Source organism: Psychrobacillus soli (genome assembly GCF_006861775.1).
Taxonomy (GTDB): Bacteria; Bacillota; Bacilli; order Bacillales_A; family Planococcaceae; genus Psychrobacillus; species Psychrobacillus soli.
In genome coordinates this window covers 57,672-110,506 of record NZ_VDGG01000007.1, presented here as the reverse complement: position 1 = coordinate 110,506, position 52,835 = coordinate 57,672, and the positions used below count along the sequence as shown (strand labels likewise).

General features: G+C 38.4%; 52 protein-coding genes, 1 pseudogene and 1 other annotated feature (1 of these 54 only partly in view). Of the genes and pseudogenes, 48 read left to right on the top strand and 5 right to left on the bottom strand.

The annotated features are described in order from the left end of the window. Positions 1–89: IS3 family transposase (locus tag FG383_RS04930; RefSeq protein ID WP_142605747.1), on the top strand; the 89-nt coding region annotated here is incomplete at its 5' end. A gap of 272 nt (positions 90–361) precedes the next feature. Here FG383_RS04930 and FG383_RS04925 read toward each other — a convergent pair. Both FG383_RS04925 and FG383_RS04920 read right to left on the bottom strand, forming a co-directional pair. Then, positions 362–1,519, bottom strand: a complete 1,158-nt coding sequence (locus FG383_RS04925) for a CAP domain-containing protein (protein WP_142605743.1) — start codon at positions 1,517–1,519, stop codon at positions 362–364. A 28-nt stretch (positions 1,520–1,547) separates the two neighbouring features. After that, positions 1,548–2,183, bottom strand: a complete 636-nt coding sequence (locus tag FG383_RS04920) for a YigZ family protein (protein ID WP_142605742.1) — start codon at positions 2,181–2,183, stop codon at positions 1,548–1,550. A gap of 136 nt (positions 2,184–2,319) precedes the next feature. On the opposite strand from FG383_RS04920, the gene FG383_RS04915 reads away from it, so the two are divergent. Both FG383_RS04915 and FG383_RS04910 read left to right on the top strand, forming a co-directional pair. Next, complete coding sequence (locus FG383_RS04915) at positions 2,320–3,465, top strand: sensor histidine kinase (protein ID WP_142605741.1); 1,146 nt, start codon at positions 2,320–2,322, stop codon at positions 3,463–3,465. Positions 3,466–3,499: 34 nt separating this feature from the next. Continuing rightward, a complete protein-coding gene (locus tag FG383_RS04910) occupies positions 3,500–4,174 on the top strand; it encodes a response regulator (protein ID WP_142605740.1) in 675 nt (224 codons plus the stop codon). A gap of 216 nt (positions 4,175–4,390) precedes the next feature. On the opposite strand, the gene FG383_RS04905 is transcribed toward FG383_RS04910, so the two are convergent. Next, positions 4,391–5,326: a nuclease-related domain-containing protein gene (locus tag FG383_RS04905; RefSeq protein ID WP_185907848.1), complete on the bottom strand. Its 936-nt coding sequence runs from the start codon at positions 5,324–5,326 to the stop codon at positions 4,391–4,393. Positions 5,327–5,463: 137 nt separating this feature from the next. On the opposite strand from FG383_RS04905, the gene FG383_RS04900 reads away from it, so the two are divergent. The 15 genes and pseudogenes from FG383_RS04900 (at position 5,464) to FG383_RS04830 (ending at position 18,571) form a co-directional block, all read left to right on the top strand. Further along, complete coding sequence (locus FG383_RS04900) at positions 5,464–6,042, top strand: YybH family protein (RefSeq protein WP_142605738.1); 579 nt, start codon at positions 5,464–5,466, stop codon at positions 6,040–6,042. A gap of 105 nt (positions 6,043–6,147) precedes the next feature. After that, positions 6,148–6,993, top strand: coding sequence for a DegV family protein (locus FG383_RS04895; protein WP_142605737.1), 846 nt, complete (start codon positions 6,148–6,150; stop codon positions 6,991–6,993). A 287-nt stretch (positions 6,994–7,280) separates the two neighbouring features. Next, entirely contained in the window at positions 7,281–8,333 is a 1,053-nt protein-coding gene (locus tag FG383_RS04890) for an ATP-dependent helicase ComFA (RefSeq protein ID WP_342782124.1), read from the top strand. Beyond that, positions 8,330–8,953 carry a ComF family protein gene (locus FG383_RS04885; RefSeq protein WP_142605735.1) on the top strand — a complete coding sequence of 208 codons (624 nt, stop codon included), beginning with the start codon at positions 8,330–8,332 and terminating at the stop codon, positions 8,951–8,953. Before FG383_RS04890 ends, FG383_RS04885 begins: the two co-directional genes overlap by 4 nt. 45 nt (positions 8,954–8,998) lie before the next feature. Then, entirely contained in the window at positions 8,999–9,409 is a 411-nt protein-coding gene (locus tag FG383_RS04880) for a TIGR03826 family flagellar region protein (RefSeq protein ID WP_142605734.1), read from the top strand. 162 nt (positions 9,410–9,571) lie between these two features. Beyond that, positions 9,572–9,835, top strand: a complete 264-nt coding sequence (flgM, locus tag FG383_RS04875; protein WP_142605733.1) for a flagellar biosynthesis anti-sigma factor FlgM — start codon at positions 9,572–9,574, stop codon at positions 9,833–9,835. A 16-nt stretch (positions 9,836–9,851) separates the two neighbouring features. After that, positions 9,852–10,346 carry a flagellar protein FlgN gene (locus tag FG383_RS04870; protein WP_142605732.1) on the top strand — a complete coding sequence of 165 codons (495 nt, stop codon included), beginning with the start codon at positions 9,852–9,854 and terminating at the stop codon, positions 10,344–10,346. Between the two features lie 12 nt (positions 10,347–10,358). Beyond that, positions 10,359–11,954 carry a flagellar hook-associated protein FlgK gene (gene flgK / locus FG383_RS04865; RefSeq protein WP_142605731.1) on the top strand — a complete coding sequence of 532 codons (1,596 nt, stop codon included), beginning with the start codon at positions 10,359–10,361 and terminating at the stop codon, positions 11,952–11,954. Positions 11,955–11,969: 15 nt separating this feature from the next. Next, positions 11,970–12,839, top strand: a complete 870-nt coding sequence (gene flgL / locus FG383_RS04860) for a flagellar hook-associated protein FlgL (RefSeq protein ID WP_142605730.1) — start codon at positions 11,970–11,972, stop codon at positions 12,837–12,839. 55 nt (positions 12,840–12,894) lie between these two features. Next, positions 12,895–13,449, top strand: a complete 555-nt coding sequence (locus tag FG383_RS04855) for a DUF6470 family protein (RefSeq protein ID WP_142605729.1) — start codon at positions 12,895–12,897, stop codon at positions 13,447–13,449. 24 nt (positions 13,450–13,473) lie between these two features. Next, complete coding sequence (gene fliW / locus FG383_RS04850) at positions 13,474–13,911, top strand: flagellar assembly protein FliW (protein WP_142605728.1); 438 nt, start codon at positions 13,474–13,476, stop codon at positions 13,909–13,911. Positions 13,912–13,915: 4 nt separating this feature from the next. Further along, positions 13,916–14,131: a carbon storage regulator CsrA gene (csrA, locus tag FG383_RS04845; RefSeq protein ID WP_142605727.1), complete on the top strand. Its 216-nt coding sequence runs from the start codon at positions 13,916–13,918 to the stop codon at positions 14,129–14,131. Positions 14,132–14,306: 175 nt separating this feature from the next. Further along, positions 14,307–16,274: a flagellin N-terminal helical domain-containing protein gene (locus FG383_RS21460; RefSeq protein ID WP_142605726.1), complete on the top strand. Its 1,968-nt coding sequence runs from the start codon at positions 14,307–14,309 to the stop codon at positions 16,272–16,274. Between the two features lie 344 nt (positions 16,275–16,618). After that, a pseudogene (locus tag FG383_RS04835) lies at positions 16,619–16,732 on the top strand (flagellin); the annotation flags it as partial. 813 nt (positions 16,733–17,545) lie between these two features. Next, the gene (locus FG383_RS04830; protein WP_142605725.1) at positions 17,546–18,571 is read left to right on the top strand and encodes a beta family protein; all 1,026 of its coding nucleotides are present in this window, start codon (positions 17,546–17,548) and stop codon (positions 18,569–18,571) included. Here the strand turns inward: FG383_RS04830 and FG383_RS04825 are convergent. Then, positions 18,568–19,182 carry a sce7726 family protein gene (locus FG383_RS04825; protein WP_142605724.1) on the bottom strand — a complete coding sequence of 205 codons (615 nt, stop codon included), beginning with the start codon at positions 19,180–19,182 and terminating at the stop codon, positions 18,568–18,570. The two genes, FG383_RS04830 and FG383_RS04825, sit on opposite strands and share 4 nt — an antisense overlap. Before the next feature lie 171 nt (positions 19,183–19,353). On the opposite strand from FG383_RS04825, the gene flaG reads away from it, so the two are divergent. The 19 genes from flaG (at position 19,354) to FG383_RS04730 (ending at position 40,732) form a co-directional block, all read left to right on the top strand. Continuing rightward, complete coding sequence (gene flaG / locus FG383_RS04820; protein ID WP_142605723.1) at positions 19,354–19,728, top strand: flagellar protein FlaG; 375 nt, start codon at positions 19,354–19,356, stop codon at positions 19,726–19,728. 15 nt (positions 19,729–19,743) lie between these two features. Beyond that, positions 19,744–21,258, top strand: a complete 1,515-nt coding sequence (locus FG383_RS04815; protein WP_142605722.1) for a flagellar hook-associated protein 2 — start codon at positions 19,744–19,746, stop codon at positions 21,256–21,258. Positions 21,259–21,298: 40 nt separating this feature from the next. After that, positions 21,299–21,700 carry a flagellar export chaperone FliS gene (gene fliS / locus FG383_RS04810; protein WP_142605721.1) on the top strand — a complete coding sequence of 134 codons (402 nt, stop codon included), beginning with the start codon at positions 21,299–21,301 and terminating at the stop codon, positions 21,698–21,700. Then, positions 21,697–22,050 (top strand): flagellar protein FliT, encoded by a 354-nt coding sequence (fliT, locus tag FG383_RS04805; protein WP_142605720.1) that lies wholly within the window; start codon positions 21,697–21,699, stop codon positions 22,048–22,050. Before fliS ends, fliT begins: the two co-directional genes overlap by 4 nt. A 57-nt stretch (positions 22,051–22,107) precedes the next feature. Next, positions 22,108–22,494: a DUF8042 domain-containing protein gene (locus FG383_RS04800; RefSeq protein WP_142605719.1), complete on the top strand. Its 387-nt coding sequence runs from the start codon at positions 22,108–22,110 to the stop codon at positions 22,492–22,494. Positions 22,495–22,636: 142 nt separating this feature from the next. Beyond that, positions 22,637–23,401 (top strand): C40 family peptidase, encoded by a 765-nt coding sequence (locus FG383_RS04795; protein ID WP_142605718.1) that lies wholly within the window; start codon positions 22,637–22,639, stop codon positions 23,399–23,401. A 19-nt stretch (positions 23,402–23,420) separates the two neighbouring features. Then, entirely contained in the window at positions 23,421–25,109 is a 1,689-nt protein-coding gene (locus FG383_RS04790; RefSeq protein ID WP_142605717.1) for a methyl-accepting chemotaxis protein, read from the top strand. A gap of 147 nt (positions 25,110–25,256) precedes the next feature. After that, a complete protein-coding gene (locus tag FG383_RS04785) occupies positions 25,257–26,939 on the top strand; it encodes a methyl-accepting chemotaxis protein (RefSeq protein ID WP_142605716.1) in 1,683 nt (560 codons plus the stop codon). Positions 26,940–27,295: 356 nt separating this feature from the next. After that, positions 27,296–27,727: a hypothetical protein gene (locus FG383_RS04780; protein ID WP_142605715.1), complete on the top strand. Its 432-nt coding sequence runs from the start codon at positions 27,296–27,298 to the stop codon at positions 27,725–27,727. Between the two features lie 431 nt (positions 27,728–28,158). After that, positions 28,159–29,826 (top strand): dihydroxy-acid dehydratase, encoded by a 1,668-nt coding sequence (ilvD, locus tag FG383_RS04775; protein WP_142605714.1) that lies wholly within the window; start codon positions 28,159–28,161, stop codon positions 29,824–29,826. Between the two features lie 3 nt (positions 29,827–29,829). Continuing rightward, positions 29,830–30,088: a binding site (T-box leader), on the top strand. A gap of 126 nt (positions 30,089–30,214) precedes the next feature. Next, complete coding sequence (gene ilvB, locus FG383_RS04770; RefSeq protein ID WP_246096862.1) at positions 30,215–31,936, top strand: acetolactate synthase large subunit; 1,722 nt, start codon at positions 30,215–30,217, stop codon at positions 31,934–31,936. Then, positions 31,933–32,445 (top strand): acetolactate synthase small subunit, encoded by a 513-nt coding sequence (gene ilvN, locus FG383_RS04765; RefSeq protein ID WP_142605712.1) that lies wholly within the window; start codon positions 31,933–31,935, stop codon positions 32,443–32,445. The genes ilvB and ilvN overlap by 4 nt, the downstream gene beginning before the upstream one ends. Before the next feature lie 80 nt (positions 32,446–32,525). Further along, on the top strand, positions 32,526–33,560 hold the full coding sequence (gene ilvC / locus FG383_RS04760) for a ketol-acid reductoisomerase (protein WP_142605711.1): 1,035 nt from the start codon (positions 32,526–32,528) through the stop codon (positions 33,558–33,560). Then, positions 33,547–35,091: a 2-isopropylmalate synthase gene (locus tag FG383_RS04755; protein ID WP_142605710.1), complete on the top strand. Its 1,545-nt coding sequence runs from the start codon at positions 33,547–33,549 to the stop codon at positions 35,089–35,091. The genes ilvC and FG383_RS04755 overlap by 14 nt, the downstream gene beginning before the upstream one ends. A gap of 18 nt (positions 35,092–35,109) precedes the next feature. Next, on the top strand, positions 35,110–36,210 hold the full coding sequence (gene leuB / locus FG383_RS04750) for a 3-isopropylmalate dehydrogenase (protein WP_142605709.1): 1,101 nt from the start codon (positions 35,110–35,112) through the stop codon (positions 36,208–36,210). 19 nt (positions 36,211–36,229) lie between these two features. Continuing rightward, on the top strand, positions 36,230–37,645 hold the full coding sequence (leuC, locus tag FG383_RS04745) for a 3-isopropylmalate dehydratase large subunit (RefSeq protein WP_142605708.1): 1,416 nt from the start codon (positions 36,230–36,232) through the stop codon (positions 37,643–37,645). A gap of 200 nt (positions 37,646–37,845) precedes the next feature. Beyond that, entirely contained in the window at positions 37,846–38,427 is a 582-nt protein-coding gene (gene leuD, locus FG383_RS04740; protein WP_142605707.1) for a 3-isopropylmalate dehydratase small subunit, read from the top strand. Between the two features lie 71 nt (positions 38,428–38,498). Next, the gene (locus tag FG383_RS04735; protein WP_142605706.1) at positions 38,499–39,428 is read left to right on the top strand and encodes a threonine/serine dehydratase family protein; all 930 of its coding nucleotides are present in this window, start codon (positions 38,499–38,501) and stop codon (positions 39,426–39,428) included. A 458-nt stretch (positions 39,429–39,886) separates the two neighbouring features. Then, positions 39,887–40,732 (top strand): VOC family protein, encoded by an 846-nt coding sequence (locus tag FG383_RS04730; RefSeq protein ID WP_142605705.1) that lies wholly within the window; start codon positions 39,887–39,889, stop codon positions 40,730–40,732. Here FG383_RS04730 and FG383_RS20830 read toward each other — a convergent pair. Beyond that, positions 40,725–40,898: a hypothetical protein gene (locus tag FG383_RS20830; protein ID WP_185907847.1), complete on the bottom strand. Its 174-nt coding sequence runs from the start codon at positions 40,896–40,898 to the stop codon at positions 40,725–40,727. The two genes, FG383_RS04730 and FG383_RS20830, sit on opposite strands and share 8 nt — an antisense overlap. 285 nt (positions 40,899–41,183) lie before the next feature. Between FG383_RS20830 and FG383_RS04725 the strand changes: the two genes are divergently transcribed. From FG383_RS04725 to ftsX, 11 genes are all read left to right on the top strand, one after another. After that, positions 41,184–42,872 (top strand): methyl-accepting chemotaxis protein, encoded by a 1,689-nt coding sequence (locus tag FG383_RS04725; protein WP_142605704.1) that lies wholly within the window; start codon positions 41,184–41,186, stop codon positions 42,870–42,872. A 176-nt stretch (positions 42,873–43,048) separates the two neighbouring features. Further along, positions 43,049–43,540: a C40 family peptidase gene (locus tag FG383_RS04720; protein ID WP_142605703.1), complete on the top strand. Its 492-nt coding sequence runs from the start codon at positions 43,049–43,051 to the stop codon at positions 43,538–43,540. A gap of 253 nt (positions 43,541–43,793) precedes the next feature. Next, positions 43,794–44,174, top strand: a complete 381-nt coding sequence (locus tag FG383_RS04715; RefSeq protein ID WP_142605702.1) for a PilZ domain-containing protein — start codon at positions 43,794–43,796, stop codon at positions 44,172–44,174. A 111-nt stretch (positions 44,175–44,285) separates the two neighbouring features. After that, a complete protein-coding gene (gene hpf, locus FG383_RS04710; protein WP_142605701.1) occupies positions 44,286–44,843 on the top strand; it encodes a ribosome hibernation-promoting factor, HPF/YfiA family in 558 nt (185 codons plus the stop codon). A 459-nt stretch (positions 44,844–45,302) separates the two neighbouring features. Continuing rightward, the gene (secA, locus tag FG383_RS04705; RefSeq protein ID WP_142605700.1) at positions 45,303–47,810 is read left to right on the top strand and encodes a preprotein translocase subunit SecA; all 2,508 of its coding nucleotides are present in this window, start codon (positions 45,303–45,305) and stop codon (positions 47,808–47,810) included. Between the two features lie 29 nt (positions 47,811–47,839). Then, a protein-coding gene (gene prfB / locus FG383_RS04700; protein WP_142605699.1) for a peptide chain release factor 2 occupies positions 47,840–48,944 on the top strand; the annotation gives its coding sequence in 2 pieces (ribosomal slippage) (positions 47,840–47,914 and positions 47,916–48,944; 1,104 coding nt in all). Positions 48,945–49,145: 201 nt separating this feature from the next. Then, the gene (locus FG383_RS04695; RefSeq protein WP_142605698.1) at positions 49,146–49,523 is read left to right on the top strand and encodes a hypothetical protein; all 378 of its coding nucleotides are present in this window, start codon (positions 49,146–49,148) and stop codon (positions 49,521–49,523) included. A 452-nt stretch (positions 49,524–49,975) separates the two neighbouring features. Next, positions 49,976–50,845: a YitT family protein gene (locus FG383_RS04690; protein WP_142605697.1), complete on the top strand. Its 870-nt coding sequence runs from the start codon at positions 49,976–49,978 to the stop codon at positions 50,843–50,845. A 52-nt stretch (positions 50,846–50,897) separates the two neighbouring features. Beyond that, positions 50,898–51,245, top strand: a complete 348-nt coding sequence (gene cccB / locus FG383_RS04685) for a cytochrome c551 (RefSeq protein ID WP_142605696.1) — start codon at positions 50,898–50,900, stop codon at positions 51,243–51,245. 679 nt (positions 51,246–51,924) lie between these two features. Further along, positions 51,925–52,611: a cell division ATP-binding protein FtsE gene (gene ftsE / locus FG383_RS04680; protein WP_142605695.1), complete on the top strand. Its 687-nt coding sequence runs from the start codon at positions 51,925–51,927 to the stop codon at positions 52,609–52,611. Next, positions 52,601–52,835, top strand: partial view of a permease-like cell division protein FtsX gene (gene ftsX / locus FG383_RS04675; RefSeq protein WP_142605694.1) — the 5' portion only. The gene runs 653 nt beyond the window's last position; 235 of the gene's 888 nt are visible here — the first part of the coding sequence; the start codon lies at positions 52,601–52,603; the stop codon falls past the right edge of the window. The genes ftsE and ftsX overlap by 11 nt, the downstream gene beginning before the upstream one ends.

Below are 52,835 nucleotides of genomic sequence, written 5' to 3'. Positions count from 1 at the left end.
TGACCTATTATAATCATTACAGATACCAATGGAATTTAAAAAGGATGACCCCTGTACAATACAGAGATCATCTTCTTAAAGCAGGCTAACCTTTTTTAAAAATGTCCTTTACAAAGGGTACACTTTAGATGTGGTCACCTTTTTTATAGATTCAAAAAAGACAATGTACGTGGGCTTAAAATATATAAGAAAGTAGTTATTCTCTAATTAGCCTAAAGTAATTAAATTTTTTTTAATTTCGTTGTAGGAGTACGACGGACGAATGTTAGTAATAGGATTACCGAAATATATAGAAGGGGGCGGCAATGGTATTAGAATACATTCAAGTCCAAAGTACACCGAAGACGTGTTTAATAATTAGCTAAGGCTTAATAAAATTCTCTGTATAATACGGAATCGATCCATACGTCCACTTAGCAAAGAAAACACCAACACCAACATGTGTATACGCAGTGCTCACAATATTCTTACGGTGACCAAGCGAATTCATCAAAGCCTCATGGGCAAAATAAGCATTCGTATACCCCGTCGCTATATTCTCCCCAGCATTTCTAAACGTTACACCATCCGTTGCAAGTCGATCAAACGGCGACTGCCCCTTCAAATTATCATGACTAAAATACTCATTCGTCCCCATATCAGCACTATGTTTTCGTGCAACTGCAGCCACCTTGGAAGCATTTTGCAAAACAGGAACACCTTGAACCTTTCTTTCCGCATTGATTAACTCAAATAACATAGTTTCATAACTTGCTTCTAAAGAAGTTGACTTTTTCGGATATAAATTCGGGTTTTTATTCATTAATTGATAATCTATTAAGAGAATGGCAGAAATTTTATTGTCATTATGTACATCGATAAAAAAGTTCGCTTCATATTTTGGTAATTGGTACGTGATGATTTCGATCGGATATGTATTCCCAGTCGTTTGATAATTTGTTCCTAGTCTATTTTCTAGTTGACTAACTGTGTTCGAAATCGAAACACCATTCACCTTGTAATGCTTATCTTTCGTATAAAGTGAGGCAATTTTATTGTTTAAAAAGCTGATCGCATAAAAATTTTGATAGTTTTGGTGATAAATAGAAGTGGAAGTACCAAATTCATTGATCACCTTTTTTTGCACGATTCCAAGCTTAGGTGTAACAGATGCTGCAGTATCACCAATCGTAAATGATGTAGTGGCATTCTTTGAACAAACTAATTTCTGCTTAGAAGGTGTTTGATACAAAATCGATTCGTCATCCTTTATAACTAAGCCGCCACCAAGATGGTAATAAGTCGATTTATCTGCATAGACGCGATAATTTTCACCCGGTTTAACTGTTCGTGAAAATTCGAAAGTACCATGCACATTTTTGTAAATAGTCGTTGGTTTTTGAATGAGCACTCGCCCGATTTGTCCTGATTTTAGTTCCACTCCGTCCCAGTACACGGGAGTTGGACAAGAAGCAGAAGAAATCATGGGAGCTACACTTAAACTAATAAGCAATAGAATTAATATGGATAACTTTTTCATTTCATCACCTCTTATGTAAAAGTATAATTCAATTCACATCAAATTCCAAAAATTCTTTTTCGACAACTTCCATTTTTGCTTGCCCATTCGTCATTTCCGTCATCCAATCTGTAAATATGGACTCTTCATCCGCTTTCGTATAGACGAACACTTCGACGGAATCCGCATAATTAATTTCTTTCAACGGATAGTCTGAATTTCGTACTTCATTTTCCACTTTGCCTAGCCATGTGTAATCGACCTGAACTTTCATCAAGTGATGTAACTTTCGTTCTACTACATTCGCTGCATCAATTCCTTCTGTCGTTGCTTTTCCATACGCGCGAATAAGACCTCCACCACCAAGTTTAATCCCTCCAAAATAACGTGTGACAACAACTACTGTATCTTTTATCCCTTGTTTTTTCAGCACTTCTAGCATCGGCACCCCCGCAGTACCACTTGGCTCCCCGTCATCGTTTGCTTTTTGGATGTTATCATGCTCCCCAATTATGTAAGCGGAACAGTTATGAGTAGCATCTCTATGTAGTTGTTTGATATTATGAATAAAATCCTGTGCCTCTTGCTCGGTTTCGGCACGGTCGACAAATGTTAGAAAGCGTGACTTTTGAATGATAATCTCGCTTTCACCGTAGCCTTTTACTGTCCTGTAGTCATTTCTCATAAAACAACCTCCTGTATCATTTGAAATATACTTGTAAAGTAATTTTAATTTATTTTTAGTTATTAAGTGCTATAATAGGGTTTGTCAGCATTTATGAATGGAGACTCATATGCATGCTTAAAGGAGAAAAAAACAGATGACGAAAAAGAATCTAAATACTCAATCGTTAGATGTTATTTTCGATCGAATGGTCGAAGTGATGGATCACTCGAAAAGGGATATATTCATTATAAGCGAACAAAGTCGACAAAGCTTCGAAGAAATGAAAGTTGAGCTTGAAATTATTCGAAGTAATATTGAAATAGTTATTTTAGAGGGCGATACGCTGGAAGCTAACTCAAGGCTAGCGCGAAACCGATTAGCCGAAGTCTCAAAAAACTTTGACTCCTACGATGAACCTCAAGTCCGTAGTGCTTATGAAACTGCAAACGAAATTCAAATAAATCTTCTCATTAAACGAAACGAAGAAAAACAGTTACGACAACGAAGAGATGAATTAGAACGCAGATTACAAGGGCTATTAGAAATGATCGACCGTGCTGATCAACTAGTTAACCAAGTAAATATAGTGATGAATTATTTAACGTCTGACTTAAAAAATGTAGGAGCGGCACTTGAAAACGCCAAGATTAAACAAGATTTCACACTAAAAATTATCGAAGCCCAAGAGGAAGAGCGTAAAAGACTTTCTCGTGAAATACATGATGGACCCGCACAAATGCTTGCAAATGTATTACTTAGAACAGATTTGATCAATCTTACATACGAGCAGCGTGGTGGAGACGAAGCGATGAAAGAAATTATCGAACTAAAGACAATGGTTCGTAATGCGCTTTCAGAAGTTCGTCGAATCATTTACGATCTTCGCCCAATGGCACTCGATGATTTAGGACTAATTCCAACACTTAGAAAATACATATCTACGATTGAGGAATACAATCCAACGAAAAAAATTAATTTCCAAGCATTCGGAGAAGACAATCGGATGCAAACCAATTTCGAAGTAGCCATTTTCCGGTTAGTTCAAGAATGTTTAACGAACAGTATTAAACATGGAAAGTTCTCGGAAGCATGGGTAAAAGTAGAATGGTTGCAACAAAAGATGAATATTATCGTCAAAGATAATGGGGTCGGTTTCGATCCACAAGTTGCAAAAGACAAATCATTTGGTTTAATCGGTATGCAAGAACGAGTGGACTTGCTCGAAGGAACGATGAAAATCATTTCTTCCCCAGGCAAAGGCACCACCATTTTGTTTAGCATTCCGTTAAAAGAGAAATAATAACTATTGCAGTTTTTATTAGGAGGAAATGTACATGACGAAAATTATTATTATAGATGATCACCAACTATTCCGTGAAGGAGTAAAACGCATCCTAGATTTCGAGGACACATTCGAAGTAGCGGCAGAAGGTGACGATGGCAATGACGTACTACGTTTATATGAACAATACTCACCAGATGTAGTACTTATGGATATAAATATGCCAACAAAAAATGGAGTAGAAGCAACAGCTGACTTATTAGAAAAATATCCTGACGCAAAAGTAATCATCCTATCTATTCACGATGACGAATCATACGTATCCCATGCCCTAAAAACAGGCGCACTAGGATACATGCTAAAAGAAATGGATGCAAACGCAATCGTCTCTGCGATTAAAGTAGTAGCAAAAGGCGGCTCTTACCTACATCCAAAAGTAACACGCAACCTAGTAGCAGAATTCCGTCGCCTAAGCGAACGTGAAAATAAAGGGAACTTCCATCAAACAGAAATTCGCCGCCCATTCCACTTACTAACTAAGCGCGAATGCGAAGTGCTCCAATTACTAACAGATGGCCAAAGTAACCGCACCATCGGAGAAACGCTATTCATCTCCGAAAAAACAGTAAAAAACCACGTTTCCAGCATTTTACAAAAAATGAACGTCAACGACCGCACCCAAGCCGTAGTAACCGGCATCAAAAATGGTTGGGTGGAAGTACGCTAAATATGTAATGAATCCTCTTGCCCGCGGGCAAGAGGATTTTTTGTGTAGTGGAAGTGGTGGATCTTGCGATTTAGAGAGTGTATCTTGCGATTTGCCGCCTCTATTTTGCGATTCTGGTATAGTATCTTGCGATTCGGAGATCCTACCTTGCGATTCACCAAAAATACAACTCTATCTCGCCATTCACTACTCAACCAACAAAAAAAGGACCGATGATCATCGATCCTTTTTCTGTGTATAAAATGTCTTAGGTCCAGCTCTATGAACTTGTAAATCCATACTATTGAGCATCCGAGAAGCTGCATAAACGGAATCTACCTGACAGAAAACACGAAAATCTTTATTTCTTATTTCTTTACTCACCAACCAAAAGTACTCTTGCACTGCATTTTTATGAGCATCGCGGGACCTTTGATCGCATTTAATACATGTCCAAGTTTTACCTGTTCGCTTCATGCCTAAAGTGCTACAGTTTGGGCATTCCACTCCTCGAATCAACTCATTTGGAGAAATATGATAGCTTTCACAAAGGGGGCGATGGATAAAAGCAGATTGCTTTTTCCATATCATTTTTTCAACGAAGTCTAGCTGTTCACTACTCAATTGAAAAGAAGATGGAAGTTCATACATGTGAATGATTTTCTCAATAATACTTTCTAATTTGAAAATTGGATAATGGGCAGGTTTCTGACGGATTCTACAGGATTTGGCGGTCAATACCACGGCACCTGTAACGTTCATTTGGGGGAGATTTAATAATCGGAAGAACTCTTTCATAAAACGGATATGTTTCAAAAGTTGAAAATAAGGATTTCGATATGCTATTTCGTTACCATTTCTATCTACTTTATAAAATTCATCAGCATCCTCATTAAAATACAAATCGTCGCTAATATTTTTAGACTCTAACACGATGCAACACCGGTCAGTAACTATTAAACAATCAATCTGCACTTTCCACTCACCAGATTGTAACCCTACATCTGAGAAAATTCGATACGAACCTGGCAAGCGCAATTCCTTTAATTTCTGCAATAGTCGATTTTCTCCGCGAACCCCAGACTCTATTTGGTGTATATCTTTACGGATATCCTCCTCTTTTATATGTGACGCTCGCAATCTTTTCAATAAAGCATATTGTTTTTTTACCAATCGTCCAATTCACCTCCATTCCCAAAAATCATACAACAAAAACACCGAATATTCCACCTAATCTAACACGAAACCAAATAATTGAGTTTTCGTCATAAGTATGACAAAATATCCACTAGCAGGAGGGAAATTCACACATGAAAATCATACAAACACTAGCTATCGCAACTATCGCACTACTTCTAGCAGCTTGTAATAGTAATGAAGATACAAACGAAAACACTGGGTCCGTAAACGACATCGCCCCAACAAACACGCAAAAAACGACCGATCACGGCGCAAATGACAAATCGGAAGTCGGCTTTGAAATGGCTGGTGGCGACATCGAAGAAGCAACAAACGTACCAGCGAAAGAAAAAGAAGCAATACTGAAAGCCTTCGACGAATACATGGAAGCATTCAACGAGGAAGACATCGATCGCTACATGAACACCATCGCCAAAAACCCAGAAGGCTTCAACTATGACGATGAAAAAGTAGTCGTCGAGCAAACATTCAACGACTACGACACAATCCGAACAGCCGACAACACAACGATCATCAAATACGACAAAACACAAGCACAAGTTTTCGCGAACATCCATATCGCACTAGAACAACCAGATTCCGGTGCAAAACTAGAGCGTGAAGGTCGCCAAGTAACCGTATTCGTAAAAGAAGACGGCAAATGGCTTGTCACAAGCGTCTACTTTATCGGAGACTCAGCAGCTGAATAAACGATACCCCGGGCATATATGACAAATATCATGCTCGGGGTATTTTTGTGCTTCCATTTTCTACCCCAATTCAGTAAAATTAACAGTAGGAGTGTGATTTGAAACATGAAGACAGCAATCGTAACAGACAGCACCGCCTATATCCCAAAAGAAATTCGCGAAAAACTTGACATTCGCATGGTGCCACTTAACGTTGTCATCGGAAATGACACTTACAAAGAAGAACTCGACATTAACGCAACCGAATTTTACGACAAAGTTCGAAACGAGCGTACATTACCGAAAACGTCTCAACCTGCCCTCGGAGACTTTGTCGAAACGTACGAAGAACTATCCAAAAACTACGACGCAGTCATTTCCATCCACCTATCGAGCGGTATTAGCGGAACACTCGCAGGTGCCAAGCAAGCTGGTGAAATCGTGGACAACATACATGTATATACATTCGACTCGGAACTTTCCTGCATGGTACAAGGCTTCTACGTGCTCAAAGCTGCACAAATGGCCAAAGAAGGAGCACATCCAGACGCAATCATCGAAGAACTGAACACGATGAAACAAACAACACGCGCCTACTTCATGGTGGACAACCTTGATCATCTACACCGCGGGGGGCGTCTTAACGGCCTCGAGCGTGTCATTGGCACGATGCTTCAAGTGAAACCAATCCTTCACTTCGAAAACAAAATCATCGTCCCATTCGAAAAAGTCCGCACGCGCAAAAAAGCGATGAAACGCATTGCAGACTTACTCCAAGAAGATGCAACGAAACACGCAAAACTGCAAGCAACCATCATCCACGCAAACAATGAACAAGAAGCAATCGCATGGAAAACCGAGTTAGAAGCAAATCTACCAAACGTTGAGTTCACAATCAGCTATTTCGGTCCCGTAATCGGCACGCACCTCGGCGAAGGCTCGCTGGGTCTTGGATGGGTAAAAACCAACTAAGGAGAATGCCCATGAACGAACAACTGCAACAATTTCTCACTGGCCGCATTTGGCTTCGCGAACACACCCCATTCCCGCGCGAAGCCATCGACGCCCACATCGAAAGCGGCCACATCCACCTCAAACCCGGCATCGAAAAAGACGAAAACCAACCCTTTTTTGGTCAATTAAAGAAGTACGTCTGCAACCGATGCCACAACACAAACCAGCACTTATTTCACACATTTCACTGTGCACGTTGTAATAAAAACTGCACGTATTGTCGCCACTGCATAAGGATGGGGCGGGTGAGTAGTTGTTCGGAGTTACTGCTTTGGAAGGGAGTGCATGCTCGCGGCGCGAACGCTCATGAATTTGCATGGAGCGGTCAACTAACCCCTCTTCAACAAAAAGCAAGCGAAGAACTATTATCAAGCGTCAACCAAAACCAATCTCACCTGCTTCACGCAGTTTGCGGAGCAGGAAAAACCGAGCTACTCTTCCCATCTATCTTCCAATGCCTAAAGCAAGGAAAAAGAGTATGCGTAGCAGCCCCAAGAACCGACGTCATCCTAGAACTATTTCCACGGTTCCAAAAAGTATTTCCACAAACAACGATTCACGCATTATACGGTGGAGCACCAGATCAACAAGGTTTTGCCGAACTAATACTCGCAACAACACATCAACTATACCGATTTGAACAAGCATTCGACGTCGTATTTGTCGACGAAGCTGACGCCTTTCCATATTACGCAGATGAAACGCTACAACGCGCAGTGAAAAAAGCAGCAAAACAAGACGCCGCCATTCACTACGTAACCGCAACACCTACGAAATCACTCCAAACAACAAACCAGTCCGTACTTTCCAGAAGATATCACGGACACGACCTACCCGTCCCAAGATTCGACAGCCTATGGGGATATGCACGACAGCTAAACAAAGGGAAAGTACCATCCAAGCTCCAACAATGGATTGAAGAAAAAACAAAAAACAACATCCCATTTCTCGTATTCTTACCAACTATCGAAATGCTCGAAAACTTCCCTGGAGACCTAGCGAGAGTGCATGCAGAACACCCAGACAGAAAAGAACTCGTCATGCAGCTCCGCGAAAAGAAAATACCAGGACTACTGACGACCACCATTCTAGAGCGTGGTATCACCATCGAAAACGTTCACGTAGCAGTCGTTGGAGCGGAACAGAAAATCTTCACATCAAGTGCACTAATCCAAATAAGCGGACGAGTCGGTCGGTCTTTTCAATATCCAACTGGTGACATCGTCTTTTTCCATCACGGCATCTCCCGTGAAATGGACAAAGCACAAGCCGCAATAGAAGGGTGGAATCGTTCATGAATTGCCTACTATGCGGTACTAATTTTCAACCAGCCCCGACATGGAGAAGACTATTTCTGTATGAAAAAGAGTCTTCCACATGCAACAGATGTTTTTGTAAATTTACGAAATCAAATGCAACGATCCAATTCGATGATTTTAAAGGTACTCGCTACGAAGGTGTAGTCGACACCGTTACATCTCTTTATGCTTACAACGAAGCGATGAAAAGCTACTTACACCAATACAAGTTTTTACAAGACGTAGCACTTGCACAAGTATTTTCAGCAACCTTGCACGAAGCATTCGAAGGAAAAGAAGGCATCGTCGTCCCAATTCCGATGCACCCAGAAAAACTAGTCCAAAGAACATTTGCGCAAGTCGATGAGCTGCTAAACAGTGCAGGTATTCCCTTTCAACATCTACTCGCTAAAACAGCTACGACCGAACAAGGAAAAAAGACACGAAAGGAACGACTAGAAGCGAGCCCTCTCTTTGAAGTTACGACTAAAATAGAAGCACGAGACTATATTTTATTCGATGACATTTACACAACCGGGGCAACTATCCACCACGCAGCAAAACTATTGAAAGACGCAGGAGCAACAAGAGTCGAAGCAATTACTTTAATAAAAGGATAAACTGCCGATATAAAAGGGGAGACAACTGAACTTGGAGGGATCCTCATGGGAGAATTAAAAAATTGCCCATCTTGCGGCGACTTTTTTAACTATACAGGCATAAGAGATGTGTGCAATAACTGCGCCGTGAATGAAGAAAAACTATACGAAACGGTCTACCGCTTCCTGCGTAAACGTGAAAATCGTGCAGCAACTGTAGAACGAATCGTTGAAGCTACAGGCGTAGAAGAAGCACTGCTACACAAATGGGTTCGCAAAGGGCGCCTGCAGCCAGCTATGTTCCCTAACCTTGGCTATCCATGTGATAATTGTGGTAAACTAACGACACAAGGTAAACTATGCATTAGCTGCACCGAAGAACTAAAATCTGGACTTCGTCAATTCGAAGCCGCACAAGAATTCCGAGAAAAAGTGAGCAAACCAGAAGTAACGTACCATAAGAATCAAAGAATATAACTAACAAGACTCTCACCAACCGTGAGAGTTTTTGTATTAAATAGTATATAAGACTCAGTTAAACACCCTAAAGACATTTCGTACAAAAGACTCTAAACACTTCCCGTTTAAAACCGAAATAACCAATAGACACTTTTTTCGAAGAAAGGGGGATACATCACGATGAAAATTACAAATATCGGGGTAAACCAAGTAAATCCATATAAACGCAACCAACAACAAGCAGAAAAAGCGCAACAAACAACGAAACCAACAACCGATCAACTAGAAATCTCATCCGCAGCCAAAAGTCTACAAACGAAATCACCTGTAGAGGTGGAACAAGCAGAACGAGTTGCTAACATCAAAGCAGCTATCGATGCAGGAACATACAAAGTAGATGCCAAAAAACTAGCATCGAACATCCTAGATTATTACCGTTTGTAAAAAGGAGCTTAAAACCATGTCCATCGAAAAGATTTTGCAATCTCTCACGAAACTCGACATGCTTCACAAAAGTTTACTAGAAATTGCATATAAAAAAACAGAAGTCATCAAAACGGGCGACATGGACAGTCTAAACCAACTGCTCAAGGACGAGCAGGCACACGTAGCAGGCATTTCTCAGCTGGAACAACAGCGTCAAACAGAGGTAACGGATTACCTTCGAGCAAAAGGAATTGCTCCTACTGACAACCCAACTGTTGCACTTGTCTTGGAAAATACCAACACAAACGAAGAAAAAGAGCAATTAGGAGCAGCCCGAAACAAACTACTCCTAACAATAGAAACGCTCAAATACCAAAACGACTTAAACCAAAAGTTGACACTACAATCTCTTCAATTCGTCAATCTAACACTCGATACATTACGACCAAAGCCAGACCAAATTAACTACTCAAAATCCGAAGTACAAGCACCATCAACAACCAATAACTACTTCGATTCACAAGCATAAGGAGGCGAACCCATGGGCTCCACATTTATGGGACTAGAAGCAAGTAAACGCGGATTGACGACACAACAGTCCGCCCTATACACAACTGGGCATAATATTTCCAACGCCAACACACTAGGCTACTCGCGCCAACGTGTTAATATGGAAGCGACATTAGGTTATCCAGGAACAGGATTAAATGCACCAAAAATTCCTGGTCACTTAGGAACAGGCGTACAAGCACAATCGGTACAACGTATTCGCGATTCTTTCGTTGACAATCAATATCGCCAAGAATCCAATAAATTAGGCTACTGGGAGGCAAGATCCCAAGCAATAACGCAACTTGAAGACGTACTAAACGAACCGTCCGAATACGGCTTAGCAAAATCGATGGATGAATTTTGGAAATCACTTCAAGACTTAAGTGTAAACCCTGAAAACGGTGGAGCACGCTCCGTAGTAGTGCAACGTGGGATTGCAGTAGCAGATTCTTTTAACTATTTATCCAAATCAATTGCTCAAGTTCAAGCAAATGCAGGAAATGAAATTGGCATTTCGTTAAGAGACGCAAACTCTGTACTAGAACAAATCGCAAGCATTAACGAACAGATCCAAGCAATCGAACCAAATGGCTATATGCCAAATGACTTGTACGATGCTCGTGACATCTTAATAGATGAACTTTCTGCATATTTTCCAATTGAAGTAAAATATGAAAAATCCGGTGGAAATGCCTTAGCAATTGCAGAAGGTAGTGCAACAGTTTCTTTGAAGTTGAAAGATGGCACATCTATCGAAATCATTAACGGAAAAGATTTTAAACAATTTAGAAGTACTTCTTCGGCAGTAACAGATGGTGTCACTCCTACAGGTCCGGTAAACGGAATAAGTATTGTAAAAGTTAATGCAACTGGAGCAGATTCTGACCCGATAAACATTTCACTTTCCAACTTAAATGATTCGGGAAAGATAAAATCTTTAATTAATTCTTATGGATATGAAACGGGCGATACTACTAATCCTGTAAAAGGCCTTTACGCTGATATGATCGCAAAACTAGACAAAATGGCGGCAGCATTTGCAAAGGAATTTAATAAAATTCATATGGGTGATGCAACAGATCCAAATTATCCGCAAGGATCTGACATGTATGGAAACGCTGGAGCAGCATTTTTTGTCAGCAATAATGGGAACCCTATAAGTGCAAGTAATATATACGTTTCAAGTGACATTATAGGTGATCCTGGTAAATTAGTTGCTTCAGATTCAACACCAGACCCAACTAATCCTGAACCAGGAAACGGAAAATTTGCTTTGAAACTTGCAAATATGAAATTTGCTAACTTATCTGATTTAGGTAATGTAAGTGCCCAAACTTATTTCCAAGGGCTTATCGGTCAACTAGGGGTAGATGGTCAACAAGCTACACGTTTAGCATTCAATTCGGCAACACTTCAACAAGCTGTCACTGAACGCAGAGCATCCGTAAGTTCCGTTTCACTAGACGAAGAAATGACTAACATGATTACATTCCAACAAGCATACAACGCAAATGCTCGTATGATCACCGTAATCGATGAAACACTCGATAAAATCATCAACGGCATGGGCCGTGTAGGACTATAATAGGGGGTACTAAATATGCGCGTAACCCAATCAATGTTATCGAACAATATGCTTCGTAACTTATCAACGAGCTATAACAACATGGGAAAACTGCAAGACCAAATTACAACAGGTAAAAAAGTAAACCGCCCTTCCGACGATCCCGTCGTAGCAATGAAAGGAATTGGCTACCGAACAGCAGTAGACAAAGTAGAGCAATTTCAACGGAATATTGGAGAAGCAAACAACTGGCTAGATAGTTCAGACGACGCTTTTGATAAAGTAGGTTCCGCATTGCATCGTGCAAATGAACTAGCTCTCCAAGCTGCAAATGGAACAACAACTCCGGACGACCAAAAGAAAATCGAGGCAGAGTTAGACCAACTAAGAAAACATATACAAAATATCGCCAATACAAAAGTAGGCGACAAATATATTTTCAGCGGTACAAAAACAACAACTCCATTGTTTGATGAACAATCGGGAGGATATCCGACAACTAATTTAACTGCATTTGAAAAAGATATAGAAATTGAAGTGTTTGATGGAATCTCATTAAAAGTAAACACAAATGCAATCGATGTATTCAAAAATATCGATCAAATGTTTCAAAGTATAAAAGATGGGACTGTCGATTACAACGAGGCAATCGGAAAAATCGATGAGCAAATGAATAGTATACTTACTACTCGTGCCGACATAGGTGCTCGTCAAAACCGAGTAGAACTAATGGACGATCGTCTTCAAACCCAATCGGTAATCGCAACGAAACAAATGTCTGAAAACGAAGACATCGACTATGAAAAAGCAATTACAGAAATGATTACACAAGAATCGGTTCATCGTGCAGCATTATCTGTTGGAGCAAGAATTATTCAACCTTCATTAGTAGACTTTTTAAGATAATAAAAAGCGTTTGGACAATATGTTCCAAGCGCTTTCTTTAAAGGAGAGAGCAATTGTGAACATCCCCAAACTCCAAGTCCATTCAACAAAAGTACAAATCGGGCTGAACACCCAAAAACCAGTGCAGCAAATTGAGCAACCAAAAGCTAATTTAGATCTTCAACAGCCAAAAGCGGTACAAATGATAGAAACGACAAAACCGCAACTCACTATCGACACAGAACAAGCAAGAGCAGATTTAGATTTAAAAAGCTCCAGCAGAAGAGTCGCTGAAGTTGCAGACTATAGTAAACAAACAGCACTAGACGGCACAGGTCGGCGCGCACAAGAAGGCAATGAACTGATGCGCATTGAAAACGGAGGAAATCCGATTAGTAGTCAAGCCAAACAAACGGGTAGACAACCGTACTCCTCTTTAAGCATCAAATTTATCCCATCTCACGGTAGCGTCAAAGTCAACTTCGAACCAGGCAGTGTGGACATAAAAGTAGAGCCACAGCAAGTGATCAATAACTCTAAAATGAATAAACCAATCCATACATATACACCTGGTAAAGTAGCGGTAGAAATCCAACAGCACGCATCGCTAAAGATAGATTGGCTTATATAACAGTAATAGAAGGAGTAAAACAATATGAAACTTAAAACAGCTTATATGGGAGAAGTTGAAACCGATTCCTCTAGCTTCATAACATTTGAACAGGGAATTCCCGGTTTCGAAAAAGAAAGAAACTTTATCCTACTTCCAATTGAAAATAACGAAGCTTTTCATATATTGCAATCTGTTCAAACGGTAGAGTTAGCATTTATCGTAACGAACCCGTATACAATCACAACAGACTATAGCTTCGAACTAGATGAAGCAACAGTGCATGCGCTTCAAATACAAAACGAAAAAGAAGTCGCTGTTCTCGCAATCGTATCATTGAAAGAAACAATTGCACAATCGACTATCAACTTAAAAGCACCAATCATATTCAATCCAACAAACCAAAAAGCAAAACAAGTCATTCTAAACGACGAAATATACTCAATTCGCCATCTCATCTCTTCAGAAAGTAAAAAGGGGTGAGAAAATGCTAGTATTATCTCGAAAAGCCGGCGAAACAATATGGATTGGTGAAGATGTAGAAATCGTCATCTCCGAAGTAAAAGGAGAACAAGTAAAAATAGGAATTCGCGCCCCAAGAAACATCGACGTCATCCGTGGTGAACTAAGACAAGACATCTCCAAATCCAACACAGAAGCCGTCATAAAAAATATAGACATTTTCAAAAAGATAAAAGACTAGATTCAAAATAAATTAAAAAAAATTAATAGAAATTCTATTAAACATTTCCAATCTATTCCGATACTATCTATGTAAGCAAGATAAACGGGGTTCGGCCGGCCCGATTCTCTTGTCGACATACCAAAAACACTGCTCACAAGGACGTGAGCAACATATTCCAAGGAGGAACTAAATAATGAGAATTAATCACAATATCGCAGCACTTAACACACACCGTCAGTTATCAAGTGCTTCAACTGCACAATCTAAGTCAATGGAGAAGTTAGCTTCAGGTCTTCGTATTAACAAAGCTGGAGATGATGCAGCAGGTCTAGCAATCTCTGAAAAGATGCGTGGACAGATCCGTGGTTTGGACCAAGCTTCTAAAAATGCTCAAGATGGTATTTCATTAATTGCAACTGCTGAAGGTGCACTAAATGAAACACATGATATCCTTCAACGTATGCGTGAATTAGCTACTCAATCAGCAAACGATACTAATACAACGGGTGACCGTGGTGAGATTCAAAAAGAAATGAACCAGTTAACTTCTGAAATTAACCGTATCGGTAATACAACAGAATTTAACACGAAAAAACTGTTAAATGGTAAAGTTAATTTAACGGAAGCTGTTTCTGCAAACGTTAAGGGAACTTCAGTAGACTCTTCAATTACAATTGTATCTTCTGCAACTAATGGTTCTGCTACTGGTACTGCGGCGGTAAATCAAGGTGTTACTGAATTCCATGCAGGAAAAGGTGCTACTGTTACTGGTGACGTAGCATATGCTGGTGCTGGTGCTACTCCGGGAGCAGTAGCTGGGGCGAATGTAACAGCTGCTGATAATGAGTTAACTGTCACATTTAATGGAACACAAAAATCTATTGATTTGGCAATTTTAGACTATGATAATTCAGGTGCTGGTACAAATGCATCAGATTTCGCTGCAGATATCGAAGCAAAATTGAATACTGCATTTGGTGCAAACTCTTTTACAGTTGGGTTCGATGCATCTGATAAATTAGTTATTCAAGCTGCTAATACTACAGATACATTCTCAATTGATGGTGGTAATGCATTAACTCACCTTTCATCAACAGCTGATACAGCTTCATTAACTGCAGGAGCTGCTGTAGCTGCAAATGATTCGTTTAACCTAAATGTTAATGGTGTAGAAAAAACAGTTACCTTGACAAACGTATTAGGTAACCAAGGTACTAACGGTGGCGGGGTTAATGGTTCATATGACTTATCAAGTGCAGTAGACCAAGGTGAATTTTTAACTCAGTTGAATGCAGATTTGGCTACTCAATTTGGATCAGGAAATGTAACAGCTAGCTTAAATGCCGATGATGAGCTTGTGTTTACAAGCAATGCTACGGGTAATGTCAGTAGTGCTGAAGTAGTATCGGGATCAGGAAGCATTCTTTCAGATTTGGGAATTGCTACGACTGATAAAATTAAGGGTCAAGATAAAAATGATGTGATTTCAATGACTGTTGATGGAGAAACAGTAACAGCGACACTTGCGGCTGGAACTTATGATTCCAATGTATTAGCTTCAACTCTACAATCTGAAATTAATGCAGATACAACTGTAGATGCTAAGGTTTCATTTGAAGATGGAAAGTTCACAATCACAAGTGGTAATGAAGGTACTAATGGATCAGTAAGTGTTGATGACAATGGATTTGCTAAATCAATTGGATTATCAACTGGATCAACAGTAACGGCTGGAGTGAATGAGAAAAATGCTGCTTTGCAATTCCAAATTGGTGCTAATGCAGGTCAATCTATGGGTGTCGATATATCAGACATGCGTGCAAATGCTCTTGAGATTTCCTCGACAACTGGAGATACTAAAGAAGTAATTGATGGCCAAGGAAACACTTTAACTGCACATTATATGTCAAGTAATGATGTTACAAACGGTACTAATAGTACAGGTGCTGAAAAAGCTCTTGATATTTCATCTGCTGAAAAAGCAACTGCTGCGATTGCGGTATTAGATGAATCAATTGCAAGTGTATCTGCTGAACGTTCTAAACTAGGTTCTTACCAAAATCGTTTAGAGCACACTATCAACAACTTGGGTACTTCTTCTGAAAACCTAACTGCTGCGGAATCTCGTATCCGTGACGTAGATTATGCTTTAGCTGCTTAAGCAGTGACAAGCACAGTCGTCCTAGCTGGTAACGGCTAGAGATAATTATCGGGTGAATTGCTGGAAACCCCTAAAACTCACTTCCCTACAACGTAGCTGGAAACGGCAAGCGTGAATGGTTGAAAAGAAGAGAGATTGGGCAATCAGCAGCCAAGCTCCTGTCTCGAAAGAGTGGAGAAGGTTCAACGACTAGGATAGACCATCTAAGGCGAAAGCTATGGTGATGAAATCCATAGGTGAAACAATGTCCATCAGCATTGTGAATCCGAAGTGCCCGACCCCTAACAAATAACGTTGAGGGTGAAGATATAGTCTAGTCATTTATGAAAGTAAATGTTCGCACGATGGCGAAAGAAATGATGGAACAAACAAAGAATTCAATTCTTTCTCAAGCAGCACAAGCAATGCTTGCGCAAGCTAACCAACAACCACAAGGCGTACTTCAATTATTACGTTAATCTGGTTAACAAAACGCGGTCCGGAAATCGGATCGCGTTTTTATATGTTAAAGCAATATTCGGTAAGTTACTTATTGTTAGTCCAGTTGCTGTGGAATTTGTGTAAGGTTGAGGCCATGAGAAATTGTAATTTGAATTTTTATAGAGTAACTAGATAAGCTGAGTATTCTCCTCTTTCGAAAAGTTATCGGTAGAAAATATTACATTTCAATAACATTATTTAATTTTTATAAATGCCTATTATCCTGAAACTACCTCGCTAGCGTAAGCTCATCAAGATAGCTTACTATGAAATGATAGGGTAATTGTTTTAGACCTTGTGGTTACCACAGCTTGTATAACTCTTTAATAGACCCATGTGTCTACGATTGTACAACAAAGCCTTCGGAAAAGCCTTTTCTAAGACTTGGATCTAATACCTTTCAATATGCGGGAGATACAAGTGAATATGATCCTTCGGCTGATGAAAGTAGTAATTAGCTTATTTGAAGTCTTCAACACGATGTATAAACTAATAGCTTGTCTTTCCTCCTTTTTGTTTCGTAATACAACCGCCCCAAGAAGCTTTCCACAAAAAAAAAAATATCTGAACTTCCCACCAATTCCATCTCTCATTTATACGAATGTATATTCTTTTTATAACAAACTTGAATATATGTAGTAGTTATATTCTTTTTTTGAAATTCTCTATTAGCAAGTAAATTTATTAAATAAAGATGTCATATATAATTTTTAATATTTAGAAGGAAAATGTAAAATGATGTCGAATACTTATAATTTGTAAGAAAAATAATCTATTTGGAGGAGATGTAAATGTACTACCCTTTACTTAAATTTGGTAATAATGAAATGAAAGCATTGAGGGAGTTAAAAGAATCATCTCGAAATAAGCTTATCCCAATTGTAGAATCTAAAAGAATTAAACCTCTCAACATTGGTAAATGGGAAAATGCATTCAACACTTTAGGGAGTTACTTAAAGGAAAGAGTAAAATCAATAAATTTTATTTACGATTTTAACTGTGCAATTGAAGAATTGGGATCTAAAGATGAGGTGCTATCTTCCAATGGAGAAGATCTAGTAGTGCATTGTATGGAAAAGATGAGAGAACATAATTTATCTATTATTCCATGTTTTCAACATGATTCACCCGAATGGTTAATTGATTCAATAATCAAATACAAAACAGAAGAAATTGCGATAAGAATACGCTGTCATGATTTTCAGGAACCATTTGACCGATTTGTCTTCAGTAAATTAAAAGAAGACTTATTAAAAATAGATGAATCAGTAGAGGTTACTATAATTTTAGACTTTTTCAATATTAAAACAACAACAACTAGAATAAAAAATGCAATTAATACTTTTAAGCAGCTAAATCCAGTAAATATTGTATTCTTGTCTACTGCTTGTCCGGAAAATGCTAACGAAGCGGATGCACATGGTTTGACACTTGTAAATGCCCGACATGAATTAAATACTTACTACGAATTAAGTAGGGACTTCGAGGAACTACATTTTGGTGATTATACGACTAGATTAAAAGGGGAAGTCTTAACAGGGTTTAATTACAATCTATCTTACTTCAAAATATTTTATTCGACAGAAACAGATTACTATATTGCAAAGTCAAAATTAATTAGGGACGGTGGCGAAGATTCGTTTTATGAAATTTGCCAACAAATAGTGGATCAAGATTTCTACCCAGGCGAAGGTTTTTCTTTTGGGGATTTAGAAATAAAAAAATGTGCAGACAAAGAAATAACAATAAGTGACCATCAGGCACCCATTGCTATTTCTGTAAATCATCACATTGAGACTACTATTAAACAACTTTAAGATAGTCTCCAGTTCTCTCTTTTTTTTAATGTGGTGTAAACAAATTGTCGTGTAATCTTGAAATCAACTTCTTGACCTAAATATTCGAGAAGTTGATTTTTTCTCATCTTTTTTAATGATTTATTTAAAGATAGGTAGTCAATAAATTTCTCTAGTTCCTTTTTCCAAAGTAATCTCATTATTAATTCTGGATCTTGTTGCGATACTTTTTTTCCTTTTCTTACGTTTATTAATCGAGTTTGATCAGCACTTATTGTTTTAATCCCCCACCATTTTGGTACCATAACCTTAACTTCTTCAAGATATTTTCTTGAAACAACTATAGTCATTCGTTCAAATGCTCGATTATAATACTCTAATTGTCTTGGCAATCGATATAAAGTATCTAAATCACTTTTTATCTCATAACCATGTATTATTCCATTAACCACAGCTACATCAATTCTTGCTGCACCAAAATCCAAACCAAGTTCATTGATAATTCGAGTATTATCGCAATTCGAATACTTTTGATTTAATTCCTCTAATAATAATTCTCTGACCTGTGTATCATTTAGCAATCCCATACTATCACCTATTTTTATCTTAGATAAATTTTGGATGAATTTCAAGTGACTTTTCTCTTCTCTTACTAATATTGTGGAATTGAACTATTTGTTTCATACGATCCACTTAGACAAAACCAAGAGATTTTTTCTCTTTTTTTAGTTACTCCTTAATTTTGAAACCCACTAGCCGATATAACCCATAAGGGATGTATAATACAAGGGGGCATGATCCGTATGGTGAATCGAATTGGTGAATCTACTATAGACTACAATACAATTTCAAAAACAACTAGTGTTGAAAGTTCTGTTGAATCTATAACTCCTATTATTAGCAATGCTGAAAGTGAAAAATTATTAACTGAAAGCACTGAACAAGGGCAATTACCCGCTGAAAAAGCAAAGAAAATGACTGATAGCATGAACAAGTTTTTAGAAACGACTAATACAGAGTTACGTTTCAAGTATCATGAAGAGTTAAACACATATTATGTGACATTAATAGACTCCAAAACAGATGAAGTAGTTCGAGAAATACCATCGAAGAAAATGTTGGATATGTACGCAGCAATGCAGGATTTTATGGGTCTTTTTGTAGATAAGAAAATATAAAGGGTTGGTGATTTCATGCGTATTACAGGATTAGCAAGTGGTATGGATACGGATACAATGATTAAGGAATTAATGAATGCGCAACGTATTCCTTTAGATAAGATTATGCAAAAGAAGCAGTACATGGAATGGCAACGGGATGATTACAGAGCAGCAAATAAAAAACTGTTTGATTTTCGTAATCTAACAAGTGATTCAATGTTACGTCAATCAACATATATTCAAAAAACAGTGACTAGCTCAGCACCTGACGATATAAGTGTAAGAAACGTGAATTCAACCAGTGATTTTACTGGTAAAATTAAAGTTGAACAGTTAGCTGAGGCCGCTACAATGCAAAGTTCAGGTCGTGTGCTCAATTCAGAAGCAGATTTGAAAAAAACTTTAAAAGAAATAAAGCCAACGATAAATGTCCCAACAACCTTCAATATTAAAGCAATCAAAGAAGATGGAACGTTAGATACAAAAGGCTATGATGTGAAAATAGATGAAAACTCTACTATGCAAAGTATTTTGGATGATATCAATAAGAATTCAGGTGTCACGGCTATTTTTGATAGCTTTACAGGAAAGATAGCGATTACTGCGAAAAATAGTGGTAGTGCTCAAAATAGTGCTAATGAAATTGAATTTAGTGGAGATTTTGCAAAATATTTTATGATGATGGATAGCAACAATGTTAAAGCAGCATCAGAATCAAGAGGAACAGATGGCAAAAATGCAAAATTTACTTTCAACGGTTTAGAAACACAACGACAATCAAATACTTTCCAAATCAATGGTTTCGAAGTGACTTTGAAAAAGGCAAGTAATGTAGACATTACTTTTAGTTCTGCTCCTGACACAGATAAGATTCTTGCATCGGTAGTTAAATTCGTAGATGAATATAATAAATTAATAGAAAATCTAAACAGTGAGATTCGTGAAACAAAATATCGTGATTTCCAACCTCTTTCTACTGAACAAAAAGCAGATATGAAGGAAAAAGAAATCGAGCTTTGGGAAGAAAAAGCGAAAAGTGGGACACTTCGAAATGATAGTGTCATTTCTAGTGCATTAAGCCAAATGCGTTCTGCATTAAATGCAGCAGTTGGTGGAGTTATTGGTGCTGACCGATTAAGTGAAATCGGTATTACTACTTCTAGCAACTACATGGAAAACGGTAAATTAGTGATTGATGAAACGAAATTACGTAAAGCAATTTCAGATGATCCCAATCAAGTTTATGAGCTTTTTGCCGCGGACGGTCCTACGAATTCAGATAAAGGGTTGGCAAGAAGATTAGTAGCCACTTTAGACGAGACACGTAAAAAAGTCATTGAAAAGGCGGGTACGGATACTGCAGTAAATACTACATTTTCACTTGGACGTACATTAAAAGGTTATGATGATCAGATTTCACGATTTGAAGACCGTCTTCAAATGATAGAAACTCGTTACTATAAACAATTCTCTGCCATGGAAACTGCCATTCTTCGAGCAAATAACCAATCCTCCTATTTGATGAATGCATTCGGTGGAGGACAATAATAAATAAGTGAAAAAGCGTTTTAAATAGAGGAGTGTTAGCATGGCTATAAATAACCCATATAAAGCCTATCAACAAAATAGTGTAAACCAATCGACACCTGGTGAATTGACACTTATGTTGTATAATGGCTGCTTGAAGTTTTTGAATCAAGCAAAAAAAGGTATTGAAACAAAAGATATCGAATTGAAAAATACAAATATCCAAAAGGCACAAAATATTATACGGGAGCTAATGATTACGCTTGATATGTCTGTTCCTGTTTCTGAATCGATGGCTTCCTTATATGAATATATGATTAATCGTTTAGTAGAGGCTAATATACAAAATGATTCAGCTAAAGTGGATGAAGTGATTGGATATACAACAGAATTCCGTGATACGTGGAAACAAGTGATTCAAATTAATCGCCAAAAACAATACGGTCAACCGGGTGAAGTATGATTCGGGATAGTTTAAAAGACTGGAAAAAGGTTACAGAACTTTTGACTAGTATTTTGGATGTGCGAGAAGAGGATAAGCGAGATGCGGTCATTGAACAAGTCGATAAACTGTTGACAAAACGGGATGAATTGCAAGCGGCTATTCAAGCCCCGTTTACCGATGAAGAGCAAGCGTTCGGACAAGAATTGCTTCCTTTAGAAAAGATACTCCAAGTGAAGCTCAACGTCTATCTGAAAGATATCCGTCTAGATATATCCGAGCAGCAAAAGAAAAAGGTGTCCGTTAATGCCTATATGGACCCTTATAACCAAGTATACCGAGACGGTACATTTTACGATAAGAGAAAGTAAAAGTTAATCCGGTATGAAGCATATGCTTTTGCCGGATTTTTAGAAGGAGTTCACATCATGACTACATTAACCGAAGAACATCTCCATTTAGTCCAACAATATCGTGAAATGCTTGAATCCATTGAGGAAGGATTTCAGTATGTCATTGCTAGTTTTCAAGATTATTCCAAGACAGAAGGGGATCTTGTACTCGGTGATATTTTTGCTGCGTTCCTACAAATTGCAGAAGTTAATCCAGATTTATCCGAAATATTTCAAAAAGATTCATCTATGATTGATGCTGTAAAAGCATTCGAAGATGTTTTATTAGCTGCAGAAAAAATGGATGGTTTATTTGAAAAGTCGCAAGAAAAACAAGAAATTGTACAACAATTTTTATATCCGGCGTATAAGCAGTGGTATCAAACCATTCATCCATTACTTATAGAACGTGCAATGCAATAATAAAAGACGGCTCCAAGAAGGTTATTGTTCTTGGAGCTTTTGTCAATATATTTCCCAGGCAATAAATTTACAAAATTATTAGTGAGATAATAATAAATAAATGCTATGATAAAATTACTAGTCTAATAGAAGGAGAGATTTTATGTTGAAGAAAGTGCTATTAGTATCAGTTCTATTATTTACATTTGCATCAACAGCAACTGCAAGCTCTAATACTCTGTACGAAGTAAAAAAAGGGGATACTTTATCGAAGATTGCTAAAGCAAATAAAGTTGCCGTAAAAGACCTGCAAACATGGAATAAGCTGACGAAAGATAGTATTTATGTGAAGCAGAAGTTGGTTGTACAAAAACCAAAAACAGCCAAAGCTCCAACTAAAGTGACAACACCAGTAGCAACCGCGAAACCTGTAACGCAACCAAAAACAGACAAGATTGTGCAACCCGTGCAAGTGATGGCAGAAACGCTCATAACATCTCCTACACCTGTAGCAGTGGAAGCAAAAGCACTTTCTGCAAGTGGACAAGCTGTGTACAATACGTTAGTAGATTTTGCAAAACTATTAGAAGGTACTCCATATCTATATGCAGGCAATACGATCGCTGGATTTGATTGTAGTGGATTTATTCATTTTGTACATATGCAAGCTGGATTGAATATGACGCGCCAAAGTAGTGAAAGCTACTTCACACAAAGTGCAACTGTATCTGATCCAGTTGTAGGAGATTTAGTATTTTTTGAGAATACATATAAAGAAGGCATTTCACATATGGGCATTTACATAGGCGATGATCAATTTATTCATGCAGGCTCAAAAGGTGTGGAAATCACAAAGTTAAGTAATGTTTATTGGAAGGAACATTTTGTATCGTTTAACCGATTTCATGCGGTGAGTGTGGAAAAATAATAGATGAAGGGGATTTCTTATGAAAATGACAATCGCGAAAAAGATGTGGTTAGGTTTTTCTGCTGTTTTACTTCTTTTATTTGTAATCTCCGTTTTAGCATTTATGACATTGTCTAATGTAAGTAATAAATATCAGTTTTTATTGGATGATCGGGCGGCAAAGGTTAATCTTGTGAAGGAGATTGAGATTGCGCAAAAAGACGTAGCACGTAGTATATTGGATTATGTATTGACTAATACAGATGCCTCTAGAAAAAATGTAACGGTACACATAGAAACTGCAAAGAGTTTATCAGAAGAACTTCGAGGTAAGTTATTTTCTCCGGAAACAATTGCGATGATGGATGATCTGGACAGAAAATCACAAGCGTTTTCGTTGAAAATCGATGAAGCGATTGCCGCGAAGCAACAGAAAGATACAGCAATTAATAATTTGACAAATGAAGCGAAAATAATGAATGCTGGATTGATTGAAGTACTTGGAGAAATCGAACAATTTTTGCAAAATGATATGGATAAGACTAGAGAAGATCTGACAGCTTATGAAGCAGGGGCTAAAATGTTCATTATCATTTTAGTTGCTGTGAGTATTCTTCTTGGTATTATCGTCGCGTATTTCATCAGCAAAAGTATTGCGAATCCGGTTAAAAAGGTTACGGCCGGACTGTCAGAAATTGCGGTTGGGAACTTAGCGGTTGAGCCTATTCGTATTAAAAATAAAGATGAGGTCGGGGCAATGGCGACTGCTTTTAATACGATGTCAGCAGATCTCAGACAGATTGTTTCAAACGTACGTGATTCTTCCATGCAGCTTGCGGCGAATGCGGAAGAACTTTCTGCCAGTTCGGAGGAAAGTCTTGCTTCTTCTCAAATGGTTGCGAAATCTGCGGAAGAGCAAATGGCTACCAGTGAACAACAAGTTCGTCATATGGACGCTTCGATGCAATCGATGGGTGAACTGGCACAAGGAATTGGTCAAATTTCTGTTGATAATGAAGAAATGTTACAGGCTGCGGACGATGTGACAAAACTCGTGAAAAAAGGTTCGGATGTGGTGGCGGATGTCGCAAGTCAAATGAACACGATTCATACAACCTTTAAAGATACAACGGTTATCATGCGAAACATGGCCAAGCATTCAAGCGAGATTCAGACTGTTACCGCCCTCATCACGGATATTTCGGAGCAAACGAATTTGCTTGCGTTAAATGCTGCAATTGAAGCGGCACGAGCTGGAGAGTACGGAAAAGGCTTCGCTGTTGTAGCAGAAGAAGTGCGAAAACTTGCAGAGCAATCGAAAAACTCAGCCTCTGAAATTGAAAAAATGGTAGAAATGATTCAAACGGCTTCTGGGGACGCGGTGAAAGCTATCACGGTGGGCGGAGATAAAGTAGAAGAGGGTCTTGCGAAAACGACTGAATCGCTTCATGTGTATACGGAAATCGAATCGGCAGTTGGCGTAGTTGGTTCCAAAATTGACTCTGTTTCTGCAGCAATCGAGCAAATTCAAGCGATGGCTGAATCTGTTTCGGAAGGTGCGCATGAAGTGCAGCGTCTAGCTACACATGCAGCGGATGGGGCAAATGATACAAGTGCCGCTACCGAACAACAGCTTGCTGCAAATGAAGAAATTACATCCAATGCTCAGGCCTTAGCGGATCTTGCAGAAGTACTTCAAAACAACGTAAGTCATTTTAAACTTTCATAATGTACATGCATGGCTTTAAATCGTTCTATACGATTTAAAGCCATTTTTATATTCACAAAATATGACAAAATACCTTCACCAATGTATAATGTAGTGGTTACTATAGAAGTATAATATTTATAAAAAATAGGAAAAAGGAGCTATAACATGAAATATACAATTACTAGGAAAATGTGGGCTGGGTTTTCATCCGTATTAGTATTATTAATACTTGCAAGTGGGTTATCTATCTTTGCAACAGTTGACATTACAAAAAAATACAAAGACATCATTGAAGATGACATAGAAAAAGTGAACCTTGTTACAGAGATTGAGTTTATTCAAAAAGATATGGCAACCGCTGTATTAGAGTATGTTATGTTCGGAAAAAATACCGCCATTGAAAACTTAGAAAAAGAAATGGAAAGAGGATCTGTTGCTGCAGGAGCGCTTATCGAAAAGTTATCTGATCCGGCGTCTATAAAGTTAATGGAAGATCTTCAAACGCAAACGGTAAAATTAGTTGATTCGAATAATAAAGTAATAGAACTGAAACAAAAGAATGGGAACTTTGCTCAATACTCCGCCACTTCTTATGAGCTAAACACGGAAGTTTTAGCTATTTTAGCAGAATTAAAGGAAGTAGAACAACAGAATGTGGATAATACAAAAGCAGATTTAGGTGCTTATGTACAATTAGCAAATAAGATTACGGTTATTCTCACTATATTGAGTGTCATTCTAGGTGCCCTTGTTTCTTATTTCATTAGTAAAAGTATTACTAAACCGATTCAAAAAATGACTGCAGGACTTGCAGAAATTGCAGATGGCAACTTAGCAGTGGAATCTATTAAGATAAAAAATAAAGATGAAGTCGGAGAGATGGCGACTGCTTTTAATAAAATGGCTACTGATCTTCGAAATATTGTTTCGAACGTTCGAGACTCGTCGATGCAGCTTGCAGCAAACGCGGAAGAACTTTCTGCTAGTTCTGAAGAGAGTTTAGCATCTACTCAAATGGTCGCAAAATCAGCAGAAAGCCAAATGCTCGCAAGTGAAGAACAAATGAGCCATATGGATTCTTCTGTGAATTCTATCGTCGAATTACAACAAGGTATCGGACAAATCGCGCAAAACAACGAAGAGATGCTTCAATCGACGGATAGTGTACAAGATCTTGTAACAAAAGGAGCGTCTGTTGTATCGGACGTTGCAAGTCAAATGGATACTATACATACGACGTTTAATGAAACAACAGAAATTATGAAAAGTATGGCGAAGCATTCCGATGCAATTCAATCGATTACTTCCCTTATTACAGATATTTCGGAGCAAACGAATCTCCTTGCCTTAAATGCGGCAATTGAAGCAGCGCGTGCTGGAGAATACGGCAAAGGTTTCGCCGTAGTAGCAGAAGAAGTACGTAAACTAGCAGAGCAATCGAAAAACTCTGCGTCCGAAATTGGTTCGATGGTTCAATTAATCCAGTCTGCATCTGGTGAGGCAGTCAAAGCAATTACAACTGGCGGAGCAAAAGTAGAAGATGGCCTGGCGAAAACAACGGAGTCCATCCAAGTATTCAAAGAAATTGAAAACGGTGTAGGCGAAGTCGTGTTTAAAGTGGGATCCGTGTCCGCGGCGATTGAACAAATTCATGCGATGACTGAATCTGTAACAGAAAGTGTACAACAAGTTCAACATTTAGCATCCATCGCTGCAGATGGTGCAAACGATACAAGTGCAGCAACAGAAGAACAGCTTGCCGCAAATGAAGAAATCACAGCCAATGCGCAAACTTTAGCAGATTTAGCAGAAACACTCCAAGCTGAAGTAAGCCATTTTAAAATTTAATCAATAATCTAGTAGCGACTCCGGGAAATTGGAGTCGCTTTTTCTGTGGGAGAATAGGAAGTTGTGATATGGAGGGGGTACTTTGCGATTAGAAGTGTCTATTTTGCGATTCTAAGCCTTGATCTTGCGATTTAGCGAGTCTATCTTGCTATTCTAGTAGATCTTGCGATTAGAAGTGTCTATTTTGCGATTCTAAGCCTTGATTTTGCAATTCAGCGAGTCTATCTTGCGATTTGGAGGTTCTATCTTGTGATTCAGCGATTCCACCCTACGATTCCCACCCCAAAAAATCTTCCTCAACTTAGACACAACCTACTCACACACAATATCGTATACTATACATAGGTGATGATTTTATGTATGCATTTATAGTATTTATACACGTTTTAAGCGCGATTTTGTCTATTGGTCCGTTCTTTGTACTCTTTCCCATATTAAATAGGATGAAACTCCAAAATAGAGAGGTGCTAGATTCATATTTAGAGGTGTTCCAGGCGGCTATTCGCATTGTGAAGCATGCTGGGCATGTGCTTGTTGGATCTGGTATTTTGCTTATGTGGCAAGGAAATTGGCCGTGGTCGACGTCGTGGGTCATTATGACGATTGTTGTAATGGTTAGTTCAATCGTTTTTTTAGCGCGAGCGTTTAAGCCAAATATTCGCTTGTACCGAAATGAAATGATCGATTTACAAACACTCATTCAAAAATTACGTCGTTCAGTTTGGATGTATATTTTATTGCTACTTATTATGCTTTGGTTTATGGTAGCAAAACCAAACTTATGGTGAACATTTTTTTCCCGAGAGAGAGTTTTTTTAAGAAAAAATATAAAATTGATTTTCTAGAAACATAACAAAAGTTTACATCTCACTTGTTGTTTGGAGAACCATCCGCTTTTTATAAATGCCCATATCTTGTCATAAATAACCTTTCTCACACACTTATGTGAGGAAGGTTTTTATTTTGAATAAAAAATTCACAATTATTTTTCTAGCGTGTAAAATGCGATATATCGCGAATGAAAACGATTACATTATAAACGAATATTCCAAACTAACAGATTATTTTAAAAAATGGTGTTGACGCAGCATTTTAAAGGCGATATGATAGCTACAATATATTAAATATTGTGAGAAAATTCACATAGAGAAAAGACTTTTAAAAGTCTAGGCTGCAAAGCTAAACGCTGTTGAGGCGGAAAGTATAGGGGCGATTAGAATTGAGAAGTGACATGATAAAAAAAGGTGTCGATCGAGCACCGCATCGAAGTCTACTCTATGCAACTGGAGTAAAAACAAAAGATTTAGATAAACCATTCATTGGCGTATGTAACTCCTATATTGATATTATTCCTGGCCATATGCATTTAAACAAATTTGCAGAGGTCGTTAAAGAGGCAATACGTGAAGCTGGCGGAATTCCATTTGAATTTAACACGATTGGTGTAGATGATGGAATTGCAATGGGTCACATCGGGATGAGATATTCACTTCCGAGTCGTGAGCTTATTGCAGACTCAGCGGAAACAGTTATTAACGCACACTGGTTCGACGGAGTGTTTTACATTCCTAACTGTGACAAAATTACTCCAGGAATGTTAATGGCAGCAGTAAGAACGAATGTCCCATCTGTTTTCGTTTCAGGTGGACCGATGGAAGCTGGAACTTCAGCTGACGGGAAACAACTTTCCTTAACCTCAGTTTTTGAAGGTGTTGGTTCTTATAAATCAGGTGGAATGACAGCGGAACAACTACTAGACATTGAACAAAATGCATGTCCAACATGTGGTTCTTGTTCAGGGATGTTCACAGCGAACTCGATGAACTCACTAATGGAAATGCTTGGTGTGACACCACCTGGTAACGGGACGATTATTGCAACATCAGACGAACGTCACCGACTTATTAAAGAAGCTGCAAAACATCTTGTTCGAATGGTTAAAGAAGATGTGAAGCCAAGAGATTTAATCACAAAAGAAACAATCGACGATGCATTCGCGCTCGATATGGCAATGGGTGGTTCTACAAACACAGTACTTCATACATTAGCTATCGCACATGAAGCAGAAATCGAATATGACGTAAGAGAAATTAACGAAGTAGCAAAACGTGTTCCTTATTTATCGAAAATTATGCCAGCTTCTGATTACTCTATGCATGATGTACATCTAGCAGGAGGAGTTAGTGCCATTATAAAAGAACTTTGCGAAATTCCAGGAGCTGTTCACCCGGATCGTATGACGATTACAGGGAAAACACTCTATGAAAACGTAAAAGATTCAGAGATTAAGAATGATCAAGTCATACGTCGAAAAGAAAATCCATATAGTCCTGTAGGTGGCTTATCCGTCTTATTCGGAAATATTGCTCCAGAGGGTGGAGTTATTAAAGTCGGCGCAGTAGATCCTTCTATAAAAGAGTTTACTGGGAAAGCAATTGTGTTTGATTCACAAGAAGCTTCTCAAGAAGCAATCGACAACGGTACTGTTCAAGAAGGTCATGTAGTCGTTATTCGCTACGAAGGCCCTAGAGGTGGACCGGGAATGCCGGAAATGCTTGCTCCAACTTCAGCGATTCAAGGTCGCGGACTAGGAACGAAAGTGGCACTTATTACAGACGGGAGATTCTCAGGTGCATCTAGAGGAATTTCCATTGGACATATTTCTCCAGAAGCAGCTGATGGTGGACCGATCGCGTTAGTCGAAAATGACGATATTATCGTGATTGACTTGACTAATAGAACGATAGAATTGCAAGTTAGCGAAGAAGAATTAGCAAAAAGAAAAGCGAAACTGCAACCATTTGAACCAAAGATTAAAAAAGGTTATTTAGCAAGATATTCAAAACTAGTAACATCTGCAAGTACAGGTGGAGTTATGAAAATCTAATATTAGAAATCTATGATGAGGCAAAAGTTAAAGGGATCTTGTATTTACAGAGAGCCGGTGTAGCTGGGAACCGGCAATACAACCTTTAGCGACATCCCCTCGGAGTGAAGTGTTGAATGGGAAACCTATTAGATACTTCCGGGTGTAGTAAGACTTAACTACTCTCGTTAAAAATGGACGGTCGGCTATTTGTCGGTTGTCTGCGAGGTAGCGGTTGCGCTATGAACTAGGGTGGTACCATGAAAAGAATTTCATCCCTATACAAATGAACTATGTTTCTTTGTGTGGGTTGAAATTCTTTTCATTTTTTATATAACTTGTTTTAACTGGACGATTTGATCAAAAGGAGGAAATTATGATGAAGATGACTGTTGAAGAAACAGCACAAATGTATGAAGAGCCCGCAACCACGGAAGCTCCCAAACAATTGGATGGTGCAGATGTTTTAATTGAAACATTGAAAAAGCATCAAGTAGAAATAGTTTTTGGTTATCCAGGTGGAGCCGTATTACCGATTTATGATGCACTTCATAAAAACCCGATTAGACATATTTTAGCTCGTCATGAGCAAGGTGCGATTCACGCAGCAGAAGGATATGCTCGTGTATCTGGAAAAGTAGGAGTAGTTATTGCAACTTCTGGTCCAGGTGCAACAAATGTCGTAACAGGAATTGCTGATGCGATGATGGATTCGATTCCACTCGTTGTTTTCACAGGGCAAGTTGCAACTACTGTCATTGGAACAGATGCTTTTCAAGAAGCAGACATAATCGGTATTACACAGCCAATTACAAAACATAATTATCAAGTAAAAGATGTAGCAGATTTACCAAGAATCGTAAATGAAGCTTTTCATATTGCTTCCACAGGTCGTCCAGGCCCAGTCGTCGTAGATATTCCTAAAAATATGGCAACAAGTATTTTTGTAACAAGTGAAGATGCAACGGATGAAGTTAATCTTCCAGGTTATCAACCAACGACAACACCGAACTTTTTACAAATTCAAAAAGCGGCACAAGCAATTTCAACTGCAAAACAACCGCTCATTCTTGCTGGAGCAGGCGTATTATTTGCTAAAGCATCCGATCTACTAGAAGAGTTTGCAGAGAAGTATCAAATTCCTGTAACCAATACCCTTCTAGGACTAGGAAGTATCGAAGGAGATCATCCATTATTTCTAGGAATGGCTGGAATGCACGGAACGTATACAGCGAATATGGCCATTCAAACTTGTGATCTACTAATCAACGTTGGTGCAAGATTTGATGACCGTTTAACAGGAAACTTAAATTACTTTGCTCCAAATGCAAAAGTAATTCATATCGATATAGATCCTGCCGAAATCGGAAAAAATGTACCAACCGAAATTCCGATCGTAGCGGATGCGAAAGAAGCTTTACAAGCACTATTAGGACAAAACGCTCCAAATGGCAACACTGCAGCATGGTTAGAAAGTTTGAAGGTGAACCAAGCAGAATATCCCCTACATTATCAAGCAAGTGAAGAACGAGGACTTCTTCCACAACAAGTGGTAGAACTCATTCACGAGTATACAAATGGGGATGCAGTTGTTACAACAGATGTAGGGCAACACCAAATGTGGGCAGCACAATATTATAAATTTAACTCTCCACATAACTGGGTAACTTCAGGTGGACTTGGAACAATGGGCTTTGGTTTCCCAGCAGCAATTGGGGCACAGCTTGCAAAACCAGATGCAAAAGTAGTTTCAATCGTTGGAGACGCTGGATTCCAAATGACTCTACAGGAACTGTCGCTGTTACAAGAAATGCGTATTCCAGTAAAAGTAATCATTTTAAACAACCAAGCACTTGGGATGGTTCGTCAGTGGCAAGAAACGTTCCACGGAGAGCGTTACTCACAGTCCTTAATTCCTGTTCAACCGGATTTTGTGAAACTTGCGGCAGCTTACGATTTGAAAGGGTATAAAATCGAAACGTATGAAGATGCAAAGGTTCAATTAAAAGAAGCGCTAGCATCCGATGAACCTGTACTAATCGATTGTCGAGTTGTTCAAAAAGAATCGGTATTCCCGATGGTTGCTCCTGGTAGAGGACTACACGAAATGATTGGAGTGAAGCCAGAATGAAACGCATAATTACCGTAACCGTTATTAACCAAAGCGGCGTTTTAAACCGCGTAACTGGCCTTCTCATGAAACGTCAGTTCAATATCGAAAGTATCACAGTAGGTCATACCGAACAACCGCAAATTTCTAAAATGACATTCGTCGTAAATGTAGAGGACGAACAAAAACTAGAACAACTGTTAAAACAGCTTCAAAAGCAAGTGGATGTACTAAAAGTGAATGACATTACCGAAAAATCGATTGTCGTTCGGGAGCTCGCACTCGTGAAAGTTGTCGCACCACCCGCAGTAAGGTCTGAGATCAATAGCATTGTGGAACCATTCCGAGCAGCTACCATTGACACAGGTAAAAATGTCGTGACGTTTCAAGTGACAGGTAACCCAGAAAAAATTGATGCATTCATCGATTTGCTCAAGCCATACGGTATTAAAGATTTAACAAGAACAGGTGTTACAGCATTTGTTCGTGAAACTCAAAAGGTTCATACACCACAATTATCTATTTTGTGAGCAACATAAATACTTAGTAACACAGTTTTTACTTTTATATATATTTACACTAAAACCCAAAATTCGAGGAGGAAATAACAATGGCTAAAATGTATTATAACGGAGATATCAACGAAGGAATCTTAAAGGAAAAAACAATCGCAATCATCGGGTACGGATCACAAGGTCACGCACACGCACAAAACTTAAAAGATTCTGGATTTAATGTAGTAGTAGGTATTCGTGCAGGAAAATCTTTTGATCAAGCAAAAGAAGATGGACTAGAAGTTTATTCGGTAAAAGAAGCGGCTGAAAAAGCGGAAGTTATTATGATTTTATTACCAGACGAAAGACAAAAAGCGGTATACGAAGCAGAAATCCAACCAGCATTAACTGCAGGTAAATCACTAGTATTCGCACACGGATTTAACGTTCATTTCGATCAAATCGTACCTCCAGCAGACGTAGATGTATTCCTAGTAGCACCAAAAGGACCAGGACATTTAGTGCGTAGAACATTTGAAGCAGGAGCAGGCGTACCAGGATTATTCGCAGTTTATCAAGATGCTTCTGGCAACGCGAAAGACACTGCTCTAGCATACGCAAAAGGTATCGGAGCAGCTCGTGCAGGTGTTCTTGAAACAACATTTAAAGAAGAAACAGAAACAGATCTATTCGGAGAGCAAGCAGTACTTTGTGGTAGTACAACTGCAATCGTAAAAGCTGGTTTTGAAACTTTAGTAGAAGCAGGATACCAACCAGAACTTGCATACTTTGAAACATTACACGAATTAAAACTGATCGTTGACTTAATGTACGAAGGTGGAATGGCTACAATGCGTTCTTCTATCTCAGATACAGCTGAGTGGGGAGATTTCGTATCAGGACCACGTATCATCGACGCTTCTGTAAAAGATCGTATGAAAGAAGTATTAACTGACATTCAAGACGGAACATTTGCAAAAGAATGGATTAAAGAAAACGAAACAGACCGTCCAAAATATAATGCAATCAAAAAAGCGGAATCAGAACATCAAATCGAAGTAGTTGGAGCGAAACTTCGTGAAATGATGCCATTTATCAATGAAGGGAAAAAACAAGTGAAGAAAGAAGTGGTGACGAGTGCACAAAATTGACATTTTTGATACGACGCTTCGTGATGGTGAACAGTCCGCAGGGATTAATCTAAACACGCAAGAGAAGTTAGAAATTGCTCGTCAGCTTGAAAAGTACGGAGTTTCCATTATTGAAGCAGGTTTTCCTGCTTCATCCCCTGGGGACTTTGAAGCCGTTAAACTAATTGCAGATACGGTAAAAAACTCAGTTGTTACAGGTCTAGCCCGCACGATCAAAGGTGATATTGAAGCTGCTTGGGAGGCATTAAAAGGTGGAGTACAGCCTCATCTTCACACATTTATCGCCACATCCCCAATTCATATGCAATATAAGCTCAATAAAACTCCGGAACAAGTGATTGAACTTGCTGTTGAATCAGTGAAACTAGCAAGAAAATATTTTCCGCTAGTACAATGGTCTGCAGAAGATGCAACTCGCTCTGATAAAGATTTTCTAGTTCGCATTATGAATGAAGTCATTAAAGCAGGGGCTACAACGATTAATGTACCAGATACAGTAGGGTATGCAACACCTGCCGAGTACGGTGCATTGTTTAAATACCTGACAGAAAACGTGAACGGTATTGAACGAGTGAAACTTTCCGCTCATTGTCACGATGATTTAGGTTTAGCGACAGCAAACACGTTAGCCGCAATTGAAAATGGTGCAACACAAGTAGAAGGTACAATCAACGGAATTGGAGAACGAGCTGGTAACGTAGCGCTAGAAGAAATTGCAGTTGCACTACATATTCGCAAAGACTACTACCAAACAGAATCCGGCATCATTTTAAAAGAAACGAAACGCACAAGTCAGCTTGTTAGTAAGCTAACAGGCGTAGCTATTCAACCAAATAAAGCAGTAGTAGGGAAAAATGCTTTTGCTCATGAATCTGGTATTCACCAAGATGGTATGCTGAAAAACCCTGAAACGTATGAAATTATTACGCCAGAATTAATTGGGGATGCATCTACCGAGCTTGTACTTGGAAAACACTCTGGTCGCCATGCCTTCTCTAGCCGAGCAGTGGAAATGGGCTTCCATTTAAGTGATGAAAAACTAAATGCAGCTTTTGCAGCATTCAAAAAATTAGCGGATTCTAAGAAAGAAATCACAGAGGATGATTTATTTGTTTTATTAACAGATCAACAAGTAAAAACGTCTGAAGTCGATGTATATGAATTAGAGAGCGTGCAAGTGCAATACGGTACGTCCAACATTCCAACTGCTACCGTTCAAGCGAAAACACCATCTGGTCAAGTAGAAGTTGTATCGTCTACTGGAGCTGGTTCGGTGGAAGCTATTTTCAATACGTTAGAAAAATTAGTGAATGGCAAAGTTCATATTATTGATTATCGTGTATCTTCCGTTTCTAAAGGCCGCGATGCACTTGGCGAAGCTGTAATTAACTTAACTTACAATGATGTCGTATCCGTTGGGCGTAACGCTTCGCAAGACGTATTAGAAGCTTCCGCAAAAGCATATTTGAATGCGATTAATAGACAATTAATAAAAGCACATTATCAAGAGAGAGTGCCGGTTACACAATAATAAACGGGAGTGAATGAGATGGAAAAAACGATAACAGTATTACCAGGCGACGGAATTGGTCCAGAAGTAACAGGAGCAACTGTCCAAGTGCTTCAAGCAATTGAAAAACGATATAATCATACGTTTAACTTTCAATATGCTCTGATTGGTGGAGCAGCAATTGATGCTTGTGAAAATCCACTTCCTGAAGACACAATTAAATTATGTAGCGAAAGTGATGCCATTCTCTTAGGTGCAGTTGGTGGGCCAAAATGGGATCAAAATCCATCTCATTTACGCCCGGAAAAAGGATTACTAGCAATTCGCAAACATTTCGGATTATACGCAAATATTCGTCCAGTAAAAGCGATTCCTGCATTACTTGAAGCTTCACCGCTTAAAAAGGAAATTGCGGAATCAGTAGATTTAGTCATCGTTCGTGAGTTAACGGGAGGTTTATACTTCGCAGAACCACGTAAGAAAACAAAAGATTACGCATTAGATTCACTTGTTTATACACGAGAAGAAATAGAGCGTATTGTTGATACAGCTTTCCAACTTGCTAGAAGTCGTAGAGGGAAACTTGCTTCTGTCGATAAAGCGAATGTACTTGATTCGAGTAAGTTGTGGCGCGAAATTGTGGAAGAAAAGAAACAAGGTTATCCGGATGTAGAAGTGGAACATATGCTTGTTGATTCGACTGCGATGAAGTTGATCACGAAGCCAGATGCATTTGACGTTATTGTAACGGAAAATATGTTTGGAGATATTTTAAGTGATGAAGCATCTGTTATTACTGGTTCACTAGGAATGCTACCATCTGCAAGTACAAGAGGGGACGGTTTTGGTTTATATGAACCAGCGCACGGTTCTGCTCCTGACATTGCAGGGCAAAACAAGGCAAACCCAGCAGCGACTATTCTTTCTGCAGCAATGATGCTACGCGAAGCATTCCAAATGGAAACAGAAGCAGCAGCAATTGAAGAAGCAGTATTTAATGTACTAAACGACGGTAATTTCACAAGCGATTTACAAGTAGAAGGTAAACGCGTTCTGTCAACAACAGAATGGACAGCAAAAGTATTAGAAGAATTAGATTCAGAATTTGTATCCGACAGTATTATGTTTACGTATGTCTAACCAAAAGGAGAGGGACTAAATGGCAAAAACGATTATTGAGAAAATTTGGGATGAACATGTAGTATATGAAGAAGAAGGAAAACCAGACCTTCTCTATATCGATTTACACTTACTCCATGAAGTGACATCTCCACAGGCTTTTGAAGGGTTACGACTAAATAATCGCAAGGTTCGTCGTCCAGATCTTTGTTTTGCAACGATGGATCACAACGTACCAACTCGTAATAGAGAAGAGATTAAAGATGTAATTGCGCGCAAGCAAATTACTACACTTCAAGATAACTGTGAAGAATTCGGAGTTCCACTTGCAAATATGGACCATCCAGATCAAGGGATCGTCCATATTATTGGCCCAGACCTTGGTCTAACACAACCTGGAAAAACAATCGTTTGTGGGGATAGTCACACATCTACACATGGTGCGTTCGGTGCCATCGCTTTTGGTATCGGTACGAGTGAAGTAGAGCATGTACTTTCTACTCAAACACTTTGGCAAGCAAGACCGAAAACAATGGAAATTAAAGTAACTGGGGAGCTTGGTTACGGAGTTGCAGCAAAAGATATTATTTTAGCTATCATTTCGAAGTTTGGAATCGATATGGGTACTGGATATATCGTAGAGTACACAGGCGAAGCGATTCGTAAACTATCGATGGAAGAGCGTATGACGATTTGTAATATGTCCATCGAAGCCGGAGCTCGTGCTGGATTGATCAGCCCAGATGCAACTACTGTTGAATTCCTAAGAGGTCGCGAACATGTTCCAACTGGCGAAGCTTTTGAAAAAGAAGCAGCACGTTGGTTAGCACTCGCTTCTGACGAAGGAGCAGTTTACGATCAAACAGTCGAAATTTCTGCCGACGAAATCGAACCTTTTGTTACTTGGGGTACAAATCCTTCCATGGGTTCAGGCGTTTCCAACAATATTCCACTTACACAACATTTCACGGAAGCAAGTGACAGATCAGCACATGAAAAAGCACTTGCCTATATGGGACTAAAAGAAGGAATGCCATTAACGGATATCGCTATTAGTAATGTATTCATTGGCTCTTGTACGAATGCGCGTCTAAGCGATTTACGCACAGCAGCAACTGTAGTAGAAGGGCGTAAAGTCCATCCGGCCGTAAAAGCAATTGTTGTTCCAGGATCACAAACAGTAAAAAAACAAGCAGAACAAGAAGGCATCGACAAAATCTTCCTTAATGCAGGATTTGAATGGCGCGAATCTGGCTGCAGTATGTGCCTAGCGATGAATGACGATATTGTTCCAGCTGGCGAACATTGTGCTTCTACATCCAACCGTAACTTCGAAGGTCGCCAAGGTGCAGGATCTAGAACGCATCTGATGAGCCCAGCAATGGCAGCAGCAGCAGCAATCGAAGGTCATATTGTAGATATTCGAAAATTTCAACTTGATTCAGTAGGGGTTTGAGCCCCTACTGAAATAGAGGAACTCTGGCTAAGTTCGCCGCGTCGTGCGGCAACGCCTGAGTGACCAACATCCTATTGGCCTGAGCCTCCGGCGGATGTCACAGATTTTGTAAAGGAGTTCATCGAACAAGTTCGATGAAAATCTGGACGCAATTACGCCAAGGCGAAATTGATTTAGTAAACGCGTAAGGAGGAAAAACGATGGAACCTATTAATGAAATAAAAAGCGTCATTACCCCATTAAATCAAAAAAACGTCGATACAGACCAAATTATTTCGAAAGAATTTCTAAAAAGAATCGAGCGTACAGGGTTCGGCAAGTACTTATTTTATCACTGGCGCTTCGATGCAGAAGATAATCCAATTCAAGATTTTGTATTAAACGATGAACGCTATAAAGATTCTACTGTATTAGTAGCACATGATAACTTTGGATGCGGATCTTCTCGTGAACATGCTCCGTGGGCTATTTTAGATTATGGATTCCGAGTAGTAATCGCACCAAGTTTCGCCGATATTTTTTATAATAACTGCATGAAAAATGGAATTCTTCCTATTAAATTGTCCGTTGACGAAGTGGAAGCCATTTTGAGTAAAGAAGAATATAACGTAGAAGTAAATCTAGAAACACAAACAGTAACAGGAGCGGACGGTTCTGTCTATTTATTTGACATCGACCCGTACCAAAAGAAAATGCTTCTAAATGGTTGGGATGAAATTTCATTGACCTTCCAATATGAAGATCATATTAAAGCTTTTGAAAACAAAAAATTAGCAAACTAGGAGATGGTTTTGTTGGGAATTCATACGACACTGTAGGTTTATTTGAAGCATCAGAAAAAGTAGCGGAATTCGTGCATCGTACACCATGTAAAACGTCAACTACATTGAACGAAATGACCGGTAAGAAAGTGTACTTGAAATTAGAGAACTTGCAAAAAACTGGTTCGTTTAAAATAAGAGGTGCGATGAATAAGGTTTCACAGTTATCGGAAGCAGAGTGCGAGAAAGGATTAATCGCCGCTTCCGCAGGGAATCACGCACAAGGAGTTGCCTATGCTGGAAAAGCACGCAATGTGCCAGTAACGATTTTCATGCCAATCGGTACACCAGAAGCAAAAGTAAACGCGACAAAAGGGTACGGGGCGACAGTTAAGCTTGTCGGACAAAATTTCGACGAAGCATTTGTTGCAGCAAGAGAAGAACAGCTTCGAACAAGAGCGACGTTCATCCATCCATTCGATGATTTAGCGGTGATAGAGGGCCAAGCGACGGTCGCTATGGAAATGCTGCAGCAAAGTCCCGAAATCGATACAATCGTCGTTCCAGCTGGAGGCGGAGGCTTACTCGCTGGTACCTTACTTGCCGTAAAATCGACCCGTCCAGATATCCGTGTCATTGGCGTCCAATCAGCGAATTCTTCTGCTATTGCAACTGCTTTTAAAGGAAAAAATGGAGGACTTGTCCCATTCCAAGGTAAGACAATCGCAGAAGGGATCAACGTGAAAGTACCAGGAAAGCTAACGATGAACATTATTCATTCACTCGTAGACGACATCATCACAGTATCCGAAGCAGAAATTGCATCTGCAATTCTCTTCATGCTAGAACGCGAAAAAACGCTTATTGAAGGTGCTGGAGCCGCAGCAGTAGCGGCAGTGTTGAACCACCACATGCCATCCGCATCACGAAATGTAGGAATCATCGTAAGCGGAGGGAACCTCGACATCAGCAAACTCGCTGAATGCCAAAACATGTCGATCCAAGTTCCATTAGCAAAATAAACTATAGTTAGACCACTAGTCTTTATTATTACAGGCTAGTGGTTTTTGCGTGGGGTGAACTTGCGATTCTGGGTGGCTATCTTGCGATTCGGAGAGGTTATCTTGTGATTCATCGCCCCTATCTTGTGATTCGGAGTAACTAGTCATGCATTTTGCGATTTGAAGGATAGATCTTGTGATTCAGCATCCCCATCTTGCGATTCGGAGAGGTTATCTTGCGATTCATCGCCCCTATCTTGTGATTTGGAGAAACTAGTCATGCAACTTGCGATTTGAAGGGTAGATCTTGCGGTTCAGCATCTCCATCTTGCGATTCGACGCCCCTATCATGCGATTTGGAGAAACTAGTCATGCATCCCCCAATTTTCATTCCAAATAAATGAGTTGCTAACTTGACTTTATTAAGTAACTAAAATATAATTACTTACGAAAAGTAACTTAAAAGAGGAGAATACAAAATGAAATATCAAAATAAACCATACACATTCGTAGAACTAGTAGAATTAAAAGTCATAAACCTAGAAGAATCACTTAATTTTTATCAAGAAGTAGTAGGATTCAAAGTCCTTGAAAAACAAGATAACAAAGCACTACTAACTGCAGACGGAAAAACAGCATTACTTTCTATTGAACAACGACCAGACTTCGAACCAAAACAACAAAAAACAACTGGTCTATACCATTTCGCATTATTACTTCCTACTCGTGCAGACCTTGGCGCAGTATTAAAACACTTTATCGAAAACAACATTCGCGTAGGAGCGGGAGACCACTTAGTAAGTGAAGCACTTTACTTAAATGACCCAGATGGTAACGGCATCGAAATTTATAGCGACCGCCCAGATACTGAGTGGAAATGGAACGGTGAACATGTTGCAATGGACACACTTCAAATCGATGCGCAAAGTATTTTAGCAGAAGGCGCAAGTACAAAATGGACCGGTCTACCTGAAGGCACTGCAATGGGGCATATCCATTTACATGTTGCGGATTTAGCAGCAGCGGAAAAGTTCTATAATGCGCTAGGATTTGAAGTTGTGACTCCATATCCAGGTGCCCTATTTATGGCAACAGGAAAATATCATCACCATATCGGCATGAACACTTGGGCTGGAGTTGGTGCACCAGCTGCAGCGGAAAATATTGTAGGATTAGAAGCATTCACTTTAGTTTATCCAAGCAAAGAAGTATTAAATACTGCAATTGAAAACTTGAAAACAATCGAAGCACCACTCACAGAAGAAAATGGCTTATTCATCACAAAAGATCCATCTCAAAATAAAATCAAATTAATCGTTAAATAATTACAGGGTGCCTTCGATTAGGCGCCCTTTTTAAGTGAAATAAAATCCAAATAATGGCTACAAGCACCCAGTTTCCAATGAAAGCAACCATTCCTCCCTCATAAGCAACCAATTCCCGTTCGAGAGCAACCATCTCTCCAGCATAAGCAACAAAATCACCCCACATACACGAAATCTTCACCCTCATTACATCTATATATATACAATCTCCCTAAGCATCATTCGACAAATTATTGATATTCGACAAAATCAATTCATCGATAAATTTTATGTAGAAAAAACAGGAATATAATTAATTTTACATGTTACATATTTGAACATTAAACGACATTATTTACAGTTGAATAACGTCCTCATTTTTCTGTTTGTAAAGTTACTGTAAAGTTTTGAAAAAGTCGCTCTAAACGGCGGTGTAATATGCTATATTTCCATTTAGGAGGTCTCATTACCTATGAAAAAATGGTCTAGCATTCCACTGAGAACGAAGTATTTAATATCAATTTTTAGTTCTTTCCTCTTATTTGGCATTATGACCGTGTTACTGGTTGTTCAAGTAATACACAATCAAAAACTTTCTGATAAATTAGAAACATCATCGGAAAATGTCGAGAACGCAGATATGATGCGGGCAGAGGTAGCTAGTTTATACATAGCGATTTCCCTATTCGCGGGGGATCCGTTAGATGAATTCGACAAAGATTATGAAGCAAAGAAAACGAATTTAGCGCAGTTAGTTCCAACTGCTAGTGAACGAATGGCGCATGTAGATTGGGATACTTTCACACAAACATTAAACGGCATTCAAACAACTTATGAGAACAATTTAAAAAAATCTGTTATCAATAAAGAAAATGTTGCAAAACGCCGCCAGCTACAATCTATTAATGAAAAATACAATGTATTAATAGAAATGCTCGATGCTACAAGAGAGCAAGAATCGAATAACAGACAGTTAATAATTGAAGATATGAATGCAAGCCAACAAAATACGATCGTAATTGTTGTTGTCTCTTTCATCGTAGCAGGGTTGTTCTCGATTCTTTTATTATTACTGACGAATCGTCAAATTAGAAATCAGTTAACGTCCGTTGCATCATCCGCAAAAGAAATTTCAAAAGGAAATCTACTTGCGAAACCAATACATATTTCGACAAAAGACGAAATTGGCGAAGTATCCATGGCGATGAATGAAATGAAAACCAATTTAACAGACATGGTTCAAATGATTAAATTGACAGCAGAAAAGCTCAGTATAGATAGTACAACATTAAAGGAGTATTCAGCTGAAACCGTGGCAGGATCCAATACCGTACAAATGGCTATCAATGAAGCAAGCGTAAGTATGATGGAGCAAAAAGAAGCATCGATTGGAATTCGAGCATTTTTAGAGGAATTTTCACGAACGTTTGAGAATGTGTCCGAAAAAGCAGTAGCCTTAAATAATCACGCATCATTTGCGGTTGAAGTTGCAGATGCAAGTGCAGATGCGATGAAAAAAGCGGCGGGTGAAGCAGCACATTTGCGATCCTTATTCAAAGCTGCAGATAAAGAAAGAAAATTATTGCAAGAGCGAACAGAAGAAATAGCAAGAATGACATCAATAGTACAATCTATTTCCAAACAAACAAATCTACTTGCATTAAATGCAGGCATCGAGGCCGCAAGATCTGGTGTGCACGGAAAAGGGTTCGCTGTCGTTGCAGAGGAAGTAAAAAAACTGGCGGATGAAGTGTCTGCTACTGCGAATACGATTAACAGCATTTCCACCTCTATTTCTCATCAAGGACATGAAATGGAAATTGTTTTTGCAGAAGGGCTTTCTACATCCAAAAACAATGCTACATCATTCCAGTTATTACATGAAAAATTCGATACAATCGTTTCTTTTATTCGGGAGTCTAAAAATCAAAATGATCATATGACAGATTCCATTATTACAATTGAGCAAGAAAAGAACACATCTGAAAAATTAATTTTTGAGTTAACGGAATCTATTGAAGCAAATACAACACAAATGGAACAAACCGTAGAATTACTTGTTTCAAACGTACAAACGATTGAGTCCTTATCAGCGTTAATCAGTGATATTAGCGAACAAGCAATGATTTTAGAAGCATCAACCGCACGTTTCACCATCTAACAATAGCTCAAAAAGTCTTTTCTCCAGACTTTTTGTGCTTTTTTTATTTTAATAGAATCATATTCGCGGAATTTGTAATGTAATTGTTACACAATTGTAAAATAAGAAGGTTCTAAAGCGTGGTAAGATGAATTTAGAGAATTTTTCTGAAAACTTTAGTCGCTCGGAGGAACACTATGAATATCAAATCTATGTCGCAAAAAGTCATTGCTATATTCGTATTATCTATAATTTTAGTTACAGCACCATTCGCAGGAAATACTGAAGCAAGTTCAGTAGACTCAAAAGAATTAGTAGCAACAGCTAAAAACTTAATAGGAACTAAATATCGCAGCGGTGGCACTACAAAAGCAGGATTTGATTGTTCAGGATTTGTAGGATTTGTTTACGAAGGGTTAGGAATTAGTCTTCCTCGTAGTTCATCAGGTATGCATGCATCCGGTTCAAAAGTGGAAAAGTCTGATTTAGAATCCGGAGATTTAGTTTTCTTTAACACATCAGGTAAAGGTGTTTCACATGTTGGTATATACATTGGCGACGATAAGTTTATCCATTCATCGACTTCAAAAGGCGTGAAAATTGATAAATTGAACGATCCACATTATTGGGGAAAACGCTATGTTGGAGCTAAACGAGTGACGGATGTAACAGTAGCTATAAACAAATAAACATATACACGAACGCTCTATCGTATAATTTACGGTAGAGCGTTTTTAATTTGACTTAGGTAGAAGAACCACACTTCTGCCGAGTCAAGTTTAGCCTCCGGGGGATGTCACAGATTTTGAATTGCGCTAGCACACTTCAAAATCTGGACACAATTACGCCGGAGCATAATTGATTCTGCAAAAATAATTGAAAGAAATGATGCCTTTCGTCATAATAGAGTAAAAATGACCCGTGTAAAGGGGAGAAAAAAATATGCACTATAAACGAAAAGAATCCTTCCGCTATACCTTTACTGAACCATGTAAAGCGACTTTTCGATTAATAAAAGATGCAAATGGACTTTCCGAAAAAGAAATATCCAAAAAAGGTATTTGCGAAATTATCGATATCAGTCCACATGGTGTGAAAATTTTTACCGAATTTTCCATTGCAATCGATAAACAAATTCATGTAGAACTCAATTTTACATTAGACGAGTCGCCGATTGATTTGATAGGTGAATTTGTTTGGTCACATCGCAAAATAAATGGATATGAGTATGGTATTAACTTTCCGGAGGATACTAATACGGAACAACTAATAATTAATGAACTAAAAAGTTTACGCAGAAAATCGATAAACGTTCAAAAGTAAAGAATATTACACAGTTCGACAAAAAATAAATAAATTCTTAAAAGTAAGAAGGATATTTCAGGTGGGATGTTGAATCATATATATAGAGTTAAATTTAAAGGAGGAGTTTTCATGCTAAACTTTAACATTCGTGGGGAAAATATTGAGGTAACTCCTGCAATGCGAGAACATGTTGAAGGGAAAATTGAGAAAGTAGACCGTTACTTCAACGAAGAAATCGAGGCAACAGCCAATGTCAATTTAAAAGTGTACAATGACAAGCAAACGAAAGTAGAAGTAACGATTCCTATGAAAAATTTAACACTACGAGCGGAAGAACGCCATTCAGATATGTATGCTGCTGTTGATCTTATCGTAGACAAGCTAGAAAGACAAATACGTAAATATAAAACAAAAGTAAATCGCAAATTCCGTGAACGTGAAGGGGTCGCTACATTTTTTGCCACAATAGACGCACCAGATGCCCCTGTAGTGCAAGCGGACGAAGAAGCATATAATATCGTACGTACAAAACAGTTCGATTTAAAACCAATGGACCAAGAAGAAGCAGTATTACAAATGAATATGCTAGGGCATAATTTCTTCATCTTCACCGATGCTGAATCAAATGGAACTAACATCGTTTACAAGCGTAGAGATGGCAAATACGGCCTAATCGAAACAAACTAACTACACTAACTCCCCTCGAACTTGAGGGGAGTTTTTTCTGCTTGACGTCTCACTCCAAGTAAACTTGGCATTTTTAACAATTGATTGCTTTCATCATCAATTTGGTTGCTTTCGGAATAGAATTGATTGCTTTCAATGACTGATTTGTTGACCTAAACCATTTTCTGGATGCACACATGTGAAAAGCTGCGTAATATTTGGTTTTAGCTGAGACTTCGCAGGCGTACGTCTAAGCCGCGGTGCAGCCTCATCTCTTACCCGGTGGAAAGTGACCTACTGCAGCGAAAATCATAGCGTTCACTTCTTATGGCGCATTATCTCTAAAGTGTAAAACAGTAAATATAGCGCTTTTTTCTATCTCTTTTAGCATCTGTATTGCCAATTGTAAATTTGCTTATTTGCGTGACTTTCTATCGAATGGTAAAATGGGGAGTAAGACTAAATGGGAAGTGAATATAAATGCTTGGTGTATTGAATAAAGTATTCGATTTAAATAAACGAGAAATAAAACGATTAGAAAAAATTGCGGATAAAGTTGAAGCACTAGCTAACGAGATGGACGCAAAATCAGATGAGCAATTAACAGCAAAAACAGAAGAATTTCGTGCTCGTTATGAAAAAGGAGAAACATTAGACCAATTACTACCGGAAGCATTTGCAGTAGTGCGTGAAGCGGCTAAGCGTGTACTTGGTATGTACCCTTTCCGCGTACAAATTATGGGGGCGGCTGCTCTTCATGAAGGTAATATCGCAGAGATGAAAACAGGGGAAGGAAAAACCCTTACTTCTACCATGTCTGTCTATTTAAATGCGATTCCAGCACTTGGAGCACATGTTGTAACGGTCAATGAATATTTATCTAGCCGTGATGCTGCAGAAATGGGACAACTGTATAATTTCTTAGGCTTATCAGTAGGACTGAATTTAAATTCATTGTCAAAAGAAGAAAAACGAGAAGCATATGCAGCGGATATTACGTATTCGACGAATAATGAGCTTGGATTTGACTACTTGCGCGATAATATGGTGTTGTACAAAGAAGATAAGGTACAACGTCCTCTTCATTATGCCGTAATTGATGAAGTCGATTCCATTTTAATCGATGAAGCAAGAACGCCTTTAATCATTTCAGGGCAAGCAAATAAAGCAGCATTATTGTACAAGCAAGCAAATGCCTTTGTCCGAACACTCATTATAGAAACAGACTATACGTATGAAGAATCTACAAAAGGCGTTACGTTAACGGATGTTGGGGTAGAAAAAGTTGAAAAAGCGTTTAATATTGATAACTTATTTGATTTAACACATGTTCGCCTAAATCATGCGATCAATCAATCATTGAAAGCCCATGCTTCGATGCATTTAGATGTGGACTATGTTGTACAAGAAGGGGAAGTTGTGATCGTCGATTCGTTCACTGGTCGTCTGATGAAAGGACGTCGCTATAGCGATGGTCTGCATCAAGCGATTGAGGCAAAAGAAGGTTTAGAAATTCAAAATGAATCGATGACTATGGCAACTATTACGTTCCAAAACTTTTTCCGTATGTACGATAAATTATCAGGTATGACTGGTACTGCAAAAACAGAGGAAGAGGAATTCCGCAATATTTATAATATGAATGTTATTGCGATTCCAACAAACCGTACGATTGCAAGGGATGACCGTGCAGATTTAATCTATGCTTCGATGTCAGGGAAATTTGAAGCAGCTGCTGCAGATATTGCAGAACGAAACAAAAACGGCCAACCTGTTTTAATCGGTACAGTTGCAATTGAAACGTCTGAAATTATTTCCAAATTGTTAACAAAACATGGGATTAAGCATAATGTATTAAATGCGAAAAATCATGAGCATGAAGCGGAAATCATTGCAACTGCAGGACATTTAGGTTCCGTCACAATTGCTACAAACATGGCTGGTCGTGGTACTGATATTAAACTTGGAGACGGTGTTCTAGATGCTGGCGGTTTAGCAGTAATTGGTACGGAGCGACATGAGTCACGCCGAATTGATAATCAGCTACGTGGACGTGCTGGTCGTCAAGGAGATCCAGGGGTGACACAGTTCTACCTTTCGATGGAAGATGAGTTAATGCGTCGTTTCGGTTCAGACAATATGCGTAATATGATGGCTAAACTTGGCATGGATGATTCGCAACCAATTCAATCGAAAATGGTTTCCCGTGCAGTAGAATCAGCGCAAAAACGTGTAGAAGGTAATAACTTCGACTCACGTAAACGTTTATTGCAATATGACGATGTTTTGCGTCAGCAACGTGAAATTATTTATAAAGAGCGTAATGAAGTGTTAGAAACAGAAAATATGCGTGCACTTGTGGAATCGATGATTTTTGGTGCAATCGATCGTTTAGTAGGTTCTAATACTGCTTCAGACAATAAAGCTGAGTGGAGTTTAAAAGGAATAGTTGACTACGTACAAGCGAATTTATTGCCAGAAGGTATTATTACACTAAAAGACATAGAAAACTTATCTCCAGAAGAAATAATTGAAAAATTAAAAGAAGAAGTAATTCGTTTCTATGATGCAAAAGAGGAAGAAATGACTCCAGAGCGTATGCGTGAATTCGAAAAAGTTGTATTACTTCGTTCGATTGACTCTAAATGGATTGATCATATCGATGCAATGGATCAGCTTCGTCAAGGTATCCATCTACGCGCATACGGACAAACAGATCCACTTCGCGAATATCAAAGTGAAGGGTTTGCTATGTTCGAAGCAATGGTGGATTCTATCCAAGAAGACGTTGCAAAATATGCAATGAAAGCAGAAATCCGAAACAACCTAGAACGGGAAGAAGTAGCAAAAGGGCAAGCGGTAAATCCAAAAGAAGAAGGATCAGCTGTTAAGAAAAAACCAGTCCGTAAAGATGCAATAATAGGTCGAAATGACTTATGCCCATGCGGAAGCGGAAAGAAATTTAAAAATTGTCACGGAGCAGTGTGATAATCTAGAAAGTCGGAGGAATAAATAATATGGTAGAAGTAGCAGTAGTACGCAATGAATTGGATAGAACAGCAGGGAAACTAGAAGACTTTAGGGGGTCTCTTTGACTTAGAAAACAAAGAGGTTCGTATACAAGAATTAGAAGAGTTAATGACATTTCCTGACTTTTGGGACGATGCACAAGCTGCTCAAAAAATAATTAATGAACTAAATGCATTGAAAGCTATTGTAGAACAATACAATGATTTAGTATCTACGCAAGAAAACTTAGAAATGACGCTTGAACTTATTAAAGAAGAGCCAGATGAGGAATTACAAGAAGAACTTGGCACGGAGCTAAAAGAGTTCACTTCAGCACTTAGTGACTTCGAATTACAATTATTATTAAGCGAAGAATACGACAAACATAATGCCATTTTAGAATTGCACCCTGGTGCTGGTGGTACAGAGTCTCAAGATTGGGGTTCTATTTTACTTCGTATGTATCAGCGTTGGGCCGATAAACGCGGGTTTAAAGTGGAAACGCTCGATTATTTACCTGGCGATGAAGCGGGTATTAAATCGGTCACTTTGCTTATAAAAGGGCATAATGCGTACGGTTATTTGAAAGCAGAAAAAGGTGTCCATCGTCTTGTGCGTATATCACCTTTCGATTCATCAGGTCGCCGTCATACATCTTTCGTTTCTTGCGATGTCATGCCGGAATTCACTGATGAGATTGAGATTGAAATTCGTACGGAAGATTTAAAAATAGACACATACCGTGCAACAGGTGCCGGTGGTCAGCATATTAATACGACCGATTCAGCAGTTCGTATTACGCATGTACCGACGAATACGATTGTTACTTGCCAGACCGAACGTTCACAGATTAAAAACCGTGAGCATGCGATGAAATTATTGAAATCGAAATTGTATCAATTGAAAATCGAGGAGCAAGAAGCACAACTTGCAGCAATCCGCGGTGAGCAAAAAGAAATTGGATGGGGAAGTCAAATCCGTTCTTATGTGTTCCACCCATACTCAATGGTAAAAGATCACCGTACGAATGAAGAAAGCGGAAATGTGCATGCAGTCGTTGATGGCGAATTAGATCCATTCATCCATGCATTCTTACGTTCACGTATAAATTAATAGGCCAAAAACCCCTAATGTTTAAACTAACATTAGGGGTTTTTATTGACTAAAAATAGGACTGTGATGGGATTCAAGCATTAATGAAAAGGGAACAGCTGTAGCGTATAGAATAGAAAAACTTGAAAGTTAGCAGGAATGACGGTTCAGACTCTAGAAACATATAGTAAGAAAATAAAAGAGGTGTAGAAGGAGGATGGTATGAACATAAAAAAGTCGAAATTAAAAATAGCAATAATAGGTGCTATTGTAATTGCATTCACATTGGGAATTTATGTATTCTTTATTCATGGAACGAGACAACATGTAGACTGGCTCAGAGTAAGTAATGTAGTAGTTTCAGAAGATGCTATTGTTATAAGTGCTTTTAATCCATACAGCGAAAGAATGGTCAGCGGATATGACTATTATGTAAAATATAAAACAGTATATGTAAAACCTAGGGCAAAAATAGTTTTTAGATTGGAATCATTTGTAACTGAAAATATTGTGATTAATGATGATTTCTCAAATATTAATAAAATCATTTTTGTAGGTAAAAGCAGCCAAAATAAAACGATCTGGAACAAAGAAGATTAATATTAAGTACCTCTACTAAAGGAGAAATAGGCAAAAGTTATTTGTTTTATTTCATGAATGGACTGGAGTCTTGATGGGGAAAATATTATCAGTATGTTAAAATTTTATAAACAATAAAAAAACTCATTGAAATGTTCCTCTATGAGCCTCTTAACTTATTTAAATTAAGCATTATATTTACCATAATGCTTTTTGAAGAATTTTTGATTGTCCACTAGTATACGAGAATTTAATAAAAAGAGCTTATAGGTATAGAATATTAAAATGCTTAGACTTAACTTGGAACTTTTTTTGTGAAGTTTTTCGGAGTATTACAGATATGTTACTGGTGCCAGGCACCAGTAACATATCTGTAATACTTTAGTTGGTTAAAACGGTGCTGTGTTGAAGTTCACAAATTTTCTTTCTGTTGTTATACTAGTGCAATCAATGACGACGAGAGAGGATATTCGATGGAAACTAATCACAGACTACATAAAGAACTACCTCCAATTGTGGAGCATATGAAAGATTATTTGTACGTAATTATTGGTGCTGCTATTATTGCTATTGGTTTTAATGTTTTTTTATTGCCAAACCAAATTGCTTCTGGTGGCGTGAGCGGAATCAGTACTATTTTAAAAGGCGTTTTTGGTTGGGAACCGGGAATTGTGCAATACGCTTTTAATATTCCCCTATTTATCGCGGGTTTAATCTTTTTAGGTGCAAAATTCGGTATTAAGTCATTTGTTGGAACATTGACTTTGCCAGCAGTCGTTTTAATAACTGCTAGTTGGGAACCTTGGACAAGTAATCCATTATTAGGAGCATTGTTTGGAGGTATCGCAGTTGGACTTGGCTTAGGAATAGTATTTCGTGGTGGTGCTTCTACTGGAGGAACGGATTTGGCGGCCCAAATTATTACGAAATATACAGGCTTTTCACTCGGTACAAGTGTGTTAATGATTGATGGTTTAATTGTTATTAGTGCTGCGTTCGTTTTTGATATTGAAAAAGCACTTTATGCATTAATAGCTTTATTTGTGACGACGAAAACAATCGACATTGTACAATTAGGTTTTAGCCAATCGAAAATGATTTATATTATTACGAATAAACAGGATGAAATAAGAGATGCTATCTATAAAGAGATAGATCGCGGGGTGACAAAACTACCTGCTTTTGGTGGATATACGAATAAAGAAAGACCTATTTTAATGGTGGTGGCCTATCAGACAGAGTTCACAAAACTGAAACATATCATTAAGACGATTGATCCATCAGCTTTTGTCATTGTTTCTGATGCGTATGAAGTGCTTGGCGAAGGTTTTAAAAGGTATTAACTTTGGTATAATAATGAATGTAGTTCAAATTACGTTGAGGGAGGTAATAGTAATGAACAAAAAACTATTAGCTGTAATATTTGGAGCTGGATTAATGTTAGCTGCTTGTGGCGGTGGCAATGACAAAGCAACTGAAACGGACACAACAACTGACAAAGGGACAACTACTGAAACAACTTCAGTGGATGCAGAGAAAATCGTTAGTGCAAAATGTATTAGCTGTCACGGTGGAAATTTAGAAGGACAAGGTAGCTTCCCAGCTCTTAATGACGTTGGATCTCGTTTATCTGAAGATGAAATTTTAAATGTTATTGAAAATGGTAGAGGGGCTATGCCAGGTGGACTTGTAACTGGCGAGGAAGCTCAAGAAGTAGCTGCATGGTTAGCTGCTAAAAAATAATAAGTAAGAAAAATCAGTTGCTCAAACCGGGCAACTGTTTTTTTATTAAACGCAATATAAAGCTTTGTTAGATCACCGCTATGATTTCCGCTGCTTCGCTTTTTGGTGCAAAAAACATCGGCTATTCTGGCTAGAGTCTCCTCCTTCCCCCTAGTTGTCGTCGTCTCAATCCAAGTAAACTTGTTATTTTAAGAATAGGTTGCTTTCATCGGTAATTTGGTTGCTTTGCGCATAGAATTGATTGCTTTCAATGACCATTCTGTTGCCCTAAGCTATTTTCTGGATTAACTGCATAATAGTTGGTTTTTAGCGAGTGTTTTCTTTTTAAAATAGTTGTTATGCTTCCAATAATTTCCGCATATTCTTCCGAAAAAAGTAAAAAAACAATATCTTTCGCCAAAAAAATCGATTAATAGATTTTCTACAATTTTTTAATGAAAAGTAGAAAATTTTAAAAGAAAAGAAGGGTTTCGACCGAACAATGTAGAAAAGAAGAGAGGTAGGTCATTTGTATGAAGGTATTTTTTCTTATTTTTCGTGAAAAATTAATCGAACCATCGAATTTTCCCCTAATATTACCTATAAAATGAAATCTAATTGTAACAAACAAAGAAGCGTCTAATGTTATAATAGGCATGTCGCATTTTTAATTAAACGAAACTAATTAGGTGGTTTATAAATGATTGAAATGAAAAATGTCTACAAAAAGTATCCAAACGGTATCGTTGCTGCAAATGGAATTGATGTAGAAATTAAGCAAGGTGAATTCGTATACGTAGTCGGGCCAAGTGGTGCAGGTAAATCGACATTCATCAAAATGATGTATCGAGAAGAACGACCAACATCGGGTGATATATTCATCAACGGTACTAACTTATCGACATTAAAGAACAGTAAAGTTCCTTATTTAAGAAGACAAATAGGTGTAGTCTTTCAAGACTTTAAATTACTGCCACGTCTAAATGTGTATGAAAATGTCGCATTTGCATTAGAAGTAATTGAAGAAACGCCTAAAGTGATACGAAATAGAGTAATGGAAGTATTAGAATTAGTAGGTCTAAAACATAAAGCAAGAATGTTTCCTACGGAGCTTTCAGGTGGAGAACAACAACGTGTGTCTATTGCTCGGTCAATTGTCAATACACCAAAGCTTGTCATTGCAGATGAGCCAACTGGAAATCTTGATCCAGACACATCTTGGGAGATTATGAATATATTCGAAGAAATTAATGCTCGAGGAACTACAATTATAATGGCAACACATAATAGAGAAATTGTTAATACCATTAGACACCGTGTGATCGTTGTTGAGGGTGGATTAATCACTCGAGACGAAGACAAAGGAGAATACGGTTATGAAAACTAGAACAGCAAATAGACACTTCAGAGATAGCTTAAAAAGTATCAGTCGAAATGGATGGATGACCTTTGCTTCGGTTAGTGCAGTAACTGTTACGCTACTATTAGTCGGCGTATTCGTCATGATTATGATGAATTTAAACAAAATTGCAGATGATTTGGAAAGAGATGTAGAAATTAAAGTAATTGTCGAATTGACAGCGGATGAAGCTTCTATTACTGCATTAGAAG

Bases quoted from the DNA above. Each gene is read 5' to 3' on its own strand.
- FG383_RS04925 (WP_142605743.1), bottom strand. From the start codon at position 1,519: ATGAAAAAGTTATCCATATTAATTCTATTGCTTATTAGTTTAAGTGTA.
- FG383_RS04920 (WP_142605742.1), bottom strand. From the start codon at position 2,183: ATGAGAAATGACTACAGGACAGTAAAAGGCTACGGTGAAAGCGAGATT.
- FG383_RS04915 (WP_142605741.1), top strand. From the start codon at position 2,320: ATGACGAAAAAGAATCTAAATACTCAATCGTTAGATGTTATTTTCGAT.
- FG383_RS04910 (WP_142605740.1), top strand. From the start codon at position 3,500: ATGACGAAAATTATTATTATAGATGATCACCAACTATTCCGTGAAGGA.
- FG383_RS04900 (WP_142605738.1), top strand. From the start codon at position 5,464: ATGAAAATCATACAAACACTAGCTATCGCAACTATCGCACTACTTCTA.
- FG383_RS04895 (WP_142605737.1), top strand. From the start codon at position 6,148: ATGAAGACAGCAATCGTAACAGACAGCACCGCCTATATCCCAAAAGAA.
- FG383_RS04885 (WP_142605735.1), top strand. From the start codon at position 8,330: ATGAATTGCCTACTATGCGGTACTAATTTTCAACCAGCCCCGACATGG.
- FG383_RS04880 (WP_142605734.1), top strand. From the start codon at position 8,999: ATGGGAGAATTAAAAAATTGCCCATCTTGCGGCGACTTTTTTAACTAT.
- flgM (WP_142605733.1), top strand. From the start codon at position 9,572: ATGAAAATTACAAATATCGGGGTAAACCAAGTAAATCCATATAAACGC.
- FG383_RS04870 (WP_142605732.1), top strand. From the start codon at position 9,852: ATGTCCATCGAAAAGATTTTGCAATCTCTCACGAAACTCGACATGCTT.
- flgK (WP_142605731.1), top strand. From the start codon at position 10,359: ATGGGCTCCACATTTATGGGACTAGAAGCAAGTAAACGCGGATTGACG.
- flgL (WP_142605730.1), top strand. From the start codon at position 11,970: ATGCGCGTAACCCAATCAATGTTATCGAACAATATGCTTCGTAACTTA.
- fliW (WP_142605728.1), top strand. From the start codon at position 13,474: ATGAAACTTAAAACAGCTTATATGGGAGAAGTTGAAACCGATTCCTCT.
- csrA (WP_142605727.1), top strand. From the start codon at position 13,916: ATGCTAGTATTATCTCGAAAAGCCGGCGAAACAATATGGATTGGTGAA.
- FG383_RS21460 (WP_142605726.1), top strand. From the start codon at position 14,307: ATGAGAATTAATCACAATATCGCAGCACTTAACACACACCGTCAGTTA.
- FG383_RS04830 (WP_142605725.1), top strand. From the start codon at position 17,546: ATGTACTACCCTTTACTTAAATTTGGTAATAATGAAATGAAAGCATTG.
- flaG (WP_142605723.1), top strand. From the start codon at position 19,354: ATGGTGAATCGAATTGGTGAATCTACTATAGACTACAATACAATTTCA.
- FG383_RS04815 (WP_142605722.1), top strand. From the start codon at position 19,744: ATGCGTATTACAGGATTAGCAAGTGGTATGGATACGGATACAATGATT.
- fliS (WP_142605721.1), top strand. From the start codon at position 21,299: ATGGCTATAAATAACCCATATAAAGCCTATCAACAAAATAGTGTAAAC.
- fliT (WP_142605720.1), top strand. From the start codon at position 21,697: ATGATTCGGGATAGTTTAAAAGACTGGAAAAAGGTTACAGAACTTTTG.
- FG383_RS04800 (WP_142605719.1), top strand. From the start codon at position 22,108: ATGACTACATTAACCGAAGAACATCTCCATTTAGTCCAACAATATCGT.
- FG383_RS04795 (WP_142605718.1), top strand. From the start codon at position 22,637: ATGTTGAAGAAAGTGCTATTAGTATCAGTTCTATTATTTACATTTGCA.
- FG383_RS04790 (WP_142605717.1), top strand. From the start codon at position 23,421: ATGAAAATGACAATCGCGAAAAAGATGTGGTTAGGTTTTTCTGCTGTT.
- FG383_RS04785 (WP_142605716.1), top strand. From the start codon at position 25,257: ATGAAATATACAATTACTAGGAAAATGTGGGCTGGGTTTTCATCCGTA.
- FG383_RS04780 (WP_142605715.1), top strand. From the start codon at position 27,296: ATGTATGCATTTATAGTATTTATACACGTTTTAAGCGCGATTTTGTCT.
- ilvB (WP_246096862.1), top strand. From the start codon at position 30,215: ATGTATGAAGAGCCCGCAACCACGGAAGCTCCCAAACAATTGGATGGT.
- ilvN (WP_142605712.1), top strand. From the start codon at position 31,933: ATGAAACGCATAATTACCGTAACCGTTATTAACCAAAGCGGCGTTTTA.
- ilvC (WP_142605711.1), top strand. From the start codon at position 32,526: ATGGCTAAAATGTATTATAACGGAGATATCAACGAAGGAATCTTAAAG.
- leuB (WP_142605709.1), top strand. From the start codon at position 35,110: ATGGAAAAAACGATAACAGTATTACCAGGCGACGGAATTGGTCCAGAA.
- leuC (WP_142605708.1), top strand. From the start codon at position 36,230: ATGGCAAAAACGATTATTGAGAAAATTTGGGATGAACATGTAGTATAT.
- leuD (WP_142605707.1), top strand. From the start codon at position 37,846: ATGGAACCTATTAATGAAATAAAAAGCGTCATTACCCCATTAAATCAA.
- FG383_RS04730 (WP_142605705.1), top strand. From the start codon at position 39,887: ATGAAATATCAAAATAAACCATACACATTCGTAGAACTAGTAGAATTA.
- FG383_RS20830 (WP_185907847.1), bottom strand. From the start codon at position 40,898: ATGTGGGGTGATTTTGTTGCTTATGCTGGAGAGATGGTTGCTCTCGAA.
- FG383_RS04725 (WP_142605704.1), top strand. From the start codon at position 41,184: ATGAAAAAATGGTCTAGCATTCCACTGAGAACGAAGTATTTAATATCA.
- FG383_RS04720 (WP_142605703.1), top strand. From the start codon at position 43,049: ATGAATATCAAATCTATGTCGCAAAAAGTCATTGCTATATTCGTATTA.
- FG383_RS04715 (WP_142605702.1), top strand. From the start codon at position 43,794: ATGCACTATAAACGAAAAGAATCCTTCCGCTATACCTTTACTGAACCA.
- hpf (WP_142605701.1), top strand. From the start codon at position 44,286: ATGCTAAACTTTAACATTCGTGGGGAAAATATTGAGGTAACTCCTGCA.
- secA (WP_142605700.1), top strand. From the start codon at position 45,303: ATGCTTGGTGTATTGAATAAAGTATTCGATTTAAATAAACGAGAAATA.
- FG383_RS04695 (WP_142605698.1), top strand. From the start codon at position 49,146: ATGAACATAAAAAAGTCGAAATTAAAAATAGCAATAATAGGTGCTATT.
- FG383_RS04690 (WP_142605697.1), top strand. From the start codon at position 49,976: ATGGAAACTAATCACAGACTACATAAAGAACTACCTCCAATTGTGGAG.
- cccB (WP_142605696.1), top strand. From the start codon at position 50,898: ATGAACAAAAAACTATTAGCTGTAATATTTGGAGCTGGATTAATGTTA.
- ftsE (WP_142605695.1), top strand. From the start codon at position 51,925: ATGATTGAAATGAAAAATGTCTACAAAAAGTATCCAAACGGTATCGTT.